The 56,555-nt window shown below is 71.2% G+C and carries 54 protein-coding genes and 1 riboswitch (1 of these 55 running past the window's edge); of the genes, 34 read left to right on the forward strand and 20 right to left on the reverse strand.

What is annotated here, in order from left to right; all coding sequences use genetic code 11:
• Positions 1-14: 14 nt before the first annotated feature.
• The 3 genes from M1E25_RS01640 to M1E25_RS01650 all read left to right on the forward strand — a co-directional run bounded on the left by M1E25_RS01640 (position 15) and on the right by M1E25_RS01650 (position 2,499).
• On the forward strand, positions 15-866 hold the full coding sequence (locus M1E25_RS01640) for a TetR/AcrR family transcriptional regulator (RefSeq protein WP_251408291.1): 852 nt from the start codon (positions 15-17) through the stop codon (positions 864-866).
• Between the two features lie 10 nt (positions 867-876).
• Positions 877-1,134: a DUF8847 domain-containing protein gene (locus tag M1E25_RS01645; RefSeq protein WP_251408294.1), complete on the forward strand. Its 258-nt coding sequence runs from the start codon at positions 877-879 to the stop codon at positions 1,132-1,134.
• 156 nt (positions 1,135-1,290) lie between these two features.
• Complete coding sequence (locus M1E25_RS01650) at positions 1,291-2,499, forward strand: C40 family peptidase (protein ID WP_251408296.1); 1,209 nt, start codon at positions 1,291-1,293, stop codon at positions 2,497-2,499.
• An 83-nt stretch (positions 2,500-2,582) separates the two neighbouring features.
• On the opposite strand, the gene M1E25_RS01655 is transcribed toward M1E25_RS01650, so the two are convergent.
• From M1E25_RS01655 to M1E25_RS01675, 5 genes are all read right to left on the reverse strand, one after another.
• Positions 2,583-3,851: a styrene monooxygenase/indole monooxygenase family protein gene (locus M1E25_RS01655; RefSeq protein WP_251408298.1), complete on the reverse strand. Its 1,269-nt coding sequence runs from the start codon at positions 3,849-3,851 to the stop codon at positions 2,583-2,585.
• Positions 3,852-3,916: 65 nt separating this feature from the next.
• Positions 3,917-4,576, reverse strand: a complete 660-nt coding sequence (locus M1E25_RS01660; RefSeq protein ID WP_372500496.1) for a GTP-binding protein — start codon at positions 4,574-4,576, stop codon at positions 3,917-3,919.
• Positions 4,557-4,958 carry a DUF742 domain-containing protein gene (locus tag M1E25_RS01665; protein ID WP_251408301.1) on the reverse strand — a complete coding sequence of 134 codons (402 nt, stop codon included), beginning with the start codon at positions 4,956-4,958 and terminating at the stop codon, positions 4,557-4,559. Before M1E25_RS01665 ends, M1E25_RS01660 begins: the two co-directional genes overlap by 20 nt.
• Entirely contained in the window at positions 4,955-5,461 is a 507-nt protein-coding gene (locus tag M1E25_RS01670) for a roadblock/LC7 domain-containing protein (RefSeq protein ID WP_251408304.1), read from the reverse strand. The genes M1E25_RS01665 and M1E25_RS01670 overlap by 4 nt, the downstream gene beginning before the upstream one ends.
• Entirely contained in the window at positions 5,458-8,262 is a 2,805-nt protein-coding gene (locus M1E25_RS01675) for a sensor histidine kinase (protein WP_251408307.1), read from the reverse strand. The genes M1E25_RS01670 and M1E25_RS01675 overlap by 4 nt, the downstream gene beginning before the upstream one ends.
• A gap of 488 nt (positions 8,263-8,750) precedes the next feature.
• On the opposite strand from M1E25_RS01675, the gene M1E25_RS01680 reads away from it, so the two are divergent.
• Positions 8,751-9,608, forward strand: coding sequence for a hypothetical protein (locus M1E25_RS01680; RefSeq protein WP_251408310.1), 858 nt, complete (start codon positions 8,751-8,753; stop codon positions 9,606-9,608).
• Positions 9,609-9,643: 35 nt separating this feature from the next.
• Here the strand turns inward: M1E25_RS01680 and M1E25_RS01685 are convergent, their stop codons facing one another.
• On the reverse strand, positions 9,644-10,132 hold the full coding sequence (locus tag M1E25_RS01685) for a MarR family winged helix-turn-helix transcriptional regulator (protein WP_251408313.1): 489 nt from the start codon (positions 10,130-10,132) through the stop codon (positions 9,644-9,646).
• Positions 10,133-10,364: 232 nt separating this feature from the next.
• Between M1E25_RS01685 and M1E25_RS01690 the strand changes: the two genes are divergently transcribed.
• On the forward strand, positions 10,365-11,219 hold the full coding sequence (locus M1E25_RS01690; RefSeq protein WP_251408316.1) for a lysozyme: 855 nt from the start codon (positions 10,365-10,367) through the stop codon (positions 11,217-11,219).
• 86 nt (positions 11,220-11,305) lie between these two features.
• On the opposite strand, the gene lon is transcribed toward M1E25_RS01690, so the two are convergent.
• Positions 11,306-13,750 carry an endopeptidase La gene (lon, locus tag M1E25_RS01695; RefSeq protein WP_251408319.1) on the reverse strand — a complete coding sequence of 815 codons (2,445 nt, stop codon included), beginning with the start codon at positions 13,748-13,750 and terminating at the stop codon, positions 11,306-11,308.
• A gap of 190 nt (positions 13,751-13,940) precedes the next feature.
• Between lon and M1E25_RS01700 the strand changes: the two genes are divergently transcribed.
• The 11 genes from M1E25_RS01700 to M1E25_RS01750 all read left to right on the forward strand — a co-directional run bounded on the left by M1E25_RS01700 (position 13,941) and on the right by M1E25_RS01750 (position 27,087).
• Positions 13,941-14,537 (forward strand): RNA polymerase sigma factor, encoded by a 597-nt coding sequence (locus M1E25_RS01700; protein ID WP_251408322.1) that lies wholly within the window; start codon positions 13,941-13,943, stop codon positions 14,535-14,537.
• Complete coding sequence (locus tag M1E25_RS01705) at positions 14,534-15,529, forward strand: cupin domain-containing protein (RefSeq protein ID WP_251408325.1); 996 nt, start codon at positions 14,534-14,536, stop codon at positions 15,527-15,529. The genes M1E25_RS01700 and M1E25_RS01705 overlap by 4 nt, the downstream gene beginning before the upstream one ends.
• Positions 15,526-16,329 (forward strand): ABC transporter ATP-binding protein, encoded by an 804-nt coding sequence (locus tag M1E25_RS01710; RefSeq protein WP_251408328.1) that lies wholly within the window; start codon positions 15,526-15,528, stop codon positions 16,327-16,329. The genes M1E25_RS01705 and M1E25_RS01710 overlap by 4 nt, the downstream gene beginning before the upstream one ends.
• Positions 16,326-17,687: a hypothetical protein gene (locus M1E25_RS01715; protein ID WP_251408331.1), complete on the forward strand. Its 1,362-nt coding sequence runs from the start codon at positions 16,326-16,328 to the stop codon at positions 17,685-17,687. The genes M1E25_RS01710 and M1E25_RS01715 overlap by 4 nt, the downstream gene beginning before the upstream one ends.
• 249 nt (positions 17,688-17,936) lie before the next feature.
• Positions 17,937-18,644 carry a spermidine synthase family protein gene (locus tag M1E25_RS01720; RefSeq protein ID WP_251408334.1) on the forward strand — a complete coding sequence of 236 codons (708 nt, stop codon included), beginning with the start codon at positions 17,937-17,939 and terminating at the stop codon, positions 18,642-18,644.
• Positions 18,645-18,757: 113 nt separating this feature from the next.
• A complete protein-coding gene (locus M1E25_RS01725; RefSeq protein WP_251408337.1) occupies positions 18,758-19,507 on the forward strand; it encodes a response regulator transcription factor in 750 nt (249 codons plus the stop codon).
• Positions 19,508-19,590: 83 nt separating this feature from the next.
• Positions 19,591-20,637: a HAMP domain-containing sensor histidine kinase gene (locus M1E25_RS01730; protein WP_251409021.1), complete on the forward strand. Its 1,047-nt coding sequence runs from the start codon at positions 19,591-19,593 to the stop codon at positions 20,635-20,637.
• A gap of 300 nt (positions 20,638-20,937) precedes the next feature.
• Positions 20,938-24,714: a multifunctional oxoglutarate decarboxylase/oxoglutarate dehydrogenase thiamine pyrophosphate-binding subunit/dihydrolipoyllysine-residue succinyltransferase subunit gene (locus M1E25_RS01735; protein WP_251408340.1), complete on the forward strand. Its 3,777-nt coding sequence runs from the start codon at positions 20,938-20,940 to the stop codon at positions 24,712-24,714.
• A 188-nt stretch (positions 24,715-24,902) separates the two neighbouring features.
• Complete coding sequence (locus M1E25_RS01740) at positions 24,903-25,082, forward strand: DUF6104 family protein (protein ID WP_251409023.1); 180 nt, start codon at positions 24,903-24,905, stop codon at positions 25,080-25,082.
• A gap of 123 nt (positions 25,083-25,205) precedes the next feature.
• Entirely contained in the window at positions 25,206-26,072 is an 867-nt protein-coding gene (locus M1E25_RS01745; RefSeq protein ID WP_251408343.1) for a DUF4097 family beta strand repeat-containing protein, read from the forward strand.
• Between the two features lies 1 nt (position 26,073).
• Positions 26,074-27,087 (forward strand): PadR family transcriptional regulator, encoded by a 1,014-nt coding sequence (locus tag M1E25_RS01750; RefSeq protein ID WP_251408346.1) that lies wholly within the window; start codon positions 26,074-26,076, stop codon positions 27,085-27,087.
• Positions 27,088-27,151: 64 nt separating this feature from the next.
• Here M1E25_RS01750 and M1E25_RS01755 read toward each other — a convergent pair whose 3' ends face one another.
• Together M1E25_RS01755 and M1E25_RS01760 are read right to left on the reverse strand one after the other, a co-directional pair.
• A complete protein-coding gene (locus tag M1E25_RS01755) occupies positions 27,152-28,114 on the reverse strand; it encodes a zinc-binding dehydrogenase (RefSeq protein ID WP_251408349.1) in 963 nt (320 codons plus the stop codon).
• Positions 28,115-28,306: 192 nt separating this feature from the next.
• Entirely contained in the window at positions 28,307-29,497 is a 1,191-nt protein-coding gene (locus M1E25_RS01760) for an NAD(P)-dependent malic enzyme (protein WP_251408351.1), read from the reverse strand.
• A gap of 512 nt (positions 29,498-30,009) precedes the next feature.
• Here M1E25_RS01760 and M1E25_RS01765 point away from each other — a divergent pair.
• The 3 genes from M1E25_RS01765 to M1E25_RS01775 are packed head-to-tail and all read left to right on the forward strand — an operon-like array spanning position 30,010 to position 32,712.
• Positions 30,010-30,963, forward strand: a complete 954-nt coding sequence (locus tag M1E25_RS01765; RefSeq protein ID WP_251408354.1) for an ABC transporter substrate-binding protein — start codon at positions 30,010-30,012, stop codon at positions 30,961-30,963.
• Between the two features lie 49 nt (positions 30,964-31,012).
• Positions 31,013-31,954 (forward strand): amino acid ABC transporter permease, encoded by a 942-nt coding sequence (locus M1E25_RS01770; RefSeq protein ID WP_251408357.1) that lies wholly within the window; start codon positions 31,013-31,015, stop codon positions 31,952-31,954.
• Positions 31,951-32,712 carry an amino acid ABC transporter ATP-binding protein gene (locus M1E25_RS01775; protein WP_285830239.1) on the forward strand — a complete coding sequence of 254 codons (762 nt, stop codon included), beginning with the start codon at positions 31,951-31,953 and terminating at the stop codon, positions 32,710-32,712. The genes M1E25_RS01770 and M1E25_RS01775 overlap by 4 nt, the downstream gene beginning before the upstream one ends.
• A 107-nt stretch (positions 32,713-32,819) precedes the next feature.
• Here the strand turns inward: M1E25_RS01775 and M1E25_RS01780 are convergent, their stop codons facing one another.
• On the reverse strand, positions 32,820-33,581 hold the full coding sequence (locus tag M1E25_RS01780; RefSeq protein ID WP_251408360.1) for a class I SAM-dependent methyltransferase: 762 nt from the start codon (positions 33,579-33,581) through the stop codon (positions 32,820-32,822).
• Positions 33,582-33,659: 78 nt separating this feature from the next.
• On the opposite strand from M1E25_RS01780, the gene M1E25_RS01785 reads away from it, so the two are divergent.
• Positions 33,660-34,307 carry a CGNR zinc finger domain-containing protein gene (locus M1E25_RS01785; RefSeq protein ID WP_251408363.1) on the forward strand — a complete coding sequence of 216 codons (648 nt, stop codon included), beginning with the start codon at positions 33,660-33,662 and terminating at the stop codon, positions 34,305-34,307.
• Here the strand turns inward: M1E25_RS01785 and sodX are convergent.
• Positions 34,193-34,678, reverse strand: a complete 486-nt coding sequence (gene sodX, locus M1E25_RS01790; protein WP_251408366.1) for a nickel-type superoxide dismutase maturation protease — start codon at positions 34,676-34,678, stop codon at positions 34,193-34,195. The two genes, M1E25_RS01785 and sodX, sit on opposite strands and share 115 nt — an antisense overlap.
• Positions 34,679-34,822: 144 nt before the next feature.
• Here sodX and sodN point away from each other — a divergent pair, with 144 nt between their 5' ends.
• Positions 34,823-35,218 carry a superoxide dismutase, Ni gene (gene sodN, locus M1E25_RS01795; RefSeq protein WP_251408369.1) on the forward strand — a complete coding sequence of 132 codons (396 nt, stop codon included), beginning with the start codon at positions 34,823-34,825 and terminating at the stop codon, positions 35,216-35,218.
• A 134-nt stretch (positions 35,219-35,352) separates the two neighbouring features.
• Here the strand turns inward: sodN and M1E25_RS01800 are convergent, their stop codons facing one another.
• The 4 genes from M1E25_RS01800 to M1E25_RS01815 form a co-directional block, all read right to left on the reverse strand.
• Positions 35,353-35,568, reverse strand: a complete 216-nt coding sequence (locus M1E25_RS01800; RefSeq protein WP_308290375.1) for a hypothetical protein — start codon at positions 35,566-35,568, stop codon at positions 35,353-35,355.
• A 235-nt stretch (positions 35,569-35,803) separates the two neighbouring features.
• Complete coding sequence (locus tag M1E25_RS01805; RefSeq protein ID WP_251408372.1) at positions 35,804-37,045, reverse strand: RNA polymerase sigma factor; 1,242 nt, start codon at positions 37,043-37,045, stop codon at positions 35,804-35,806.
• 8 nt (positions 37,046-37,053) lie between these two features.
• Positions 37,054-37,476, reverse strand: a complete 423-nt coding sequence (locus tag M1E25_RS01810; RefSeq protein ID WP_251408375.1) for a YciI family protein — start codon at positions 37,474-37,476, stop codon at positions 37,054-37,056.
• A gap of 206 nt (positions 37,477-37,682) precedes the next feature.
• The gene (locus M1E25_RS01815) at positions 37,683-37,889 is read right to left on the reverse strand and encodes a hypothetical protein (RefSeq protein ID WP_251408378.1); all 207 of its coding nucleotides are present in this window, start codon (positions 37,887-37,889) and stop codon (positions 37,683-37,685) included.
• Between the two features lie 290 nt (positions 37,890-38,179).
• On the opposite strand from M1E25_RS01815, the gene M1E25_RS01820 reads away from it, so the two are divergent.
• Positions 38,180-38,575, forward strand: a complete 396-nt coding sequence (locus M1E25_RS01820) for a VOC family protein (protein ID WP_251408381.1) — start codon at positions 38,180-38,182, stop codon at positions 38,573-38,575.
• Positions 38,576-38,605: 30 nt separating this feature from the next.
• Here M1E25_RS01820 and M1E25_RS01825 read toward each other — a convergent pair whose 3' ends face one another.
• A complete protein-coding gene (locus M1E25_RS01825; RefSeq protein ID WP_251408384.1) occupies positions 38,606-39,316 on the reverse strand; it encodes a helix-turn-helix domain-containing protein in 711 nt (236 codons plus the stop codon).
• A gap of 186 nt (positions 39,317-39,502) precedes the next feature.
• Between M1E25_RS01825 and M1E25_RS01830 the strand changes: the two genes are divergently transcribed.
• The 4 genes from M1E25_RS01830 to M1E25_RS01845 all read left to right on the forward strand — a co-directional run bounded on the left by M1E25_RS01830 (position 39,503) and on the right by M1E25_RS01845 (position 42,415).
• Positions 39,503-39,748 carry a hypothetical protein gene (locus M1E25_RS01830; protein WP_251408387.1) on the forward strand — a complete coding sequence of 82 codons (246 nt, stop codon included), beginning with the start codon at positions 39,503-39,505 and terminating at the stop codon, positions 39,746-39,748.
• Between the two features lie 42 nt (positions 39,749-39,790).
• A complete protein-coding gene (locus tag M1E25_RS01835; RefSeq protein ID WP_251408390.1) occupies positions 39,791-40,726 on the forward strand; it encodes a 1-aminocyclopropane-1-carboxylate deaminase/D-cysteine desulfhydrase in 936 nt (311 codons plus the stop codon).
• 349 nt (positions 40,727-41,075) lie between these two features.
• Positions 41,076-41,489 (forward strand): ATP-binding protein, encoded by a 414-nt coding sequence (locus M1E25_RS01840; RefSeq protein WP_251408393.1) that lies wholly within the window; start codon positions 41,076-41,078, stop codon positions 41,487-41,489.
• A 47-nt stretch (positions 41,490-41,536) separates the two neighbouring features.
• On the forward strand, positions 41,537-42,415 hold the full coding sequence (locus tag M1E25_RS01845) for an RNA polymerase sigma factor SigF (RefSeq protein WP_372500507.1): 879 nt from the start codon (positions 41,537-41,539) through the stop codon (positions 42,413-42,415).
• A gap of 10 nt (positions 42,416-42,425) precedes the next feature.
• Here M1E25_RS01845 and M1E25_RS01850 read toward each other — a convergent pair whose 3' ends face one another.
• A complete protein-coding gene (locus M1E25_RS01850; protein ID WP_251408399.1) occupies positions 42,426-42,863 on the reverse strand; it encodes a hypothetical protein in 438 nt (145 codons plus the stop codon).
• A 114-nt stretch (positions 42,864-42,977) separates the two neighbouring features.
• Here M1E25_RS01850 and M1E25_RS01855 point away from each other — a divergent pair, with 114 nt between their 5' ends.
• Together M1E25_RS01855 and M1E25_RS01860 are read left to right on the forward strand one after the other, a co-directional pair.
• Positions 42,978-43,946, forward strand: coding sequence for a diacylglycerol/lipid kinase family protein (locus tag M1E25_RS01855; protein ID WP_251408402.1), 969 nt, complete (start codon positions 42,978-42,980; stop codon positions 43,944-43,946).
• 317 nt (positions 43,947-44,263) lie between these two features.
• The gene (locus M1E25_RS01860) at positions 44,264-44,521 is read left to right on the forward strand and encodes a WhiB family transcriptional regulator (protein WP_003983230.1); all 258 of its coding nucleotides are present in this window, start codon (positions 44,264-44,266) and stop codon (positions 44,519-44,521) included.
• A gap of 154 nt (positions 44,522-44,675) precedes the next feature.
• Here M1E25_RS01860 and M1E25_RS01865 read toward each other — a convergent pair whose 3' ends face one another.
• From M1E25_RS01865 to M1E25_RS01875, 3 genes are all read right to left on the reverse strand, one after another.
• Positions 44,676-46,145: a sensor histidine kinase gene (locus tag M1E25_RS01865; protein ID WP_251409029.1), complete on the reverse strand. Its 1,470-nt coding sequence runs from the start codon at positions 46,143-46,145 to the stop codon at positions 44,676-44,678.
• Positions 46,146-46,434: 289 nt separating this feature from the next.
• Complete coding sequence (locus M1E25_RS01870; protein ID WP_251408405.1) at positions 46,435-47,508, reverse strand: SIS domain-containing protein; 1,074 nt, start codon at positions 47,506-47,508, stop codon at positions 46,435-46,437.
• A gap of 54 nt (positions 47,509-47,562) precedes the next feature.
• A complete protein-coding gene (locus M1E25_RS01875; RefSeq protein ID WP_251408408.1) occupies positions 47,563-49,104 on the reverse strand; it encodes a glycoside hydrolase family 3 protein in 1,542 nt (513 codons plus the stop codon).
• A 294-nt stretch (positions 49,105-49,398) separates the two neighbouring features.
• Here M1E25_RS01875 and M1E25_RS01880 point away from each other — a divergent pair, with 294 nt between their 5' ends.
• The 6 genes from M1E25_RS01880 to M1E25_RS01905 all read left to right on the forward strand — a co-directional run.
• Positions 49,399-50,172: a GntR family transcriptional regulator gene (locus M1E25_RS01880; protein WP_251409032.1), complete on the forward strand. Its 774-nt coding sequence runs from the start codon at positions 49,399-49,401 to the stop codon at positions 50,170-50,172.
• Between the two features lie 205 nt (positions 50,173-50,377).
• Entirely contained in the window at positions 50,378-50,635 is a 258-nt protein-coding gene (locus M1E25_RS01885) for a DUF3311 domain-containing protein (protein ID WP_251408411.1), read from the forward strand.
• Entirely contained in the window at positions 50,635-52,257 is a 1,623-nt protein-coding gene (gene mctP, locus M1E25_RS01890; protein ID WP_251408414.1) for a monocarboxylate uptake permease MctP, read from the forward strand. The genes M1E25_RS01885 and mctP overlap by 1 nt, the downstream gene beginning before the upstream one ends.
• A gap of 182 nt (positions 52,258-52,439) precedes the next feature.
• Complete coding sequence (locus M1E25_RS01895; RefSeq protein WP_372500497.1) at positions 52,440-53,237, forward strand: hypothetical protein; 798 nt, start codon at positions 52,440-52,442, stop codon at positions 53,235-53,237.
• A gap of 189 nt (positions 53,238-53,426) precedes the next feature.
• Positions 53,427-53,551, forward strand: a riboswitch (cobalamin riboswitch).
• Positions 53,552-53,701: 150 nt separating this feature from the next.
• Positions 53,702-56,110 carry a ribonucleoside-diphosphate reductase subunit alpha gene (locus tag M1E25_RS01900; RefSeq protein ID WP_372500508.1) on the forward strand — a complete coding sequence of 803 codons (2,409 nt, stop codon included), beginning with the start codon at positions 53,702-53,704 and terminating at the stop codon, positions 56,108-56,110.
• A protein-coding gene (locus tag M1E25_RS01905) for a ribonucleotide-diphosphate reductase subunit beta (protein WP_251408417.1) crosses the window boundary here: on the forward strand, positions 56,110-56,555 show its 5' end (the start). It continues 622 nt past the right edge of the window; only the first 446 of its 1,068 coding nucleotides appear in the window; the start codon lies at positions 56,110-56,112; its stop codon lies beyond the right edge, outside the window. The genes M1E25_RS01900 and M1E25_RS01905 overlap by 1 nt, the downstream gene beginning before the upstream one ends.

The raw sequence follows: 56,555 nt of genomic DNA on the forward strand, positions 1-56,555 counted from the left end.
GCAAGGAGTGTGGGATGAACGGCCGCGCAACCGCATCGTCAGTGCGGCCCGGATGCAGTGCACCGCCCCCGGCAACGGCCGGCCCGGTGGGCCCCGCTGCCGCCGGGGTCGCCTACCGCAGGCTGCCCGTCGAGCAGCGGCGGGCGCAGCTGCTGGCGGCCGCGCTGGGCCTGTTCGCGCACCGCGCCCCCGAGGACGTGTCGCCGGACGACGTGGCGCAGGAGGCGGGGGTGTCACGGCCCCTGGTGTACCGCTACTTCCCGGGCGGCAAGCAGCAGCTGTACGAGGCGGCTCTGCGCACTGCCGCCGACCAGCTCGAACTCTGCTTCACCGAGGAGCAGTCGGGACCGCTGAGCCGGCGCCTGTCCCGGGCACTCGACCGCTACCTGGCGTTCGTGGACCAGCACGACACCGGATTCTCCGCGCTGCTCCGGGGCGGGAGCGTCGTGGAGACCTCCCGCACCAGCGCCATGGTGGACGAGGTCCGCCGCACCGCCGCCGAACAGGTGCTGCTGCATCTGGCGGCGCCGGAGCCGGGGAGGCGGTTGCGGATGATGGTCCGCACCTGGATCGCCGCCGTGGAGGCCGCGTCGCTGATCTGGCTGGACGAGGCCGCTTCGGGCGAGGAGCGGTCGCGCTCCCGCGGGGAGCGGTCGCGCTCCCGCGGGGAGCTGCGGGACTGGCTGGTCGACCACTTCGTCGCCCTTCTGCTGGCTTCGGCGGCGAGCGACCCGGAGTGCGCCGAAGTGGCGGGGCGGGCACTGGCGTCGGAGACACCGGACGGGCCGGTGTCCAGACTCCTGCAGGGCATGGCGCCGGCCGGCTCTGCACCGGCCGTTCCGCCCCCGGCCGCCCCGCGCGGGTGAGAATGGCCCGGTGAGAAGCGAGAACACGCCCTTCGTCGGCGGCCCCCTGGACGGTCGGGTCCTGCCGGTACTGCTCGGGCCGACCGGACGTCCGCCGAAGCACTACGAGGTGCCCGTCCCGGATCCGGACGGCGGGGAGCCGACGGTCCACGTCTACGTGCGGGCGCCGGGTCATCTGCGGCGGTTCGGGCTGTCGCACGGCTGGCAGTACGAGTACGAGCCCGGAGGGCGGCCTCCCCGGCGCCTCCGCCGGCCCTGGCAGCGCTGACGGGAGGTCCCGGCGGCACCGAGGGCTGGCCCGTACCGGTCACCCGCCGGGGTGGCCGCCTTGGCCCGTTCCGCCCACCCCGTGCAAATAAAATATGACTGCCTGACATATATGTGCCCGGAGGCCGGATCGGCCGGCCGCTCGGGAGGTGAATCCGTGTCAGGACGGTTCGTACGTTCGGTCTGTACGGTCGTGCTCGTCGCCGGCGCAGCACTGACCCCGCCCGCCGCACCGGCCGCTGCCGACCCCTCGGACCTGCGGACCGGCGAACTGCTGGACGAGCTCCGGACGCTCTACCACCGAGCCGAGACCGCCACCGACGCCTACAACGCCACGCACGAGGCACTCGCGCGCGAGAAGGACCGGGTGGACACCCTCGGCCGCGAACTCGCGGCCACCCGCAGCGAACTCGCCCAGGACCGGCTCGACGGCGGACGCATCGCCCGCGCCCAGTACCGCAGCGGTACCGGGTTGTCCCCCTCCCTGCAGGTACTGCTGAGCCCCGACCCCGCACGGGCCCTCGACGACAGCCACGAGCTGCGGCGCGCGGCCGAGGCCCGGGCCGCCACCATCCGCAGGCTGTCGAGCGGGGAACAACGGCTGAAGAGGCTCGAGACGCAGGCGCGCAAGGCACTGGACCGCCGCGAGACCCTCGCCGACCGGCAGCGGAGACTGCGGGACGCCATCCGCGACCGGCTCGCCCAGGTGGAACGCCTCCTCGTCTCCATGACGCAGGAGCAGCTGGAGGCCGTGCGCTCGCTCGAGAGCCGGGAGGCCGAGAACGCCGAGCGCGGGTTCCCCGGGGCGCAGGCGTCGGGGGACGACGCACGGCAGCCGTCCGCGGCGGGACGTGAAGCCGTCGCCTACGCCAAGGCTCAGATCGGCAAGCCGTACCGCTGGGGCGCCCAGGGCCCGAACGCCTTCGACTGCTCCGGGCTGACCTCTCAGGCCTGGGCCCGGGCGGGCCGTCCCATCCCCCGCACCAGCCAGGCCCAGTGGCGGCAGCTGCCCCGGATCCCGCTGCAGGAGCTGCGCCCGGGGGACCTGGTCGTCTACCACCGGAACGCCAGTCATGTCGCCCTCTATCTGGGCGACGGCAAGGTGGTGCATGCACCACGGCCCGGCAGCAGAGTGCAGATCGCCCCGGTCACCGTCAATCCGGTGCTCGGCGCGGTGCGCCCCGACGGCGACAGGCGCGTGCCTGCGAAGGAGGAACCCGCTCCGGAGAAGCCCCCGGCCGATCAGGGGAAACCAGGCGTGAACGAGCCGGCCGAGGGGCAACAGACCCCGGCACAGGAGGGGACCCCCGCCTCACCGGCCGGGGCCCCGGATGCCAACGGCCCGCAGCCGACCGAGGCCGTCTGACCGGGACGCAGTTCCGCCCCGGCCCGTTGTCGTGCGCGGGCCGGGGCGGGGCGGGACGGGGCGGGACGGGGCGGCCGACTGTGTCAGGCTCCGGCCTTGGCGGCGGCCTCGCCGATCCACGCCTCGGTCTTGGCCGGGTCGTAGAGGTAGTTCTCGAAGTCGGACGGGTCGTCGAAGCCGTTGACGAACCGCTCGGCGACCGGCGGGATCTGGCCGGCGGCGCCGATCAGGTTGAGGATGTGCTCCGGCGGCGGGGTCAGCAGGGCGTTCGTCCACTTGGTGACGTGCTGCGCGGTGTCCCAGTAACGGTCGAAAGTGGCCTGCATCCAGTCGGCGTCGAACAGCTTGTCACCGTGCTCGACGATGCTCGCCAGGTACGCGGCGGCGCACTTCGAGGCCGAGTTGGAGCCCTGGCCGGTGATCGGGTCGTTGGCGACCACGACATCGGCGACACCCAGCACCAGGCCGCCGGAGGGCAGAGTTCCGATCGGCTTGCGGACCGTCGGGGGGTAACGACCGGAGAGCGTCGCCCGGGCGTCCGTCAGTTCGACCTTCGTGGCGCGGGCGTACTCCCACGGCGTGTACCGCTCCATGAGCTCCAGCGTCTTGGCCAGGTGCTCGTTGGGGTCCTTGATCCCCTCGAAGACGTCGAGCGGCCCGCCGGGAATGCCCTCCCAGAAGAGGATGTCGCACGGTCCGGTCAGGGTGTACCCGGGGATCATGAACAGTTCACCCGCACCGGGGACGATGTTGAACCGCACGGCGTCGAAGTCCGGGTGCTCGGGACGACGCTCGAGCCCGTGCACGTAGCTGACGGCGAGCGACCGCATCGGGGTGTCGAACGGGGAGCGGGAGGCGTCCCGTTCGAACATGGAGACCAGCTCGCCCTTGCCCGCGGAGACGAGGACCAGGTCGTACTTCCTCGCGAAGAAGTCCAGGTCGGACACGGCCGCGCCGTGGATGACGAGCTGGCCGCCGCGCTGCGCGAAGGTCTCCATCCAGCCGGCCATCTTCACCCGCTGGTCCACGGACTGGGCATAGTTGTCGAGCTTGCCCACCCAGTCGATGACGCGTCCCCGGACCTCGGGGGAGTCGGGCGCGAGGCTGGGGTCGGCGACGGACACCCCGAGCCCCTCGACGCGCGGAGTCTGGCTCTCCCAGAAGTTGATCTGCAGGTCCCGCTCGTACTGCAGCGCCGTGTGGAACATGCACTGGGTGGACATCACGCGGCCGTTGCGTATCTCGTCGGCCGTGCGGTTCGACATGAGGGTGACCTCATAGCCCTGGGACTGCAGGCCGAGGGCCAGTTGGAGACCGGCCTGGCCGGCTCCGACGACGAGTATCTTCCGCATGGCTTGCTCTCTCTCAGAAAATCTGTGGGAACGATCGGTTCCGGCCGGCGTGCGAGGTTACGGTGTCACTCGGGTGCCGCGTCAAGGGCGTGGCCCACCACGGCGAGGAGCGACTCGACCACCGTGACGCGGTTGCGCGCGTCCATGATCAGTACGGGCACACGGGCCGGGACCGACAATGCCTCACGGACGTCGTCCGCTTCGTACGAGGGCGTTCCCTCGAAGTGGTTGACCGCCACGATGTACGGGAGTCCGCAGCTCTCGAAGTAGTCGAGCGCGGGGAACGAGTCCTCCAGCCGCCGGGTGTCGGCCATCACCACCGCGCCGATGGCTCCGCGTATCAGGTCGTCCCACATGAACCAGAAACGCTTCTGACCGGGGGTCCCGAACAGGTACAGCACCAGGTCGGAGTCGAGGGTGATCCGGCCGAAGTCCATGGCAACGGTGGTCGTGCCCTTGTCCGGCGTCGCGGTCAGGTCGTCGACGTCCTCACTGGCCTGAGTCATCATCGCCTCGGTGGTGAGAGGCGTGATCTCCGAGACCGAGCCGACGAAGGTCGTCTTGCCGACGCCGAACCCGCCCGCCACCACGATCTTCGTCGCGATGGGTGCTCTGCTGCGGTCGGTCTGCCAGCTCTGGATGCCCTCCGAGGCCTCGGCCGGTATCTCGGGCGAGGTGGCCGCCTGCGCGGTCATGGTGTTGGCGTCAGAGCCTGCGAAGTCCACTCAGCACCCTTTCGAGCAGCGCGCGGTTGGGCTGACCGGTGTCGTGCCCGGTGCCGTAGACGCGAATCTTTCCTTGATCGGCCAAATCGCTGAGCAGGACCCGGACCACGCCCAGCGGCATCTTGAGGAGCGCGGAGATCTCGGCGACCGAGCGCATGCGCCGGCACAGCTCGACGATGGCCCGCATCTCGGGCATCACCCGCTCCCCCCAGTTGCCGGAGGTCAGCTCGCGGCGTTCCTCGGGGGCCTCGATCGCGGCGACGAACGTTTCGACGAGCAGCACATGGCCGAAACGCGTCCGGCCTCCGGTGAGGGAATACGGGCGTACGCGAGCGGGTTTGCGGTCCGGCTGGCGGACCGGCAACTGAGGCGAGGAGGTCACTGGTCCCTCTCCATCGACTGGCGCAGTTCACTGCGGAGTTCTGGGGTCAGCACGTGTCCGGCGCGGCCGACGAACAGTGCCATGTGGTAGGCCACGACGCTCATGTCGCAGTCCGGTGCGGCGTGGACGCCGAGAACCGATCCGTCACTGATGGACATGACGAACAGGCTCCCCTCGTCCATGGCGATCATCGTCTGCTTGACCCCGCCGCCGTCCATCAGTTTGGCCGCGCCGCTGGTCAGTGCGCCGAGGCCGGAGACGATCGTGGCCAGATCGGCGCTCGAGCCCTTCGGGCCGTCGTGGTCGTCGTCGTCCTGAACGCTGTCGGCGGAACTCGGGTCGGACGACAGCAGCAACAGCCCGTCCGAGGAGACCACGGCGACCGATCGGACGCCGGGTACCTCGTCGACCAGGTTGCTCAGCAGCCAGTGCAGATCACGGGCCGCCTTGCTCAGCCCGAACGTGCTGTCCGGGCCGGAGCTGGGCTTGGTATACGCGTTCAACCGCGTGCCTCCTCGACTGTGCCACCCTCGTCCAGCGGTCCCGTCCGGGTCTCGCGGGTCCGGTCGGCGTCTTCGGCTTCGACTTCCCTGCGACCCTTCAGCGAACCCTGCTGGAAACCGCCGAGCCGACGGCGCAGTGCCTCCGCGTCGACTCCGCCGGAGCGGCGGGTGGGTGCTTCCTTGGGGGCGACCACCTTCGGGGTGCGCTTCGGCAGGCCCTTGTCGGTGATCCGCTCCCTCTGCGGGGCCGGTTCCTGCGGGCGTTCGCCCGCACCGGCGGTGGGCTGTGCAACCGGGTCGGCGGACACGGTGTCCGTGCGCGCCTCTCCCTGTGTCTGGTGCGGCAAGTGGATCTCCGCGGCGCCGTCGGGCCGCCGGTCGGTTCCGGCTGCGGGTGCGTCGTCCGAGGTACGGGCGTGGCTCTCGGATCCGCCCGCGGAACCGGCAACGGGCCCCAGGGACGTGGGGGGTGGCGTGTCGTCCGCTTCCACGACGGCGCGTTCGGCCGCGGCGACCAGCGGATCGTCCTCGGCGGTGCGGGCGAGGTCGGGTTCGGCCGGGAGGTTCCCGGCGGACACCGCCTCGGCCGGCTCCGTCGCGGCGTCGGCCGACGGCACCGAGGACTCCCCGGAATCCGCAGCATCCGCGGAAACCGCGCGCTCGGCAGGGGCGGCGGGGCCGGTGGGCTCCGGGTCGGTGGAATCCGTGGTTCCGGCGGCCGGGGTGACGGGCGGCGGTTCGGAGTTGAGCTGCTTCGGCATCCGGCGCGGCAGGGCGTTGGAGTTGGCCTCCGCGACGGTTCCGGGGAGGTTCACCGCCGGAGCGGCCCCCGCGGTGGAGGTGCGGACCGAGGGGGAGACCCCGGAGACCGCCGACGGGACCGGTCGGGTCGGCAGGATCGACTTCGGCAGCACGATGACGGCCGCGATCCCGCCCTGCTTCTGCTCGCGCAGGTTGACGCGTACGCCGTGCCGCGCCGCCAGCCGGGCCACCACGTAGAGGCCGAGGCCGAGCGCATCGTCGGAGCCGATCTCGTCCTCGTGCGACACCGGGTCGGCGAGCCTGCCGTTGAGTTCCTTCAGCCGCTCCTCGGTCATGCCGATGCCCTGGTCCTGGACCGAGAGCATCACCTCGCCGCTCTCCAGCAGCCAGCCGGAGAGCTCGACGTCGGCGTCCGGCGGCGAGAACGCCGTTGCGTTCTCCAGCAGTTCGGCCACCAGGTGGCTGACCGCGTCGGCCGCGAATCCGGCGACCTGGGCGTGCGGCGGCAGTGACTGGATCTGCACCCGCTCGTAGCGCTCGATCTCACTGATACCGGCGCGGAGCACGTCCAGCAGGGGGACGGGGTTGGTGTGCCCGCCGTGGTGCTCGGAGCCGGCCAGGACCAGCAGGTTCTCGCCGTGCCGGCGCATCCGGGTGGCGAGGTGGTCGAGTTTGAAGAGGGTTTCCAGGCGCTCCGGGTCGTGCTCCTGCTCCTCCAGCCCCTCGATGACCGACAGTTGACGCTCGACCAGGCCGAGGGTGCGCAGGGAGAGGTTGACGAAGCTGCCGTGCACCCGGTCCTGGAGGCTCCCGAGGCGCTCGGTGAGGTCGTCGCGCTGCTGTAGCAGGTCCTCTCGCTCGCCGGCCAGGCGGCGGCGTTCGGCGATCAGGCGGGTGCGGTCGTCGCCGAGCTGTTCGGTACGGGCGTGCAGGCGCAGCGCCGTCTCGCGCAGCTCGTTGACGTGGCCGACGACCTCCGCGAACTCGTCGTTGCGGCCGGTGAAGCGGACGGGTTCCTCCGCCACGGGGTCGCCGGCGACCCGGCGGGAGCCCAGTCGCAGTACCGCCAGTGGCCGGGTCATGGAGCGGCCGGCGGAGATGCAGATGCCGGCGGCCAGCAGGAGGCAGAAGCCGACGAGCGCGATCTGCACTTCCAGCGCGGTGACGTCGTCATCGCGCAGCTGGGCGAGCCGGGCGGACTCGTCCGCAGTCAGCGAGGAGTTGACGGCCCGCATGCGTTCGACGCGGGCGGACAGGGCCTCCTCGAGCTTGCCCAGGTCGTAGGTCAGTTCCTGCGGTGACAGCCGGGGCTGGTCGGTGAGGCGGGCCAGGTAGCGCTCGGCGGTGGCGATCTCGGTCCCGTTGACGGTGCGCCGGTAACTGTCCTTCACCGCACCCGGGGCCGTCTGTTCGAAGTCGGCGAGGGCGGCCTGTTCCTGGACGTGGTGACGCTGCGCGGCAGCGCTGAGCTCCGGCTCACGGCCCTGGGAGGCATAGGTGCTGAGCAGCAGTCCGCGGGTGGCGGACGCCCGTTCGACGGCGCGGCCGAGCTGCGGCAGGGCGTGTCCGGGGCCGCCGGAGGCCCGCGGGGGGAGCTGCCGGGAGAGCTTGTCGGCGACGGCGTACAGGGCCTGGACGGTCTCGCTGTACGCCTCGAAGGTCTGGAAGGCCGACCCCGGTCCCGCAAGGGCCTGCTGGCGGAGTTCCGGCAGGGCGTCGAACTTGCGGCGCAGGGACGCGGGGGCGTCGGGACGGATCTCGGCGATCTGGCGGTCGACGCGGGCCCGACGGCTCTCGGTGATGCCGGCGGCACCGCCGGTGGTCCTGCGGCCGGCCGCGACGTACTGGGTCATGCCGTCGCGCTCGTCGGCCAGGGAGTCGGCCAGGGAGACGGCCTGGTCGTTGAGTTCGGAGAGGGCCACGAGGCGCTGCGACTCGGTCAGGTCACCGGACGAGGTGGTGATGGCGGGGGCTCCGGCCCCGAGAACTGCGACCGCCACCACCGCGACCGCGACGACCAGGCGGGAACGGACTCTCACCGTACGGGGCGGCGGACCGTCTGCCGCCGCTCCGGCCGCTGCCGACTCGCGCCCTTTGCTCCGAGGCCGATTTTTCTGCACCGGTGCTCGCAATCTTCTCTACGTCTTGCTCATGGCCGAGTGGCGAACGGGCCGGCCATCACTCTGCCATCTGCGTGCTGAGCACCGACGAGCGTCCACCCCACCCCTGGGTACGGCAATCGACCCTTCCAGTACCGGATTCTGAGGGTCGCCCGTCGTCGGCCTGGCCACCTGAACGAGTGAACATCACTCCCGAGTTGGCAAACAACTCCCCGCACGAAAACAGTGCGGGCACGGCCGTGAGCCGGGTGGAAAACCCCGGGAGGTCCTGGCAGGATGCGCGCCCGCAGCTTTCCGGAGCTGGCCATTCCGGTCAATTTCCGGCACTCGGGACACCGGTGGCGGGATTCGTTGCAGGTCACAGCTGTTCCGGTGATCCTGACGGACATTCGGGCAGACTGAGCGCCATGCGCGTAGACATCGCCACCGAACCGGGAGACAGTCAACGCCCCAATGAGGACTGGGCATCGGTAGCACTACCAGCGACAGGACACGGAGGCGCACTGGTCCTGCTCGACGGAGTCACGCCTCCCGCGGACGGCGACGGCTGTGTGCACGGCGTCGCCTGGTTCACCGCACGACTGGGTTCCGCCCTGCTGGAACTGTCCGTTTCACGGCGGGATATGGCTCTCGCGCAGTGCCTTGCAGAGGCCATTCGCCGTACCGCGCAGGCGCACGTTTCAACCTGTGACCTTTCTCACGTCAGAACTCCGCAGGCAACGGTGGTCGTCGTCCGCTGGAACCGGGATGACGTGGAACATCTCGTGCTGTCCGATTCCGTGTTGCTGCTCGAAGGCGCGGACGGGAAGGCGACGGCCGTGGCGGACGACCGGCTCGACCGGCTGCCGGACGAGGTGCAGGCGAAGCGCGCCGCTGTCCGGTCCCTGCCGCGCGGCACGCCCGAACGCGCCGCCGCGGCAGCCGAGTACGCCCTCGCCGTCGAGGCGTTGCGCAACGCCGAGGGAGGGTTCTTCACGGCTGCTGCGGATCCCGGGGTGGCGGGCCGCGCCGTGACCGGCCGCAGCGGACGCGCGCAGGTGCGCACCGTGGCGGCGCTGACCGACGGTGCGGCACGCTGGAGCGAGGTGTTCCGGCTGGGCGGCTGGGACGACTGCGTCGGACTGCTGCACACGGAGGGGGCGCAGCGGCTGATCGGACGGGTGCGCGCGGCGGAGGCGGCCGACCCGGCGTGCACGGCCTTCCCGCGGGGCAAGGTGCGGGACGACGCCGCGGTGATCTTCGCGGATCTCACGGAATCCGGCTGAGGCCCGCGCCGACCGCGGCGCGCACCGGAACCCGCTCAGTCGTTCGAGCTGCCGATGTCGTTCAACCGGTGCAGAAGTCGGGCCAGTTCGGCGACCTCGGTGCGGTCCCAGCCCGAGAGCTTGCGGGCATAACGCGCCCGGCGCGCCCCGCGCACCGCGCGGAACCGGTCGCGCCCCTCCTCGGTCAGTTCGACGAGCGAGGCCCGGCCGTCGGCGGGATCGGGCCGCCGGGTCAGCAGCCCGAGGCCCTCCAGGGCGCTGAGCTGACGGCTCATCGTCCCCTTCCCGACACCGAAGTACGCGGCCAGGTCAGTGGCCCGCTGCCCTCCGGCGTCGTCGAGCCGCACCAGCAGCCCGTACGCGGCGGGTTCGAGTTCGGGGTGCACCTCCCGGGCGAGTTCGCCGGACGAGGCACGGGCCCGGCGCAGGAAGACGGCGAGTTCCCGCTCGAGGGACAGGTAGGCCTCGTCGACACCGCTCGTCGCGTCGGCCCGTGCTGCCGCGTCGTCCCCGGTCTCGTGCACGTCCGTCCTCCCGGCTGTTGTCCGGTGCTCGAAGTTTCCGGCGCTGAAAGTTCCGGCGCTGCGGCCCCGGTCGTCGCAGCTCAGTCAGTATTTCGCAGGAGTGGACCACCGGCAGCGACCGGGCCCTCTTCCCTCTCCCGGATCGACGCGCGTAGCTTCATTGATGGCATGTGCACACCAAAGGCGGCGGCCGTCGCCCTGTTTCCCCCCACCGCATCCATCGGAGGCACGTATGTCCGCTCGGGACGACTCGATCGTGCACAGACCCGGTCCGGTACGCCGCTCCCTCGCTTCCCTCGCCGGGATCCTCGTCACCCTGCTCGCCCTCGTGGCCGCCCTGCCCGGCACCGCGAACGCCTCGGACCGCAACTACCCGCACCCCGAACGCAACTGGATGGGCTCGACCGTCCTCGAACACGAGGGAGGCGACCCGCACGCCGAGCCGGCGCCCGGCATCCTCGCCACCGTCGAGGGCGTCGACGTCAGCAGTCACCAGGGCAACGTCGACTGGGCCGCGCTGTGGAACAGCGGAGTCCGATGGGCCTACGCCAAGGCCACCGAGGGCACCTACTACACCAACGACTATTTCGCCCAGCAGTACAACGGCTCGTACAACACCGGGATGATCCGCGGCGCCTACCATTTCGCGAATCCCGACGACTCCTCCGGAGCCGCCCAGGCGAACTACTTCGTGGACCACGGCGGCGGCTGGTCCGCCGACGGCATGACCCTCCCCGGCGTGCTCGACATCGAGTACAACCCGTACGGCGCGACCTGCTACGGGCTGAGCCAGGCGGCGATGGTGAACTGGATCCGCGACTTCACCGACACCTACCGGGCCCGGACCGGCCGGGACGCGGTGATCTACTCGACCACCGACTGGTGGACCCAGTGCACCGGCAACAACGGCGGTTTCGGCGCGACCGATCCGCTGTGGATCGCCCGGTACGCGTCGACGCCCGGTACGCTCCCGGCCGGCTGGACCTACCACACCTTCTGGCAGTACACCTCCACCGGACCGATCGTCGGCGACCACAACCAGTTCAACGGGGCCTACGACCGCCTCCAGGCCCTGGCCTACGGCTGACGCCCCGGCGCCGTCACCACGGCGTGCCCGGTCCCGGCTGTCCGGCCGGGACCGGGCACGCTGCCGCATCGTGATGCAGAGCCCGGTCAGGCCGCCATCGGCGCCTCGGGCCGGCACCGCACCGGCTCGAGGGCCACCTCCAGAACCTTCCGCACGTCGCTCATCAGACGCACGTCCAGCTTCCGCAGCACCTCGGCCGGCACATCGTCCAGATCCGGCTCGTTCCGCTTCGGCACCACCACGGTGGCGATGCCCGCGCGGTGCGCCGCCAGCAGTTTCTGCTTGATGCCGCCGACCGGCAGCACCCGGCCCGTCAGCGACACCTCGCCGGTCATCGCCACGTCGTCGCGCACCCGCCGCCCGGACAGCAGCGAGGCGAGGGCCGTGGTCATCGTCACGCCCGCGCTGGGGCCGTCCTTGGGGACGGCTCCCGCCGGAACGTGCAGGTGGACGCCACGTTCCTTGAGGTCGCCGACCGGCAGCTCCAGCTCCGCGCCGTGCGAGCGCAGGAAGGACAGGGCGATCTGCGCCGACTCCTTCATCACGTCGCCGAGCTGGCCGGTGAGGGCGAGTCCGCTGCCACCCGTCTCGGGATCGGCCAGGGACGCCTCGACGAAGAGCACGTCGCCGCCGGCGCCCGTGACCGCCAGGCCGGTGGCCACCCCGGGAACGGCGGTGCGCCGCTCGCCGGGGTCCTGTGCGGACTCGGGTACGTGGCGCGGACGGCCGATCAGCGCGCGCAGACCGTCCGGGCCGACGGCCAACGGCAGTCCCTGCTCGCCGAGTTCGCTCCGTGCCGCGACCTTCCGCAGCAGCCGGGCGACGGACCGCTCCAGGTCCCGCACCCCCGCCTCCCGGGTGTACTCCGCGGCGATCCGGCGCAGCGCCTCGTCCTCCAACACGACCTCGCCGGGCCGCAACCCCGCACGCTCCAGCTGCCGGGGCACCAGGTGGTCACGGGCGATGACGACCTTCTCGTCGTCGGTGTAGCCGTCGAGACGGACCAGCTCCATCCGGTCCAGCAGGGCGTCCGGGATCGCCTCCAGCACATTGGCGGTGGCCAGGAAGACGACGTCGGACAGGTCGAGTTCCACCTCCAGGTAGTGGTCGCGGAACGTGTGGTTCTGCGCCGGGTCGAGCACCTCGAGCAGCGCAGCCGCCGGGTCACCGCGGAAGTCGGAGCCCACCTTGTCGACCTCGTCGAGCAGGACGACCGGGTTCATCGAGCCGGCCTCCTTGACCGCCCGGACGATCCGGCCGGGCAGCGCACCGACGTACGTGCGCCGGTGGCCGCGGATCTCGGCCTCGTCGCGGACGCCGCCCAGCGCCACTCGTACGAACTTCCGCCCCATGGCCCGGGCGACGCTCTCGCCGAGCGACGTCTTCCCGACGCCGGGCGGGCCGACGAGTGCCAGTACGGCGCCACCGCGACGGCCGCCCACCACGCCGAGGCCGCGGTCGGCGCGCCGCTTGCGGACGGCCAGGTACTCGGTGATGCGCTCCTTGACGTCGTCCAGGCCTGCGTGGTCCGCGTCCAGCACGGCGCGGGCACCGGGGATGTCGTACGCGTCCTCGGTGCGCTCGTTCCACGGCAGTTCGAGGACGGTGTCGAGCCAGGTCCGGATCCAGCTGCCCTCGGGACTCTGGTCGGAGGAGCGTTCCAGCTTGCCGACCTCCTTGAGCGCCGCCTCGCGGACGTGCTCCGGCAGATCGGCGGCCTCGACCCGGGCCCGGTAGTCGTCGGACTCGTCGCCCTGTCCCGGGGGGTTCCCGTCGAGTTCGGCCAGCTCCTTGCGCACGGCCTCCAGCTGACGCCTGAGCAGGAACTCGCGCTGCTGCTTGTCGACGCCCTCCTGCACGTCCTTGGCGATGGACTCGGCGACGTCCTGCTCGGCCAGGTGCTCGCTCAGCATGCGCACGGCGAGCCGCAGCCGCTCCACCGGGTCGGTGGCCTCCAGCAGCTCGACCCGCTGGCGGAGGGTGAGGAAGGGCGAGTAGCCCGAGTTGTCCGCGAGCTGTGACACGTCGTCCAGCTGCTCGACCCGGTCGACGACCTGCCAGGCACCCCGCTTGCGCAGCCAGCTGGTCGCCAGTGCCTTGTACTCCTTGACCAGTTCGGCGACGGCACCGGGCAGGGGGTCCGGCGTGCGTTCCTCGATCCGCTCGCCCTCCACCCAGAGCGCGGCGCCCGGGCCGGTGGTCCCGGCCCCGATCCGGACCCGGCTCAGGCCCCGGATCAGCGCCCCCGGGTCACCGCCGGAGAGCCGGCCGACCTGCTCGACGGCGCCCAGCGTGCCGACCGCCGGATAGGCGCCGTCGACCCGCGGCACCAGCAGGACCTGCGGTTTGGCCGCTCCGCGCCGGTCCTCGCCCCCTGCGGGGCCACCCGTCGAGGCGGCCGACTGTGCGGCTTCCACCGCAGCCCGGACCTCCGGGTCCGACAGTTCCAGAGGCACCACCATGCCGGGCAGGACGACCTCGTCGTCGAGCGGCAGCACGGGCAACGTGAGCGGTGTTGACGTTGAAGCCATGATCTTCCCCTCGGCAGGCAAGTTGAGTTCACTGGACTCAATGCGCAGAGGATGCTCAGTGTTCCCGGTGCCGGTTCGCTGTCAGCGATCACCGCCCGCCCGCCGGACAGCTGTCTGCGGCACGGCCCGAAGCGACGTGAACCGCTGACCGTCCCCCGAGCGATAAGGGGGTGTGAAACGGTTCCGGCCCATGGGGGCAGAGGCAGAGCGGGGGGACGCCGCCCTCCTGCGTGCGACCGCCGCGGGGGACGCACAGGCGCTGGCCACGCTGTACGACCGGCACGCCGGATGGTTGCACGCACGTCTGAGCAGGCGGTGCGCCGATCCCGAGACCGTGCACGAGGTCCTCCAGGACACCTTCGTCACGGCTTGGCGCTCGGCGGGCTCGCACCGCGGCGGCGAGGCCGGCGGCTGGCTGTGGGTGATCGCCTCCCGCCGGCTCGTCGACGCGCGGCGCAGCCAGATCCGCACGTCCGAGGCCCAGGCCGCCCACGCGATGCGGGACACGGACGTGCGCCGTGCGGAGGCGCCGTCCGCCGAGGAGCGCGTCCTGGCAGCCCTCGAGTACGGCGACCTGGGCACGGCGCTCGACCGTCTCTCCCCCGAACTCCGCGCGGTCCTGCGCGCGACCGTCGTCGACGGTCTGACCACCCGGGAGGCCGCGCAGCTGCTCGGCATACCCGAAGGAACCGTCAAGACCCGCGCGATGCGCGCCCGCAAGGAACTGCGCAAGGCCCTCGCCGCCTTCGGCACCCCCGCACCACGCACCCTGGGAGGCACCGCATGAACCACCGCGGACCCACCACCGAATGGCACCTGCCGGACGCCGACGTGCAGGCGTACGCGGCAGGCGGACTGCCGGAGCCCGGCTGCTGGTCGCTGGAGAAGCACGTCGAGGCCTGCGCGAGATGCGCGCAGCGGGTCTCGGACGCCGTCCGGACGCACTCCCCGGTGGTGGCGCGCTCACTGGACGCCACCCGCTCGGCGCTACTGGCGCGCATCGGCGCCGAGGATCGGGCCGGGTCCCCCGCACGGGCAGGGGGCACCGGGGGGCGGCTCCGTCCCGTCGGATCCCCTCGGATCCCGGCTGCGGACACCCCTCGCAGCGCGCACGGCCGGACAGGCGGCCGACAGCACCCCGTGCGGGCCTGGGGGGCACGGCTGACCTGGGCGGCAGGTCCCGCACTGGGACGGTCCTGGCTGTTCTCCCTGACGCTCGTGACGGTCGCCGCGGTCGTTCTCGCCCGGCTGGCGGACGCGGCCGAGCTCCGCCCCCTGCTGCTGGTGGCGGCTCCCCTGCTCCCGGTCGCCGGGGTAGCGGTGTCGTACGGACGCCATGCCGACCCCCTGTACGAGACGGTCGCCGCCACTCCGTCCGCCGGGCTACGGCTGCTGCTCGTCCGGACGGCCATGGTGCTGGCCGTGTGCGTGCCACTGCTCACGGCCGCCGGACTGCTCATGCCCGCGCAAGGCGGCAGTCCCGGGGCCGCAGCCTGGCTGTTGCCGGGCCTGGCACTGACGCTGCTCACCCTGGTCACCGGCTCCTACCTCGGCTGCCTGCGGGCTTCCGCCGTCACCGGCACCACATGGCCACTGCTGCTCCTCACCGCCGGCACCACGGCGGACCCCGGCCCGGCCGACCTGATCGGGCGGGTGAACCACGCCTTCGCCAACGTCGCGAGCGGCCCCGCGCAGGGCTTCTGGGCCAGTGCCGCCCTTCTGTGCGGCGGGCTGCTCGTCCTGCGCCGCACCTCATTCGACCAACTGGAGCGACTGTGAGACAGATACCCGTCCCGAGGACATCACCCGGGCTGTCCGTCCGTGGCCTGACCGTCCGTTTCCGGGGCACTACAGCCCTCAACGACGTGGACCTGTCGCTCGGCCGAGGCGTTCACGGGCTGCTCGGCCCCAACGGTGCCGGGAAGACCTCGCTGCTGCGCGTACTGGCCACCGTGGCCCGACCGACCGAAGGGGACGTACGGATCCTCGGTCTGGATCCGCAGGAGCTCGGTGAACGCACGGAGATCCGCCGTCGTCTCGGCTACCTGCCGCAGGAGTTCGGCTACTACCCCACGTACACCGTGCGGGAGATGGTCACGTACCTCGCCTGGCTGAAGGACGTCCCCGGTGCCCAGGCTCCCGCCGCGGTCGAACGGGCCGCTGAGCGGGTGGGTCTGGGACCGGCTCTCGACAAGAAGCTGCGCACGCTCTCGGGCGGTGAGATCCGGCGGGTCGGCATCGCCCAGGCCGTGGTCAACGAACCGGATCTGCTGTTGCTCGACGAGCCGACGGCCGGACTGGATCCCGAGCGGCGGCTGGAGTTCCGGGGACTGCTGCGGGAGTTGGGTGAAACGGCGACGGTCCTGGTGTCCACGCATCTCGTCGAGGACGTCGCGGCAGCGTGCGCGGAGGTGACACTGCTCGAGGCGGGCCGTCCGGCGTTCCGCGGGACGCCGGACGACCTGATCGCCTCCGCCGGGACGGATGCCGAAGCCCCGGGCGACAGCCCGTTGGAGCGCGGCTACACCAGTGCGCTGCGGCGCCATCGCAGCGAGCGCGCCCAGGAGGTGACGGCATGAACACGGCAGCCTCCGAGAGCCCGGTGGGAAGCCGGGAGCCCGCGGGTCCGGGACATCCGGGTGACGCGGGAAGGAAGATCTCCCTGACCGGCACGGTCCTGAGGACGGAGATCCGGAGAGGCGTAGCGCCCTGGACCTTCGCCGTCTGCCTGACGGCCCTGCTGATCGCCGTGTTCGGCGGCAGGTACAGCCTGATGGACTGGCCCGGTACGGCCCAGGCGTCGCGCGGGCTCCTGGTCGTCCTCGGCCCCCTGCTCGCCGGAGCCGCGTGCTGGCAGGCCGGACGGGAGCGCCGTCGACGCACACGCGAACTGGTGGACTCCGCACCACGGTCGGCCCTGCGGCGGGTGGTCTGCGCGCTGCTGCCGGTCTGGCTGGCGGCCGTCGCCGCCCACCTCGTGACCTGGGTCGTGCTGGTCGCCCTCACATGGCCGAGCGCATCCGCCTACGGGCACCCACTGGTCGCCCCCATGGCGGCGGACCTGACCGCTGCCGCGGCCTTCGCCGCGGGCGGCCATCTCCTCGGCTGGTACCTCCCGTCGTCGTGGGCGTTGACTCCGGGCACTGCGGTGGGTGCCTACGGCGTGCTGTGGCTGGGAGAGGCCCGGGGACGCAGTGCGCTCGGCCAGTTGTCACCGGCATCGTTCGAACTCCACAACGGCCAGCTGCTGGTGTGGTGGGCGAGCGTCGCCCACATGGCCTGGTTCGGCGGCCTCGCAGCGGCGATGCTGCTGATCGTCACCGCGCGGCGCACGTGGCTGGTGGCCCTCCCCCTCGCGGTGGCGGTCGCCGGCGCGGTGCCGCTGCTCGCATGGCCGGAGAAGATGTGGCTGCCCGACCGGAGTGCATCGGCTCTGGTCTGCGAGGGCGAGCGTCCCGTGATCTGTCTCCGCCAGGCGCACGCGAGCCGCCGGGACACCGTGGAGGGCCCGATCCGCTGGGCGTACGGGTTGTTCGAGGGGGCGCCGACGGCGCCCGTGCGCTTCGAGGAAGGCCGGCTTGCCGCCGGTCGGACCTGGGGCGCGGACCTCGAACCCGGCAGCGATCCGGCAATCTCGCACTTCACGCTGGTCAACCCCGGTGACCTCGGTTCGGACAAGCGACTCGGCTACTTCCAGCGGGACGCGGTGCTCCAGGACCTGATCACGTGGGAGTGCGAACGGAACGTGCCTTCCTGGGCTCACGAAGTCCTGTTCTGGGCCCACGGGCAATGGCCCGGCGACATGGAGGAACAGTGGCGGGACGGCCCTGTGGTGAAGGCTCTCGAGGCGATGACCGCCAAGGAGCGCAGGGCCTGGTTCACGGACTACTTCGCCGCCGCCCGGACGTGTGACCGCGAGCGGGTCGACCGGCCGTAGCGGAAGGAATCTGCGGTGTGCCGTCCGCCGAGTCGGGGCGGCGTACCGCTGACGGGGCGGTCAGGCCCGGCCGGAGGGGGGCCGGGCCTGACCGCTGCCCTCGCCGGGCCGGTGCCGTCGCACGGCGGCACCGGCCCGATCGGCCTGCGCCGTCCACGAGGGAGGTCCTAATCTGGGCGGCGCACGACCGCACGCCCGGTACGAGCAGCACCCCCGCCCGTACCCGCAGCCAACGGAGGAAGCCGCACCATGCCTCTGCCCGCCGAGCCCCAGGCACCGGTCACCGTCGACCGCAGGGACGGCCCCTACGGCGAGGTGGCACTGCGCCGGCGCGGTGAGCACTTCGAGATCATCGCCAACGGCTGCTTCCTGATGGACACCTGCGACGGCCGCTCCGAGCGGCTGCTGGTCGACGCAGCCCTGGACGCCCTGCCCGACGGCCGCCCGGAGCCCGCCGTCCTGATCGGCGGCCTCGGTGTGGGGTTCTCGCTCGTCCGCGCCGCCGGTGAACCCCGCTGGGGCCGGATCACCGTGGTGGAGCGGGAGCCGGCGGTCATCGACTGGCACCGGAACGGGCCGCTCTCGGCGATGTCCGCGGCTGCACTCGCCGATCCGCGCTGCGAAATCGTGGAGGCCGACCTCGTCACCCATATCGGGTCGGCCGACCGCCGTTACGACGCCCTGTGCCTCGACATCGACAACGGGCCCGAGTGGACGGTCACCGAGGGCAACGACAACCTGTACCGCCCGGCCGGCCTGGCGGCCTGCCGCGCCCGGCTCACCCCCGGCGGCGTGCTCGCGGTGTGGTCGGCGCAGCCCTCGGCCGCGTTCGGGACCGCGCTGCTCGAGACGGGCTTCACCGACGTCCGCACCCGCGAAGTACCGGTGGAGCGAGGGGTCCCGGATGTCGTGCACCTCGCCATACGTCCCGTGGAACCGCCCGGGCGGCAAGCGTAAGAGCCGCTTCCGGCGTCACTCGCACCACTCCCTGCGTAGCCGACACACGGACCGTGCCCGTACTCTCTAGCCTGCAAGCTCGACAGGCATGGGGAAAGCACAGGGGCGGGTCGATGGAGCAGACACACAACGGCGTGGCCGGCACGACCACCGCCACGCCGGGCGCTCAACGCCGGGTTCTCGTCGTCGAGGACGACGCCACGATCGTCGACGCCATCGCGGTCCGGCTGAGAGCGGAGGGCTTCCAGGTGCAGACCGCCTGCGACGGCCCCGCCGCCGTGGACACCGCGCAGGCCTGGCAACCGGACCTGCTCGTCCTCGACATCATGCTGCCGGGCTTCGACGGCCTGGAGGTGTGCCGCCGGGTGCAGGCCCAACGGCCGGTGCCGGTCCTGATGCTGACGGCCCGCGACGACGAGACCGACATGCTGGTCGGCCTCGGAGTCGGCGCCGACGACTACATGACCAAGCCGTTCTCGATGCGGGAACTGGCGGCGCGGGTGCATGTCCTGCTGCGCCGGGTGGAGCGGGCCACGCAGGCCGCGCACACCCCCCGCACCGGCATCCTGCGCCTGGGCGAGCTGGAGATCGACCATGCTCAGCGGCGGGTCCGGGTGCGCGGTGAGGACGTCCATCTGACGCCGACGGAGTTCGACCTGCTGGTCTGCCTGGCGAACACGCCGCGGGCCGTGCTGTCCCGCGAGCAGCTGCTGGCGGAGGTGTGGGACTGGGCGGACGCCTCCGGTACCCGGACCGTCGACAGCCACATCAAGGCGTTGCGCCGCAAGATCGGGGCCGAGCGGATCCGTACCGTGCACGGCGTGGGCTATGCCCTGGAGACTCCGGCGACCCCGGCCCAGTGAACGCCCCCCAGGTGAGACGCGGCCGCTCGGGACGCGGGCGGCTCGCTCGGCCCGTCGTCCTGTGGCGCCGGCTCTGGGAGGCCATGCGGCCGCTCGATCCGTTCCGCTCGGTGAAGGCGGCCCTCGGGGCGCTGGTGATCGTGTCGGTGGCGATCACCACACTGCTCGTCTTCATGGCGATCCGGACGGCCACCGAGCTGCGGGTCGTCACGATCTTCTCGATCATCGCCGCAATGCTGATCACCCAGTTCGTGGCGCACGGGCTGACCTCGCCGCTCGACGAGATGCAGAACGTCGCGCGGGCGATGGCGCACGGTGACTACACCCGGCGGGTGCGCGAGGGCCGGCGGGACGAACTGGGCGATCTGGCGGCCACGTTCAACCACATGGCGTCCGATCTGGAGGCCGTCGACCGGCACCGCAAGGAGCTGGTGGCGAACGTCTCGCACGAGCTGCGGACCCCGATCGCCGGGCTGCGGGCAGTCCTGGAGAACGTCGTCGACGGGTTCTCGGAGGCCGATCCGGAGACGATGCGGACCGCCCTGCGGCAGACGGAGCGTCTGGGCCGGCTGGTCGAGACGCTGCTGGACCTGTCCCGGATCGACAACGGTGTGGTGCCGCTGAAGGTACGGCGGTTCGAGGTCTGGCCGTATCTGTCGGGCGTGCTCAAGGAAACCAACATGGCGGCGGCTGCCCGCTCCCATCTGACGGGGCGGACCGGTCACACCCGTACCGACGTGCATCTGCACCTCGACGTCTCGCCGCCGGAGCTCACGGCCCGCGCGGACGTGGAGCGGCTGCACCAGGTGGTGGCCAACCTCGTGGACAACGCGGTCAAGCACAGCCCGCCGCACGGCCGCGTCACGCTCCGGGCCCGCAGCGGCGAGGTGCCGGGCAGCCTGCAGCTCGAGGTGCTGGACGAGGGGCCGGGCATCCCGGAGTCGGAGCGCCAGCACATCTTCGAGCGGTTCAACCGGGGCAGCGAGTCCACGCCGCACGGCCCGGGCAGCGACGGCGGCACCGGGCTGGGGCTCGCCATCGCCCGGTGGGCGGTGGATCTGCACGGCGGCAGCATCGGGGTGGCCGAATCCGATCGCGGCTGCCGGATCCGTGTCACCCTTCCGGGGTAATACCAGGGCGTCTGGTTGACCTAGGGTCGCGCATACGGCTGCGCCGGACGGGTAGGCGCAGCCCGGAAACGCATGGAGAGAAGCGTCACGGTTGCGGCCACTGGGCCGCAAGCGCGGATCGATGCTGCCTTTCTCGGCCCGAACAGGTCGTGTTTCCCGCCAATTCTTGGGCCGAAACCCGCCCGCAGATGTGATGTGCGTGACGACTGGGCCGCCCGGCCTGCATCGACCCTCCTGATGGGCGTAGCCTTTATTTCCGCTGTCCACCACCTAAGGAAGCGGAAGAGGGCGGTTGCCGCCGTGTCGCCACAGTCCCCCAAGACCTCGAGCATCACGACCGACCAGGACGGGCAGGGCAAGAGCCCTGCCGCGGCCTTCGGTCCCAATGAGTGGCTCGTCGACGAGATCTACCAGCAGTACCTCCAGGACCCGAACTCGGTCGACCGAGCCTGGTGGGACTTCTTCGCCGACTACAAGCCGGGCTCGGACGCCGGGTCCGCAGCCGCTCCCTCGGCCGAGGCCCCCGCCGAGCAGCCGAAGCAGGCGGCCCCCGCCGCTCCGGCCCCGGCTCCGGCGCCCGAGCAGCCGGCGAAGTCGCAGGCCGCACCCGCCAGGACGGTGCCGGCCCCGGCCGCGAAGCCGAAGGCCGAGCCGGCTCCGAAGCCGGCCGCCAAGGCTGCGAAGGCCGCCGCGCCCGCCGAGGCCGCGGGCGGTCCCGAGATGGTGACGCTGCGCGGCCCGTCGGCCGCCGTCGCCAAGAACATGAACGCCTCGCTGGAGCTGCCGACGGCCACGTCCGTCCGCGCGGTGCCGGTGAAGCTGCTGTTCGACAACCGCATCGTCATCAACAACCACCTCAAGCGCGCTCGCGGTGGCAAGGTCTCCTTCACGCACCTCATCGGCTACGCGATGGTGCAGGCGCTGAAGGCGATGCCGTCGATGAACCACTCCTTCCAGGAGAGGGACGGCAAGCCGACCCTGGTGAAGCCGGAGCACGTCAACCTCGGTCTCGCGATCGACCTGGTGAAGCCGAACGGTGACCGCCAGCTCGTCGTCGCGGCGATCAAGAAGGCCGAGACGCTGAACTTCTTCGAGTTCTGGCAGGCCTACGAGGACATCGTCCGCCGCGCCCGCGCGAACAAGCTGACGATGGAGGACTTCACCGGCGTCACCGCCTCGCTCACCAACCCGGGCGGCATCGGCACCGTGCACTCCGTGCCGCGCCTGATGCCCGGCCAGGGCCTGATCGTCGGTGTCGGCGCGATGGACTACCCGGCGGAGTTCCAGGGCACCTCCCAGGACACCCTGAACCGGCTGGGCGTGTCCAAGGTCATGACGCTGACCAGCACGTACGACCACCGCGTGATCCAGGGCGCCGCCTCCGGCGAGTTCCTGCGGATCATGAACCAGCTGCTGCTGGGCGAGAACGAGTTCTACGACGACGTCTTCAAGTCGCTCCGGATCCCGTACGAGCCGGTCCGCTGGTTCCGCGACATCGACGCCGGTCACGACGACGACGTCAACAAGGCCGCCCGCGTCTTCGAGCTGATCCACTCCTACCGGGTCCGCGGCCACGTCATGGCCGACACCGACCCGCTGGAGTACAAGCAGCGCAAGCACCCCGACCTCGACATCACCGAGCACGGGCTCACCCTGTGGGACCTGGAGCGCGAGTTCGCGGTCGGCGGCTTCTCCGGCAAGTCCATGATGAAGCTGCGCGACATCCTCGGCGTGCTGCGCGACTCGTACTGCCGCACCACCGGCATCGAGTTCATGCACATCCAGGACCCGAAGCAGCGCAAGTGGATCCAGGACCGCGTCGAGCGCTCGCACTCCAAGCCGGAGCGCGAGGAGCAGCTGAGGATCCTGCGCCGTCTCAACGCCGCCGAGGCGTTCGAGACGTTCCTGCAGACGAAGTACGTCGGCCAGAAGCGGTTCTCCCTGGAGGGCGGCGAGTCCGTCATCCCGCTGCTCGACGCGGTGCTCGACTCGGCCGCCGAGTCGCGCCTGGACGAGGTGGTCATCGGCATGGCCCACCGGGGCCGGCTGAACGTGCTCGCCAACATCGTCGGGAAGTCCTACGCCCAGATCTTCCGCGAGTTCGAGGGCAACCTCGACCCGAAGTCGATGCACGGCTCCGGCGACGTGAAGTACCACCTGGGCGCCGAGGGCACCTTCACCGGCCTGGACGGCGAGGAGATCAAGGTCTCGCTGGCCGCGAACCCCTCGCACCTGGAAGCCGTCGACCCGATCGTCGAGGGCATCGCCCGGGCCAAGCAGGACATCATCGGCAAGGCCGGCACGGACTTCACCGTCCTCCCGGTCCAGCTGCACGGCGACGCGGCCTTCGCGGGCCAGGGCGTCGTCGCGGAGACGCTGAACATGTCGCAGCTGCGCGGCTACCGCACCGGCGGCACCGTGCACATCGTGATCAACAACCAGGTCGGCTTCACCGCCGCCCCGGAGTCGGCACGCTCCTCGATGTACGCCACCGACGTGGCGCGCATGATCGAGGCGCCGATCTTCCACGTGAACGGCGACGACCCCGAGGCCGTCGTCCGGGTCGCACGGCTGGCCTTCGAGTTCCGTCAGGCGTTCAACAAGGACGTCGTGATCGACCTCATCTGCTACCGCCGCCGCGGCCACAACGAGAGCGACAACCCGGGCTTCACCCAGCCCCTGATGTACGACCTGATCGACAAGAAGCGCTCGGTGCGCAAGCTCTACACCGAGTCGCTCATCGGTCGCGGCGACATCACCCTGGAAGAGGCCGAGCAGGCGCTTCAGGACTACCAGGGCCAGCTGGAGAAGGTGTTCACCGCCGTGCGCGAGGCCACCTCGCACCCGGCGCCGGCCGAGGTCCCGGAGCCCAAGCAGGAGTTCCCGGTCGCCCTGGAGACGCAGATCAGCCAGGAGGTCGTCAAGCGGATCGCAGAGTCGCAGGTCAACGTCCCCGACCGGGTCACCGTCCACCCGCGTCTGCTGCCGCAGCTGCAGCGCCGCGCGGCGATGGTCGAGGACGGCACGATCGACTGGGGCATGGGCGAGACCCTCGCCATCGGTTCGCTGCTGATGGAGGGCACGCCGGTCCGCCTGTCCGGCCAGGACTCGCGGCGCGGCACGTTCGGCCAGCGGCACGCGGTGCTCGTCGACCGGGAGACCGGCGACGACTACACCCCGCTGCTGTACCTGTCCGACGAGCAGGCCCGCTACAACGTCTACGACTCGCTGCTCAGCGAGTACGCGGCGATGGGCTTCGAGTACGGCTACTCGCTGGCGCGTCCGAACGCGCTGGTGATGTGGGAGGCCCAGTTCGGTGACTTCGTCAACGGCGCCCAGACCGTCGTCGACGAGTTCATCTCCTCCGCCGAGCAGAAGTGGGGCCAGACGTCCGGTGTCACCCTGCTGCTGCCGCACGGCTACGAGGGTCAGGGCCCGGACCACTCGTCGGCCCGTATCGAGCGCTTCCTCCAGGTGTGCGCGCAGAACAACATGACGGTCGCCATGCCGACGCTGCCGTCGAACTACTTCCACCTGCTGCGCTGGCAGGTCCACAACCCGCACCACAAGCCGCTGGTCGTCTTCACCCCGAAGTCGATGCTCCGGCTCAAGGCCGCGGCGTCGAAGGCGGAGGAGTTCACCACCGGCGGTTTCCGCCCGGTGATCGGCGACGACACCGTGCGGCCCGAGGACGTCCGCAAGGTCGTCTTCTGCTCGGGCAAGGTCTACTACGACCTCGCCGCCGAGCGGGAGAAGCGCGGAGCGACGGACACGGCTCTCATCCGCATCGAGCGGCTGTACCCGCTGCCGGGTGCGGAGATCCAGGCGGAGCTGGCCAAGTTCACCAAGGCCCAGAAGTACGTGTGGGCGCAGGAGGAGCCGGCGAACCAGGGTGCCTGGCCGTTCATCGCGCTCAACCTGATCGACCACCTCGACCTGGTCCTGGGTGCGGCGCCGGACAACGCGGACCGGCTGCGCCGGGTCTCGCGTCCGTCGTCCTCGTCGCCGGCGGTCGGTTCGGCCAAGCGTCACCAGGTGGAGCAGCAGACGCTGGTCGCCGAGGTCTTCGACCTCTGACCGCGACTGTGTGACGCATGCCCCCGAGGGCCCGGTTCCGCTTCGCGCGGGGCCGGGCCCTCGGGCGTCCGGCCTGCGGCCCGCGGGCCCCTGAAGGGCTCCTATCCTTGCCGGACGAGGAGCCCTGCCGGTCCTTCGCGCCGGCCTCCGCTGTTGATGTCCCTTTGATTTCCCTCATGGAGCACGTCGTGTACTTCACCGACCGCGGTATCGAAGAACTGGAGAACAGGCGCGGCGAGGAGGACGTCTCCCTCGGCTGGGTCGCCGAGCGCCTGCGGGAGTTCGTCGACCTCAACCCCGATTTCGAGGTTCCGGTGGAGCGGCTGGCCACCTGGCTGGCGCGGCTCGACGACGAGGACGACGAGTAGGAGCCCCCGGAGCGCCGGCAGGCGCGGGCCCGGCCGCCCTCTTGACTTCCCCCATCCGCGATATATCGTGTCTAGGAGAGACGCGATATGTTGCGTCATCGGGCTACCCAGGGGAGGCCGGGAATGTCGGTCGGGAACACGTGGTCGATCACCGATTCGGCCAAGCTGGTGCTGGACGAACCCGTCACGTCGCTGAGCGTTCGCATCTTCGGCGGCGCCGTGAACGTCGTGGGAACCGCGCCCGGGGTGCCGGCCCGGCTCGAGGTGTCGGCGGTGCACGGCCCGCCCGTCGAGGTCGACCTCCGAGACGGCACGCTGACCGTCGCGTACGAGGACCTGCCCTGGAAGGGCGTCCTCGACTGGCTCGGCGGACGGAGCCGGAACCGCAGCGCCGCCGTGACCGTCGCCGTACCGGCCTCGACCCGGGTACAGGTGGGCGTGGTCGGGGCGAGCGCGGTGGTCTCCGGTATCTCGGGCGGCACCACCCTGCGCGGGGTTTCCGGCGAGAGCACCCTGGTGGGCCTGTCCGGGGAGGTGCGCGCCGACACGGTGTCCGGTGCGGTGGAAGCCCAGGCGGTCACCGGCGACCTGCATTTCCACTCGGTCTCCGGGGACCTGACGGTCGTCGAAGGCTCCGGCCGGTCCGTGAACGCGGACTCGGTGAGCGGCACCATGGTGCTCGACCTCGCGCCGTTCGACGGCGGGGCGTCCGACATCCGGCTGTCCACGGTCTCCGGTGAGGTCGCCATCCGGCTGCCGCACCCCGCGGACACACGGGTGGAGGCGAACACGACCAGCGGCGTCCTCTCCAACGCCTTCGACGAGCTGCGGGTCAGCAGCACCTGGGGAGCCAAGCGGATCACGGGCCGGCTCGGTGACGGCCGCGGCACGGTGAAGGTCACCAGTGTCTCCGGCCCCATCGCCGTACTGCGCCGACCGCCCGCGAACGGCGAGACGTCCGACGCCGGCCACGACAAGAAAGTGCTCTGACATGCCCCCCGTCTTCGCCCACGGCCGGCTGCGCCTCTACCTCCTCAAACTGCTCGACGAAGCGCCGCGCCACGGCTACGAGGTGATCCGCCTGCTGGAGGAGCGCTTCCAGGGGCTGTACGCGCCCTCGGCCGGCACCGTCTACCCGCGCCTGGCGAAGCTGGAGGCGGAGGGCCTGGTCACGCACACCACGGAGGGCGGCCGCAAGGTCTACTCCCCGACCGACGCGGGGCGGGCGGAACTGGCCGAGCGTCAGGGCGAACTGGCCGATCTGGAACTCGAGATCCGCGAGTCCGTCTCCGAGCTCGCGGCCGAGATCCGCGAGGACGTCCGGGGCTCGGCGGGCGACCTGCGGCGGGAGATGCGCGCGGCGGCCCGGAACGCGCGCACCTCCGACCGGCCGCCCGGTTCCTGGGACGACGGGGAGAGCCGGCAGCGGGCCAAGGAGGACATGCAGCGGCTCAAGGAGGAGTGGAAGGAGCAGGCCCGGCGGGCGAAGGAGGAGAGCCGGCGGGCCCGGCAGGACGCGCAGGAGGCGCGCAGACAGGCCCGGGAGGCCCAGCAGTTCGCGCACGAGGAGGTGGAACGGATCGCCCGGCGCGTACAGGAGCGCACTCAGGAACACGTCCGCGCGGGTGACTGGCAGCAGGCGATGCGCGAGGGGTTCGCCGAGATCTCCCGCGAGATGAACCGCTTCTCGCGGCAGGGGCCGGACACCGCCGGTCCGCACTGCGGAACGTCCGGCACGCGGCCTGCGGGCCCGGACCTCCGCAAGGACACCGGGGCCTCTCACAGTGCCGGACCACCCGCGCCGGCCTGGGCCGACGAGCCCCTGCCGCCGGACGCCGATCCGGCGCGTGAACTCGAGCGGCTGCTCGATCGGTTCCGCGACGACGTCCGGGACGCCGCCCGGGACCACGGGGTGACGCCGGACCAGCTCGCGCAGGCGCGGAGCCGGCTGGCGGCTGCCGCGACGCAGATCGGGCGGGCACTGCGCGGCTTGCCGGAGCGCTGACCGTCCTACGGGCCGGCGGCCCCGCGCTTCCGGGCACGGGGCGGCCGGCCGGTGCGGGACGCCCTCAGACGGTGAGTACGACCTTGCCGAAAAGTTCGCCGCCGGCCATCTTCTCGAAGCCCTCACGGGCCCGGTCGAGCGGCAGGACCGAGTCGATGACGGGCCGTACACCGGTGGTGGCGCAGAAGCTCAGCAGGTCCTCCAGCTCGCCCTTGTCGCCCATCGTCGATCCGACGACCTTCAGCTCCAGGAAGAAGATCCGGTTGAGTTCGGCGCTCTTCGGGTTCGGACCGCTGGTGGCACCCGAGATGACGAGCGTGCCGCCCGGCTTGAGGGACTTGACCGAGTGCGACCAGGTGGCGGCGCCCACCGTCTCGATGACGGCGTCGACGCGCCGCGGCAGCCGGGCGCCCGGCTCGAGGGCCTCCAGCGCGCCCAGTTCGACGGCCCGCTTCCGCTTCGCCTCGTCCCGGCTGGTGGCGTACACGCGGAGCCCGGCGGCCCGCCCGAGGACGATCGCGGCCGTGGCCACCCCGCCGCCCGCACCCTGGACGAGCACGCTGTCGCCCGGGCGAACCCCGGCGTTGGTGAACAGCATCCGGTACGCGGTCAGCCACGCGGTCGGCAGGCAGGCGGCCTCCTCGAACGTCAGCTCCTTCGGCTTGGGCAGCACGTTCCACGACGGGACGGTCACCTGCTCGGCGAAGGTGCCCTGGTAACGCTCGGTCAGGATGGAACGCGGCTCGTCCGGCCCGACCCCGTGACCGCTCTGGCCGATGACGGAGTGCAGGACGACCTCGTTGCCGTCCTGGTCGATCCCGGCGGCGTCGCATCCGAGGATCATCGGCAGGGACTTCTCGCCGAGGCCGACGCCGCGCAGCGACCAGAGGTCGTGGTGGTTGAGGGAGGCCGCCTTGACGTCGACGGTCGTCCAACCGGGGCGTGCTTCGGGGGCGGGGCGGTCGCCCAACTCGAGCCCTTCGAGAGGCCGGTCGGGGTCGATGCGAGCGGCGTAGGCGGCGAACATACAGCTCCAATCTCCGTTGCACCGACCCTAGAACGCGAGCGGGCCGCACGTAACCGCACACCGGTGTGAGCCGTGCCGCGTCGTGGACGCTCCCCCGTACGGGTCCGTCCCGCGAAGGCACTGGGAGAACGACGACGGGCCGCGTACCACCGGTGGGTGGTACGCGGCCCGGATCGTCCGATCCACGTCCGCTCAGCGGCGGGCGACGCCCTCGGCCCGCGCCGCGGCGGCGACGGCCGCGGTGACGGCGGGGGCGACCCGCTCGTCGAACGGCGACGGGATCACACAGTCGGCGCCGAGCTCGTCGGCCACGACCGCGGCGAGTGCCTCGGCGGCTGCCAGCTTCATGCCCTCGGTGATCCGGGAGGCGCGCACCTGGAGGGCACCCGCGAAGATGCCCGGGAACGCGAGCACGTTGTTGATCTGGTTCGGGTAGTCGCTGCGGCCGGTGGCGACCACGGCCGCGTACTTGTGCGCGACCTCGGGGACGATCTCCGGGTCGGGGTTGGCCATGGCGAAGATCAGCGCGTCCTCGGCCATGGTGGCGACCGCGGACTCCGGGACGGTGCCGCCGGACACGCCGATGAAGACGTCGGCCCCCTCGATCGCGGTCTCCAGCGAGCCGGTCAGGCCGGCCTTGTTGGTGAATCCCGCGAGGTTGCGCTTGACGTCGGTCAGGTCCTCGCGCTCCGCCGAGACGATGCCCTTGCGGTCGCAGACGGCGACGTCGCCGATGCCCGCCTCGACGAGGATCTTGGCGATGGCCACCCCGGCCGCGCCGGCCCCGGAGATCACGGCCCGCAGCTGGCCCAGGGTGCGGCCGGTGAGCTGGGAGGCGTTCCGCAGCGCCGCGAGCGTGACGACGGCTGTGCCGTGCTGGTCGTCGTGGAAGACGGGGATGTCGAGCCGCTCCTGGAGCCGGCTCTCGATCTCGAAGCAGCGCGGCGCGGAGATGTCCTCGAGGTTGACGCCGCCGAAGGACGGCGCCATGCGGGCCACGGTCTCGACGATCTCGTCGACGTCCCGGCAGTCGAGGGCGATCGGCACCGCGTCGACGCCGCCGAACTGCTTGAAGAGGATGGCCTTGCCCTCCATCACCGGGAGGGAGGCCTCCGGGCCGATGTCGCCGAGACCGAGCACCGCGCTGCCGTCCGTGACCACGGCCACGACCTGGGACTTCCAGGTGTAGTCGTGGACGAGTTCCGGCTGGTCGGCGATGGCGCTGCAGACCTTGGCGACACCCGGTGTGTAGGCGAGGGACAGGTCGTCCCTGTCGTTGACGGGCACGGTGGCCCGCACGGCCATCTTGCCGCCCCGGTGGAGTGCGAACGCCGGATCGAAGATCTCCTCGTCCGCGCTGCTGTTGACCGTCTCCGCTGCCACTGTGTGACCCCTTAAGTCTTCATCAATTGAGGGTGTCCACTCCTGGATGAGGGGTGGGCGGGCACCGCGCCCGCGGGCCCGGACGACGAATGGCCGACGCACGGGCGGGAACAGCGGACGCCGGGCGCGCCGCACGCGCGCCCTGAGCCCCGGATGAGGGGTGTATGGATCCGTTCTACCGGAAGAAGGCTTCGGCGGACGAGTGAGATCCGTTGCTCCAGCGCCACATCATCGCGGCGCAATGTCGCATTCATCACAAACGCCACTGGAAGTTTCGGGAGGAAACATCGATCGGGTGATGATGGTCTCGCCGCAGGCCCTCACGCCGCGGTCCGGTCGTGAGGCGTACCGGCCCGGCGCTGCACGGGGATCGCCCGTTATCCGATTTTGACATGCCCGGCTCCTGACGTCTGCCGTCCGGATGGCAGGATGCCCCTCATCACACAATGTTTCTGCACTCGAATACGTGTCGAAAACCGGCATACTGCCTGATCCGCAGGAGGAACCCCGCCATGACCGCAACTCCCACCCGTCGCTCGGCCGCTGTCCGGCCCCGCTTGGCAGCCGTCGGCGCGATCGCGGTCGCGAGTGCCCTGGTCCTGACCGGCTGCGGTGACCAGACCGCGGGCGCGAAGCAGGAGGGCGGGAAGGACAAGGGGTCCTCCGCCCCGCTGTTCGACAAGCTGCCCAAGGAGATCCAGGACAAGGGCACGATCCAGGTGGGCTCGGACATCGCCTACGCCCCGGTCGAGTTCAAGAAGGACGGCAGGACCGTCGGCATCGACCCCGACCTGGCCGATGCCCTGGGCAAGCAACTGGGCGTCAAGTTCAAGTTCAACAACGGCACGTTCGACACCCTCCTGACCGGTCTGCGCTCGAAGCGGTACGACCTGGCGATGTCGGCGATGACCGACAACAAGGAGCGCCAGGAGGGCGTCGACCCCGAGACCGGCAAGAAGGTCGGCGAGGGCGTCGACTTCGTGGACTACTTCACCGCCGGTGTCTCCCTCTACGCCAAGAAGGGCAACCCCGAAGGAATCAAGTCCTGGGACGACCTCTGCGGCAAGAAGATGGTCGTCCAGCGCGGCACCGTCTCGCACGACCTGGCCAAGGACCAGGCCAAGAAGTGCGGCAAGAAGAAGCTGGACATCGAGGCCTTCGACAACGACGCCGAGGCCCAGACCCGCCTGCGCGCGGGCGGCGCCGTGGCGGGCTCCAGCGACTTCCCGGTCGCGGCCCACGCGGTGAAGACCGCGGGCGGCGGCAAGGCCTTCGAGATCGTGGGCGACCAGGTCGAGGCGGCCCCGTACGGGATCGCGGTCCCCAAGGGCAACCCCGAGCTGCGGGACGCCGTCAAGGCCGCCCTCGACGCGATCATCAAGAACGGCGAGTACGACAAGATCATGTCGAAGTGGGGCGTCAAGGACGGCGCCGTCACCGAGGCTAAGATCAACGGCGGTTCCTGACCGTACGGCAGCACGGACCGTCCGCAAGGAACGCTGAAAGGCTTTACCCGTGAGTGTGAACACCGACAAGGCGGGGCGCACCGACGCCCCGCCCCCGGGGACTGCCCCGGAGACCATCAAGGCCGTCCCGGTCCGTCACTACGGGCGCTGGATATCCGCGGTGGTCGTGCTCGGACTGCTGGGCCTGATCGGAAAGGCGTTCTCGGAAGCCGACATCCGGTACGAGGCCGTGCCGGACTTCCTGACCGACAGCAGCGTGATCGACGGACTGTTCATGACCGTCTGGATCTCGGTGCTGGCGATGGCCGTGGGCCTGGTCCTCGGCATCGTGCTGGCCGTGATGCGGCTGTCGAAGAATCCCGTCACCTCCTCGGTGGCCTGGGGGTACATCTGGTTCTTCCGCGGCACGCCGGTGTACGTCCAGCTGCTGCTCTGGTTCAACCTGGCGCTGGTCTTCCCGATCATCAATCTCGGCTTCTACAAGGACGAGATGAGCGACTTCATGACCCCGTTCATGGCCGCTCTCCTCGGCCTGGGGCTCAACGAGGCCGCGTACATGTCGGAGATCGTCCGGGCGGGCATCCAGTCGGTCGACGAGGGGCAGACGGAGGCGTCGCACGCGCTCGGCATGAGCCACGGCAAGACGCTGCGCCGGGTCGTGCTGCCGCAGGCGATGCGGGTGATCGTGCCGCCGACGGGCAACGAGTTCCTCAACATGCTCAAGACCTCGTCGCTGGCCGCTGGAGCCTGTCAGTACACCGAGCTGCTGCGCTCGACCTCCAACATCGGCAACACGACCGGCGCGGTCGTCGAGATGCTGGCTCTGGCCGTGGTCTGGTACCTGGTCCTGACCAGCATCTTCAGCGTCGGCCAGTACTACCTGGAGCGGCACTACGCCAAGGGCTCGCAGCGCAGCCTGCCGCAGACCCCGCTCCAGCGCATCACCGTCAACCTCAAGTCCCTCGGCCGGCCCTCGGGAGGTGCCGCATGACCGCCATGGTGAAGGCCGAGGGCGTGCACAAGTCCTTCGGCGCCGCGCACGTCCTCAAGGGCATCGACCTCGAGGTGGCCCCGCGTGAGGTGTTCTGCCTCGTCGGCCCGTCCGGCTCCGGCAAGTCGACGTTCCTGCGGTGCATCAACCACCTGGAGCAGATCAACGCCGGCCGGCTCTATGTCGACGGCAATCTGGTCGGATACCGACAGAAGGGCGACAAGCTCTTCGAGCTCAAGGACCGCGAGGTCGCCGCGCAGCGCCGTGACATCGGCATGGTGTTCCAGCGCTTCAACCTGTTCCCGCACATGACGGCGATCGAGAACGTCATGGAGGCGCCGGTCCAGGTCAAGGGCGAGACGAAGGCGGTGGCCCGCGAGCGGGCGCAGCGGCTGCTGGACCGGGTCGGCCTGGCCGACAAGGCGGGCAACTACCCCTCCCAGCTGTCCGGCGGTCAGCAGCAACGGGTGGCCATCGCCCGGGCGCTGGCCATGGAGCCCAAGCTGATGCTGTTCGACGAGCCGACGTCGGCGCTCGACCCGGAGCTGGTCGGTGACGTCCTCGACGTCATGCGCGGCCTCGCCGAGGACGGCATGACGATGATCGTCGTCACCCACGAGATGGGCTTCGCCCGTGAGGTCGGTGACTCCCTGGTCTTCATGGACGACGGTGTCGTGGTCGAGTCCGGCCACCCGCGGGACGTGCTGACCAACCCGCAGCAGGACCGGACGAAGGCGTTCCTGTCCAAGGTGCTGTAGGCGCATGCCGTGAGCGCTGGGCGTTCATGCCGAGGCGGTACACCGGAGTCGTCCGGTGCACCGCCTCGGTGCTTCCCGGTGGCCGGGGCGGAGGGCGCCCGCCGCGTCTACCGCAGCGCGAGGACCATGGCGTCGGGAACGGACCGCCACACCGCGCGCGCCTCGGCGAACCCCGCCGCCCGCAGCGCGTCGGCGTGCCACTCGGCGGAGTGGAGTTCCCCGTCGGCGTGGTCGCCGTGGATCGCGAAGCGTTCGGCCGTCGGCGCGGCCAACACCGGATCCGCCCCGGCAGCCTTCCACCAGGAAGCCCAGTCCTGGACGCCCTCCGCCCGCTCGCGTTCGTGCCGGGCCTCTCTGTGGGCACGTTCGGCCGCGTTGATGCGGGGCGTGGACGGGTCCGGCATCACGTCCGCGTTGATGAAGATCCCTCCGTCGCGGACGACCCCGGCGATCCGCCCGTACAGCTCGCGCAGCGGGTCGGTCCGCAGCCAGTGCAGGGCGGTCGCGGTGAGCACGGCGTCGTAGCGGCGGTGCGGCAGGGCGGCCGTCCAGTCCGGATCGCGCAGGTCGGCGGTGACGAATTCGGCCCGGGGCTCGTGCGCGAAGGTACCGCGGGCGATGGTGAGCAGCGCGGGATCGAGGTCGACGCCGGTGCTCACCGCTGCCGGGAAGCGGCGGAGCAACCGATGGGTGATGCTGCCGGTCCCACAGGCAAGGTCGAGCACCGTCGGCTCGGGTCCGGCGAACGCCTCGACCAGGTCGAGCATGACCCGGAACCGCTCCTCGCGGTCCGGGAGGTAGAGCTCCTGCTGACGGTCCCAGCTCGTCTGCCAGTCGGTCCAGTCGGTCCGTGCCACGGTCTCCGTCATGCGGTCCCCCACTCGCGTAATACCCTCGAAGGCAGATCGGTTATTACCGACACTAGAACGCTTCCGTAAGGATCACAAGTGGAATTGGCCTATTACTCGGACTATGCGGTGCGGCTCGTCAACAGCGAGCGACCCGGACAGGGCATCGACGAGCTGACCTCGGTGGCGGCCGTACGCGCCCTGTTCGGCGCGGCCTCCCAGGCCGCCCGGCGGGCCACCGAGGCGGACGTGACCCGGCTGCGCGCCGTCCGGGCCCGGCTGCGCGCGGTCTTCGAGGCCGCGGACGAGGGGGACGAGACCCGGGCGGTGGACCTGCTGAACGCGCTGATGATGGAGTTCCCGGTCAGCCCGCAGATCTCCGGACACGAAACCCGGGACGCCGACGGCCGTCCGGACTGGCACATGCACATCGCCGAACACCCGGCCAACGCCACGGCCGGTTACGCGGCGACGGCATCCATGGGGCTGGCCTTCCACCTGACCACGACGGGCGCCAACCGTCTCGGCATCTGCCAGGCAGCGCCCTGCCGCAACGCCTACCTGGACACCTCGACGAACCGGTCCCGGCGCTACTGCTCGGACCGCTGCGCGACCCGGGCGAACGTCGCCGCCTACCGGGCCCGCCGGCGCCGCAGCAGCGAACGCGGGGAGAACGAGGGCACCGGCCGGACCGCGGAGAGCGCCCAGGTCAGCAACGCGGCCGGGCGCCGGTCACCCGGTGCCTGAGGCGGACGCAGCCGCAGCCACGCCCGGGCCAGCACGAACCCGTCCGGGACGACACCGAACTCCCGGCTGTCGTTCTCGACGAACCGGTTGTCGCCGAGCACCCACCAGCCGCCCTCGCGACGCTCCACCGCCCGCTTGACGATCAGCAGATCCTGCTGCATCGGATGCCGCAGCACCACCACGTCACCGGGGCGCGGCGAAGTCCCGTACTGGACGACGAGCCGGTCCCCGGGCAGGAGCGCCGGCGCCATGGACGGGCCCACCACCTCGGCGATACCGAACGGCAGGGCGGACCGGCCCGGCTCCGCGCCGTGCTCCGTCACCCGCTGTGCGTCGGTCTCGTCCTGCTGCCACCGGCCACCCTCCGGCATCCGGCACCTCCCGCTCCTTGGTCCCGGCGCCGACGAACGACGGCACCGGACTTTTGTCCTGGTCCCCCTGGGGCACGTGAGAAAAGACGGCACCCAGGGAGTAATCTCCCACCTGAAAAGACGATCACGAGGAAGGACGGCTCTATGCTCTCCCGCCTGTTCGCCCCGACGGTGAAGGTCAGCGCCCACTGCGACCTGCCGTGCGGCGTGTACGACCCTGCCCAGGCCCGCATCGAGGCGGAGTCCGTCAAGGCAGTACAAGAGAAGTACCAGGCCAACGAGGACCCGCACTTCCGGACCCGCGCCACCGTCATCAAGGAGGAGCGCGCGGAGCTGGCCAAGCACCACATCTCGGTGCTGTGGAGCGACTACTTCAAGCCGCCGCACTTCGAGAAGTACCCGCAGCTGCACCAGCTGGTCAACGATGCCCTGAAGGCCGCCAGCGCCGCCAAGGGCTCGACCGACCCGGCCACGGGCCAGAAGCTGCTGGACCTCATCGCCGAGATCGACAAGATCTTCTGGGAGACCAAGAAGGCCTGATCCTCGGTCATGCCTCCCGGTCTGCGATCTGCTTGACCGTTCGGCCTTCCCGAGCACAACCGGTCCGCAGGGCGCCGAGCACGGCGTCCCTGCGGACCGGGTGCGGCCTTCCTCGCCCGGCAAACAAATGTGCGTCAAGCGGCGTGCGGGGTGAAAGTGACGTGCGAGTCACCCTCGTCGACGGCGACGTTCAGCGAGCCGAGGTGACGCGAGTACGGCTCACCGAGCGTCGTCAGCTCGTCCAGCAGACCGTCCGCCTTGTCCTCCACCCGCCGGTACAACCGGAACGGCAGCAGCTCCAGCCAGTCCCGCACCTCGGGTTCGAGTTCGATCTCCCACTGCTCCGCCATGCGATCAACGGCATATGCCTTCACTTACATGAGGCAAACCTGCCTTCCGCGGATCGCCATGACCTGCTCTCTCCGCTCGCACCGACAGACCAAGAAGCCTGGCCCCCTCCCGGTTCCCCGACCCAAGTTCATGCACCGTGGGTCCGGCCGCACCCGGCCGTCGTACCGCTCCGCCCCGTCGGGCAACGGCGGCGGCCCGGGCGCGACCCTTCTGCATGCCGTGACGGCGCAGTGATCAGGGCAGCCGGGCGGCGCGGCCCAGCAGGTAGCGGCGCTCCGGGATGCTCATCGTCCGCCCGGCGGCCCGGCGGTAGGCGTCACGCGCCCCCTCGCGGTCGCCCGCCAGGTCGAGCAGGTGCCCCCGCACGGCGTCCAGCCGGTGGCTGCGCGCCAGCCGCTCGTCCGCCCCCAGACCGTCGAGCAACTCCAGTCCCGCGCGCGGCCCGTGGACCATGGCCACCGCCACCGCCCGGTTCAGGGTGACGACCGGGCTCGGCGCGATCCGTTCGAGCACCCCGTACAGCGCGAGGATCTGCGGCCAGTCGGTCGCCGCCGCGTCCGACGCCTCGTCGTGGAGCGCGGCAATGGCTGCCTGCACCTGGTACGGGCCGAGGGGGCCACGGGCCAGCGCGCCGGTCACCAGCGCGACCCCCTCCGCCACGGCATCGCCGTCCCACCGGCTCCGGTCCTGCTCGGTGAGCGGGACGAGCGCTCCGCCGGGTCCGCTGCGCGCCGCGCGCCGCGCGTCGGTGAGCAGCATCAGTGCCAGCAACCCCGTCACTTCGCCCTCGTCGGGCATCAGCCGGTGAGCCTCACGGGTGAGCCGAATCGCTTCGGCTGCCAGGTCGCGGCGCTGGAGTTCACCACCGGACGACGCGGTGTAGCCCTCGTTGAAGATCAGGTACAGCACCCGCAGCACCGTGGAGAGGCGTTCCGCGCGCTCGGCTGCGCCGGGCGGCGCGAACCGGGCGCCCGCCGCCTTGATCCGCTGCTTCGCCCGGCTGATGCGCTGGGCCGTCGTCGCCTCGGGCACCAGATGGGCCCGGGCGATCTCCGCCGTGGTCAGACCGCCCACGGCGCGCAGGGTGAGCGCGGTCTGAGCGGACGGGGTGAGCGCCGGATGGCAGCAGAGGAACAGCAGGGTGAGGGTGTCGTCCGCGGAGGGCGCACGACTCTGGCCGGGTGCGGGAGCGGTGAATTCGCCGGGCGGGGTCAGCGCCGCCGACCTCTCCTCCCGGCGCCGCCGCGCCTCCTCGCTGCGCAGCAGGTCGGTCAGCCGGCGGGAGGCGACCCTGATCAGCCAGCCGCGGGGGTTGTCCGGCAGCCCTTCCTCGGGCCACTGGGCAGCCGCGGCCATCAGCGCCTCCTGAGTGGCGTCCTCCGCGGTGTCGAAGTGTCCGTAGCGGCGGACGAGCGCGCCGAGGACCTGCGGCGCCAGCCGGCGCAACAGGTCCCCGATGTCGGCTGCCGGGGTCACACGCCCGGTCAGACCGGCTCGTCGCAGGGCGCCGAGGCCGGGACGGGGCGCACCACGACCGGGTAGGCGGGCGCGCCCTCGGGCCCGGGGCAGGCGAGGACGCGGCCCGCGATCTCGGTCACCCGCTCGATGCTCTCGCAGTCGAGCAGCCAGTAGCCGGCCAGAACTTCCTTGGTCTCGCCGTAGGGCCCGTCGGTCACCACCGGGGCCCCGTCGGGGCCGGTGGTGATCAGCCGGGCCTGCGCGGGTTCGGACAGCCCCTGCCCGTCGACCCACTCGCCGCTCTCGGCGAGATCGTTGTTGAGCGACTCCATGTGGGCGAACATCGCCTTGACGTCCGCCTCGCTCCAGGCGGGCCGGCCGTCGGTCGGCGTGCCGCTCATGGCGTCGTAGTCGGCCTGCTTCGCGTAGATCATCATCATGTACTTCACGTCGGACTCCCTCGGGTTCCGGCGCCCTCGTCGGCGCCTTTCGCAGGGGACGTCGGAGCCGCAGGCAGGCTCTCGACATGTCCTCCGGAAGTTCGCCGAATCCTTTCCTCGCCTCGCCGCCGGACTCCTCGGGAAGAGGTACCCGGCCCGGGGCTCCCCCACCCACCGGTCCCGCCGGTCACCTCCCGGCGGGAGGCTCCCGGGGATCAGCGCAGGTGGACACGGTCGGGGTCGACGCCCTCGCGCAGCAGCCGCAGCTCGATGCCCGCCGGCGGTGCCACCGTCGCGAGCTCGTCGCGATCCGAACCGTCCCCGGCCGCCGGCCGACCGGAAGGCCGGAACGGCCGGCCACCGCGTCCCGTCACACCCGGCGTGCCCGTCCCGACCGCACCGCACCGCACCGCACCGGGCATGTCACCCTTGCCGTACCGGCCGGGCTCGCTTCTCCCGGCCGGGCAGGGCGTGTTGGAGGCACGAGGGGCTCCGGCTGGGCACGGAGAGACCCGCGGACCATGCCACTGCCGTACGCCTGCACATCGCTGTCGACCGGGCGGCCCGGCACGAGCGCATGACCTTCCTCGCCGAAGTCCACTGCATGCCGGATCTCAGCCGCCCCACCGGCCCGGCACTGCCGCCGTACGGCGCACGCCGGGTGTCCGATTCGTTCAAGACCGGCCGCCCGGCACGGACCTAGCCTGCGGGCATGACTCCTCGATTCGACCTCATCGGCCTCGTCGTCTCGGACATGGCCGCATCGCTGTCCTTCTACCGCAAGCTCGGGCTCGACATCCCCGCCGCCGCCGACACCGAGCCGCACGTCGAGGCGACGCTGCCCGGCGATCTCCGGCTGGCCTGGGACACCGTCGACACCATCCGCTCGTTCGACCCCGAGTGGACCCCTCCCCGGGGCGGCTCCCGGGTGGGGCTGGCGTTCGTCTGCGACGGTCCGGCCGACGTGGACGAGCTCTACGCCGAGCTGGTGGCGGCCGGCCACCCCGGCCACAAGGCACCGTGGGACGCCTTCTGGGGCCAGCGGTACGCCGTCGTGCTCGACCCGGACGGCAACGGCGTGGACCTCTTCGCGCCGCTGCCCGGCTGACCCCCGCGGCGTCCGGGCGCCGCGTCCGGCTCACCGCGGCTCGACGGTCCGCGTGCCCCGGCCTGCCACGAGTTGCCCCAGCGGCAGGCCCGCGAGCGCCCGTACCTCGCGGGAGAGATGGGCCTGGTCGGCGTAGCCGGCGAGCAGCGCCACCTCCGCGTAGGGGACCCCGCGCCGGGCCAGCCGCAGGGCACCGTCGAACCGGAGCACCCGGGCCAGGGTCTTGGGCCCGTACCCGAACGCAGCCAGGCACCGGCGGTGCAGCTGCCGCTCCCCGATGCCGGCCGCCGCGGCGGCGGCCGACACCGACTGCCCCCGGCCCAGGTAGTGGACGACGGCCTCGCACAGCGGGTCGGACGGCGGCCGCTCCGGGCACAACCGCCGCGCCGCTTCCTCCAGCGCAAGGCCCCGGTCGGCGGCGCCGTCGATCCGTTCGGTGAACCGCCGCACCTGCGCGCCGCTGCGGACGGCCGCCAACGGGACGCGCCGGTCGCGCAGCTCGTGCGCCGGGACTCCGAGCAGTCCCGGCCCGCTGCCGGGTGCGAAGCGCAGCCCGACGTACTCCGCGCCCGGCCGGCCGGGCCCGAGATGGGCGTGCGTATCGGGCCCGGCGACGATCAACTCGCCGTCGCACCAGATGAGATCGATGCAGCCGTCGGGGAGGACGCGCGCCGGTCCGCGTCTGCCCGTCGCCCGCCACAGCACCGCGGAGGCCAGCCGCGATTCGCGTTCCTCGTACACACCCCCAGGGTGACACCGGCCCCGGCGTGCGGGGTTTCCACACCGAAAGGCAGGCCGCCTCCCGGAGAACTAAGCTGCACAGAGAGGGCAAACAGCACATACCGACTTCGGGAGCGTGCGCTCTCCCCGCCCCGGAGTTCCGCGGGCGGCATGCGTGACCGCCCGCCACCGCCGAAGGAGGCAGCCATGGCCAAGCTCCTGGACCGCGCCAAGGAAGGAACGCAGCGGGGGCTGACTCGGAGCAAGCAGAAACTGGACGACGTACAGGCGCAGCGCGCCGGACAGGAGCTGCTCAGGAAACTGGGCACGGCATACTACAAGGAGCAGCGCGGCGGCGGATCGTCCCAGGACACCCAGGACGCCCTGAATGCGGTGACGGCGCACATCACCGATCATGGGGACGCCTTCCTGGAGCACTCCCGCAACCACTGACGCGCCGGCTCCGCCGCACTCCGCGACGGGGACAATGCCCGGGTGCATCCCATCGAGTCAGAGCCCGGCCGCGCCCCCGGACCGGAGACCTTGCGGCCCCTGCTGCCGTCCCCGCTGCACGCCCTGACGGACGACCGTTTCGCCCGGCGGGGCGTGCGGCTGCTGCTGAAGCGGGACGACCTCGTCCACCCGGACCTGCCCGGGAACAAGTGGCGGAAGCTGGCCCCGAACGTCCGGGCGGCCGTCGACCGGGGCTGCACTACGCTCCTGACCTTCGGCGGCGCCTACTCCAACCATCTGCGGGCCACGGCGGCCGCGGGCCGGCTGCTCGGGCTGTCCACCATCGGCGTGGTCCGGGGCCACGAACTCGCGGACCGCCCGCTCAATCCGTCGTTGCGCCGGTGCACGGCCGACGGCATGCGCCTGGTGTTCACCGACCGGTCCTCCTACCGCCGCAAGGCGGAGCCCGAGGTGATCGAGGGGCTGCGCGAGCGTTTCGGTGACTTCTGCCTGGTGCCCGAGGGCGGCAGCAACGCACTCGCCGTCCGGGGCTGCGCCGATCTCGGCCGGGAACTGCGGGGCCGCGCGGACGTCGTCGCAGTGGCCTGCGGTACGGGAGGCACGCTCGCGGGCCTGGCCGCAGGGCTGGGACCGGAGGCGCAGGCCGTCGGCTTCCCCGTCCTGAAGGGCGGGTTCCTCGGCAGGGAGACCGAACGGCTCCAGACCGAGGCGTTCGGCCGGCGCACCGGGAACTGGCGGCTGGAGGACCGTTTCCACTGCGGCGGATACGCGCGCACGTCCCCGGAACTCGAAGCCTTCGCCGGGGACTTCACCGAGCGGCACGGGCTCGCGGTGGACCTGGTCTACGTCGCGAAGATGCTCCACGGTCTGACAACCCTCGTGACGGAGGGTGCGTTCACCCCGGGGACGACCGTCGCGGCGGTGGTGACGGGCCCGGTGGCGGGGGCCGGCGGCTGACGGCCCCGGGCGGCGGCCGTGCACCCGGACACGTCGGACGCAGACCCCGGCTCCTGGGCGCGGCGCACCCGGGCTGCCGGAACGGCTTCCCTGCCCGGAGGAGGCCGGGACTTGACCCCGTTCCGGACACGTTGGGCATCCATGGATCTACAATGGGTGACACGACCGGTCCGTCCCGCCTCCCCGTCCCTGCGGGGGCGGTGCTCCGTCCGGGCGACACCGACCCGCAGATCGCGATAGCGTCGCAGCCGTACAGCGTCGCGCCGGCCCACCCCCCGCCCCGGTGGATGGAGCGGCCGGACCGTCGCCCGCACCAGCTCAACGAGCTTGCCCCACTCAGGAGGTGAGGGTGTCCCAGATCACCGGCGAGCCCGGGACGCAGGACTTCGTGGAGGTCCGGCTGCCCGCTGAAGGCGCCTATCTGTCGGTACTGCGCACGGCGACCGCCGGCCTCGCGGCACGGCTCGACTTCACCCTGGACGAGATCGAGGACCTGCGCATCGCCGTCGACGAGGCGTGCGCGATCCTGCTCCAGCAGGCCGTGCCGGGCAGCGTCCTCAGCTGCGTCTTCCGCCTGGTCGGGGACGCCCTGCGGGTGACGGTGTCGGCCCCGACGACCGACGGCCGCGCCCCCGAGCGGGACACCTTCGCCTGGACGGTGCTCTCGGCACTCGCCGGGGAGGTCGAATCGACGGTTTCCGAGGACCGGACGGTCAGCATCAGCCTGCACAAGAAGCGCGGAACAGGTCCCGGGCAGCCGTGACGGGCGGGACGGGCAGGCCGGTGCAGGACGAGACCGGGAGCGCGCAGGTGGTGCCCGGTACCGCCATTCCCGAGCAGCAGCAGGCAGAGCGGGCGGACCACATGGACCAGCAGCAGCACGAGCGCCAGGACGAGGCCCAGCACCAGGAGCAGGAACGGGGCCGCGGGCACGAGCACGAACGTGACAGCGCCCGCGGGCTCTTCATCGAGCTGCGCAGTCTCCCCGACGGCTCTCCGGAGCGCGCGGAGCTGCGCAATCGCCTGGTCCGGATGCACCTGCCGCTCGTCGAGCACCTGGCCCGGCGGTTCCGCAACCGCGGCGAGCCGCTGGACGACCTGACACAGGTCGCCACCATCGGGCTGATCAAGTCCGTCGACCGCTTCGACCCCGACCGCGGTGTCGAGTTCTCCACGTACGCCACCCCGACGGTCGTCGGTGAGATCAAACGGCACTTCCGCGACAAGGGCTGGGCGGTCCGGGTCCCGCGGCGCCTCCAGGAACTGCGGCTCGCGCTCACCACCGCGACTGCGGAGCTCTCCCAGCGCAACGGCCGGTCGCCGACCGTGCACGAACTGGCGGAGCAGCTGGGGATCTCCGAGGAGGAGGTCCTGGAGGGTCTGGAATCGGCCAACGCGTACAGCACGCTGTCACTGGACGTTCCGGACACGGACGACGAGTCGCCGGCCGTTGCCGACACCCTCGGCGCGGAGGACTACGCCCTGGAGGGCGTGGAGTACCGGGAGTCCCTGAAGCCGCTGCTCGAGGAACTGCCGCCGCGGGAGAAGAAGATCCTTCTGCTGCGCTTCTTCGGCAACATGACGCAGTCGCAGATCGCCCAGGAGGTGGGCATCTCGCAGATGCACGTCTCCCGGCTGCTGGCACGGACCCTCGCGCAGCTGCGCGACCGGTTGCTCGTGGAGGAGTGAGGTCGCCGGGCTACCGGTCCGCTTCGCGGCCGATGCCCAGGGCGACGGTCGCGGTCGGGTTGACGAGCAGTGCGATCACGAGCACGGCCGCCAGGCCGAGCACGATCCCGCCCGCGGTCACGGCCGCGCTGTTGCCGATGAGGGTCCAGGCGACCGGCAGCGCCATCAGCTGCGTGATCAGGGCGGGGCCGCGCGCCCACCGGCGGCGCGCCACCAGCCCGCGGGCCGCGAACAGCGGCAGTGCCGAGAGCGCCAGCATCGTGATGCCTCCCGTCTCGGCCATCTGCGGATCCTCAGGATGCCCGAGCATTCCCATGACGAGGAAGGATGCCCCGAGAACGGCGACGACCAGGCCCTCCGCCGCGGTCACCGCGGCGGCGGCTGTCAGCCGTGCCGGGCGCCGGCTCTCGGTGTCGGGTGCGACTGCGGTGGTCTGCTCGCGGTTCATCCCAGCAGAGTAGCCCGGCGCCCGGCGCGAGCGTAGGGGCGTGTGCCACCCGTCCTCCCGGCCGGTGATGTCCAGGACTGCGCCGCATTTCAGCAGGTGGGTAGTGTTGCGCGCATGCGCGCACTCCTCGTGGTCAATCCGGCGGCAACGGCCACCAGCGCCCGCACCCGTGAGGTACTCACCCATGCGCTCGCGAGCGATCTCGATCTGGAGGTCGCCACGACCGAGTACCGGGGGCACGCCCACGACCTGGCCCGGCGGGCCGCCCTGAGCGGAAGCACGGAGCTCGTGGTGGCACTGGGCGGCGACGGAACCGTCAACGAGGTCGTCAACGGGCTGCTGCACGAGGGCCCCGCGCCGGAGGAACTCCCCCGGCTGGCCGTCGTGCCGGGCGGCTCGACGAACGTCTTCGCCCGGGCCCTGGGGCTGCCGAACGACGCCGTCGAGGCGACCGGCGCCCTTCTCGACGCTCTGCGTGACCGCACCGAGCGCACGATCGGCCTGGGTCTGGCCACGGGCACGCCGGGCACCGAGGACGAGGCCGTGGAGTCCCGCTGGTTCACGTTCTGCGCGGGCTACGGCTTCGACGCCGGCGTCGTGGGACGTGTCGAACAGCAGCGCGACCTCGGACGGCGTTCGACCCACGCGCTGTACGTCCGCCAGGCGTTGCGCCAGTTCTTCGGGGAACCGCGCCGCACCCACGGCACGATCGCCCTGCGCCGGCCCGGTCACGAGCCGGTCGAGAACCTGGTGCTGTCCATAATCTGCAACACCGCACCCTGGACCTACCTGGGCGATCGCCCGGTCTACGCCGCACCCGCCGCGTCCTTCGACACGGCGCTTGACGTGTTCGGCCTGAGCAGCCTCTCCACCCCGGCGCTCGTCCGTTGTGCGGGCCAATTGCTCACTTCGTCCCCCGAGCGGGGACCACGGGGGAAGCATGTCGTCAGCCTGCACGACATCCCGGACTTCACCTTGCAATCGCAGGCTCCGATGCCGTTTCAGGTGGACGGTGACCACCTGGGACTGCGAAGGAGCGTGACGTTCACAGGTGTTCGCCGTGCACTGCGTGTGATTGTGTGAGTGGAAGCACTCAAAGTCCTTGCAGTCGAACGTTTAGGCTGGCTTCCACCCCATGGAAGTACGGCTGTGATCGACACGACACCAAGGAATCAAAAAAAACTTCCTTGAAGGGGTTGTATCCGCCGCCGAGGTTTGCGAGTCTCTTCATGGCGATCGGGACGGCCTCGCAAACCGGCCTCCCTGAAAGCCGAACCCCCTCCACTTCCTTCGGGACCGCACCAGTGAACTGGTCGTCGGCCCCGTGCCCTGCGGAGGGATTCGTGAAAGCGTTCACATTCACAAGCAATCAGTCTGTATTACAAGGAGATGGAGCAGCCATGGACTGGCGTCACCGCGCCGTTTGCCGCGAGGAAGACCCCGAGCTCTTCTTCCCCATCGGCAACACCGGTCCTGCGCTGCTGCAGATCGAGGAAGCCAAGGCCGTCTGCCGTCGCTGCCCCGTCATGGAGCAGTGCCTGCAGTGGGCACTGGAGTCCGGCCAGGACTCCGGTGTATGGGGTGGCCTCAGCGAGGACGAGCGCCGCGCGATGAAGCGCCGCGCCGCTCGCAACCGGGCGCGCAACGCCAGCGCCTGACACCCCCTGGGCTTCAGGGCGACGCGTACACCGACGTCTTCGCCCGCGAGCCGCAGCGCGCAGTACCCCCGATGCGCTCAGCAACGTGAGCAGTGAGCCCCGGCCAGGATCCACGGCCGGGGCTCACTGCTGTCCGCAGCCGGGTACGCCGGCGTTAGCGCTTGACCGTCCGCACCGGAATGTCGAGCACGACCCGGGTGCCGCGTTCGGGCGCCGGCACCATGTCGAACGTCCCGCCGAGCTCGCCCTCCACCAGGGTCCGCACGATCTGAAGTCCCAGGTTGCCCGCGCTCTGCGGGTCGAAGCCCGCAGGCAGACCGCTTCCGGTGTCCTCCACCACGACGAGCAGCCGGCCGTCGGCGGGCTTGCCGCTCCGGGTCGCCGAGACGTCGACCGATCCCCGCTCCCCCGGTCCGAAGCCGTGCTCCAGCGCGTTCTGCAGCACCTCGGTCAGGACCATGGACAGTGGAGTGGCGACCTCCGCGTCCAGGATTCCGAACCGGCCCGTCCGTCGGCCCGTCACCCGTCCCGGCGAGATCTCGGCCACCATGGCCAGCACCCGGTCCGCGATCGCGTCGAAGTCCACGCGCTCGTCGAGGTTCTGCGAGAGCGTCTCGTGCACGATCGCGATCGAGCCCACGCGGCGGACCGCCTCCTCGAGCGCCTCCCTCCCCCGGGCCGACTCGATCCGCCGGGCCTGGAGGCGCAACAGGGCGGCCACCGTCTGGAGATTGTTCTTCACCCGATGGTGGATCTCCCGGATGGTGGCGTCCTTGGTGATCAACTCCCGCTCGCGGCGGCGTAGTTCCGTGACATCCCGCAGCAGGATCAGCGCGCCGATCCGGGTGCCCTTCGGCTCCAGCGGAATGGCACGCAACTGGATCACGCACTCGTCGCCCTCGACCTCGGTCTCGCGTGGGGCCCAGCCGCTGGCGAGCTTCACCACCGCTTCGTCGACCGCGCCCCGGGACGGGGCGAGTTCGGCGGTGATGCGCCCCAGATGGAGGCCGACGAGATCCGCGGCAAGCCCCAGGCGATGGTAGGCAGACAGGGCGTTGGGGCTCGCGTACTGCACCATGCCGTCGGCGTCGAGACGGATCAGCCCGTCACCCACCCGCGGCGAGGCATCCATGTCGACCTGCTGCCCCGGGAACGGGAACGAGCCCGCCGCGATCATCTGGGCGAGGTCCGAGGCGCTCTGCAGGTACGTGAGTTCCAGACGGCTCGGGGTCCGCACCGTCAGCAGGTTCGTGTTGCGCGCGATGACGCCGAGGATCCGCGCCGCACGGCGCACCGGGATGGACTCGACCCGTACCGGGACCTCCTCACGCCACTCCGGATCACCCTCGCGGACGATGCGGCCCTCGTCCAGCGCCATGTCCAGCATCGGCCGGCGCCCCCGGGGGACGAGGTGCCCCACCATGTCGTCCTGGTACGAGGTGGGCCCGGTGTTGGGGCGCATCTGGGCCACGGAGACGTAGCGGGTGCCGTCCCGGGTGGGCACCCACAGCACGAGATCGGCGAAGGAGAGGTCGGAGAGCAGCTGCCACTCCGAGACCAGCATGTGCAGCCACTCGAGGTCGGCGTCGTCGAGGGCCGTGTGCTGGCGTACGAGGTCGTTCATGGAGGGCACAACCGGAGCCTACCGGCGGGTCGGAAATCCGCAGCACAGCCATGGACACCGCAGAGTGGTCTAGTCCACAATGGGACGACAGAACGTCCGCCTTCCACCGCACAGGAGGGCGGAGCGAGGCCGCGGCGCTCTCTGCCCTGACTGCTCCCGGTCTCCCGGTCGGCTCACCGGCCGCGGGGCTGCTCGCCCCGCGCCGCACGGGCCGGCGCAGACTCCGGGCTGCGGTGCCGGACGGGTCGAGGGTCCCGTCCCGGTGCCGCGGCCCGAAGTGTTTCCGGCTTCAGCGGGTCTCGGTGATCTTCGCCAGCGCCCGCGGCGCATCGGGGTCCTGGCCCCGCGCCACCGTGACCGCGTGCGCCAGCATCTGCAGCGGAAGGATCTCCAGCACCGGCTGCACCTCCTCGGCGACCCCCTCGGTCGGCAGCGCGAACCCGGCGGACGCCGCGGCGGCCTCGGCACGGCTGCCGACGACGACCAGGTCCGCGCCCCGTCCCCGCAGCCGCTCGAGCACCGGCTGCAGGGCCTGGCCCCCCTTGCCGTCGGGGACGATTGCGATGACCGGCGAGATGTTGTCGACCATGGCGAGCGGACCGTGCAGCAGATCGGCCCCCGAGTAGGAGAGCGCCGGGATGTAACTGGTCTCCATCAGCTTGAGCGCGGCCTCCTTCGCGGTCGGGTAGCCGAAGCCGCGGGAGGTGAGCACCATGCGTTCGGCGAAGCGGTAGCGGCCGGCCAGCACCGTGACCTCGTCCCGTCGGGCCAGGATGCCGTCGGCCAGATCGGGCAGCACCCGGGCCGCCGAGCCGTCGCCGCCCCGCATGCCCTCCACGAAGAGGTAGAGCGCCAGCAGTTCCGCCGTGTACGTCTTGGTGGCCGGGAGCGCCTTCTCCGGGCCCGCGAGCACGTCGATGTGGAACTCGCAGACCTGTGCGAGCGGTGAACCCGCGTTGTTGGTGACCGCGAGGGTCGTCGCCCCCGCCTCGGCTGCCGCCCGTGCGGAGGCGACCAGGTCCGGGGAGCCGCCGGACTGGCTGACGCTCACCACCAGGACGTCCCGGAGGTCCGGCTCGGCGCCGTAGGCCGTGGTCGTCGACATGGACGTCAGACCGCACGGTTTCCCGAGCCCGACCTCGATCAGGTACTTCGCGTACAGAGCCGCGTTGTCGGAGGTACCCCGGGCGGTGAGCAGGACGAAGCGCGGGGCGCGGGCCGCCACCTGCCGGGCGACCTCCCGGATCCGCGGAGCGCCCTCGTCCAGCAGGCGGCGCAGCACCGTCGGCTGCTCGGCGGTCTCCGCCGCCATGTACCGTCCCGGTTGCTGAGCGCTCGGCGGTTCGGAGCGTACGGATGACATGCGGCTCTGCCTCCAGATCTGGGTATCGGGCACTGCGCGGCGGGAATGCGGGGATCAGGAGCCGTCGCCGCGGCCGGTGATGACTTCGGCGGCCGCCAGGCCGCAGACCCGGGCGGCGCCATGGGTCGCGATGTGCAGGGCGCCCGCCGGTTCCGCCATCGGCACCCCGGTCTCCACGACGAGCGCGTCCGGCCTGGCGGCGAGCAGAGCGTGCAGCGCCTCTGCCATCCAGCTGTGCCGGTGAACGTCACGGACCACGACGACGAGCGTACGGTCCGCTGCGGCATCGAGTACGCCCGCGACGGTCGCGGGCAGGGCGCCGTCGGACACATCCTCACGGCGATACGTACGCGATCCGGTGCCGGGCAGCAGCCGGGCCAGCTCTGCGGCCACGCCCCACGCGGACTCGTCGCCCGCCGCCATGTTGGCCAGCGGCGTGAAGGCGGCCACGAACACGGGCCCGGTCAAAGGTTCGTACGGATACCGGCCCACGGTGACCCGCAGCGCGCGGCGGGCCGCTTCGAGCCCCACTCCGGGCGCCGGCTCCACCGGTTCGCCGCGACCGTCGGGACTCCCGGCCCATGCGGCGAGGGCGCGGACCCGGGACGCCGCTTCGGCGACCCGCTGCTCGGGGAGGACTCCGGTCCACACGGCGCGGACGATCGCGTCGCGCAACCGCAGGACCGTCCCCTCGTCCGCCACACCGCCGCCGACGCAGATGGCGTCGGCGCCCGCCGCGATCGCCAGCACGCTGCCGCGCTCGATGCCGTAGGCGGCGGAGACCGCTCGCATTTCCATCCCGTCGGTGACCAGGAGCCCCTCGAAGCCCAGCCCCCCTTCGGACTCGGGCGCGCGCAGCAGTCCGGTGAGGGCGGTCCGGCTCAGGGTCGCGGGCCGGTCCGGGTCCAGTGCGGGCACCAGGATGTGGGCGCTCATCACGGCCTTGGTCCCGGCCGCCACCGCGGCCCGGAACGGAACGAGCTCGCGGGTCTGCATGGTCTTGAGGTCGGCACGGATCCGCGGAAGGTCGAGGTGCGAGTCGACCCGGGTGTCCCCGTGCCCCGGGAAGTGCTTCGTGCAGGCCGCGACCCCGGTGGACTGCAGGCCCTCGACGTACGCGGCGGTGTGACGGGCGGCGAGTCCGGGGTCTTCACCGAAGGAACGCACGCCGATGACCGGGTTGTCCGGGTCCGAGTTGACGTCGGCGCACGGCGCCCAGTCGAGGTCGATACCGCACTCGGCAAGGCGCCGGCCGAGTTCCCGGGCCACGGACCGGGTCAGCGCGGGATCGTCCACCGTTCCCAGGGCGAGGTTGCCGGGGAAGGACGAACCCGTCCGCGTCTCCAGCCGGGTCACGTCGCCGCCCTCCTCGTCGACGGCGACGAGGACGTCCCCACGCTCGGCACGGAGACCGGACGTCAGAGCCCGTACCTGGTCCGGCGACTCGATGTTGCGGGCGAACAGGCCCACCGCACCCAGTCCTTCACCGACCAGCCGGAGCAGCCAGTCGGGCGGGGTCGTGCCGCCGAATCCGGGCTGGAGGAGGCAGAGGGCGTCCCGTCCGAGTTCGCCGGTTCCGCTGTAGCGGGTCGTCATGGGGGTGCGTCGTCCCTTCGCAGCGCCCATCGGTGGCCGTCGGCTCGCGATCCGAGGTCTTCTCCTCAACCGGCCGGATGTGGTCTTTAATGGTTTAGACCAGCCTCCCTGGCAGGGTCACCCGCGGCGGGGGGCGTGTCAAGGGGGCACAAGGAGGGCAGCCGCGATCCGTCACCGGGCGCACCGACGGCGGTTCCACGGGCCGGGGGCGGCACCCGGGCCGTCACGCGGCGGGAGCGGCTACGGACGGAGGAGCCGGTGACGACCGCAGGACCGGGGACGGAAGGGCTGATCATGCAGGGTCACGGGGCTGCCGGGAACGGCGGCCAGGGCGGGGTGGGGGCCCCGGCACGCACTCCGCGCGTCCCGAAGTACTACCGGCTGAAACGGCATCTGCTGGAGATGACCGAGACCCTGGCGCCCGGCACTCCGGTCCCCCCGGAACGCACGCTCGCCTCCGACTTCGACACCTCCCGGACCACCGTGCGGCAGGCGCTCCAGGAGCTGGTCGTCGAGGGCAGGCTGGAACGCATCCAGGGCAAGGGCACCTTCGTCGCCAAGCCCAAGGTCTCGCAGGCACTCCAACTGACCTCGTACACCGAGGACATGAGGGCTCAGGGACTCGAACCGGCGTCACAGCTCCTGGACATCGGCTACGTCACGGCCGACGACCGGCTGGCCGGGCTCCTCGACATCACCACCGGGGACCGCGTACTGCGCATCGAACGGCTCCGGCTGGCCAGCGGCGAGCCGATGGCGATCGAGACGACCCATCTGCCGGCCCGGCGGTTCCCGGCGCTGCGCCGCAGCCTCGTCAAGTACGCCTCGCTCTACACGGCGCTGGCCGAGGTGTACGACGTCCGCCTCGCAGAGGCGGAGGAGACCATCGAGACCGCGCTCGCCACGCCCCGGGAGGCGGGACTGCTCGGCACCGAGGTGGGGCTGCCGATGCTGATGCTGTCCCGGCACTCGCGCGACGCTGGCGGGGAGCCGGTGGAATGGGTGCGTTCCGTCTACCGCGGTGACCGCTACAAGTTCGTGGCCCGGCTGAAGCGTCCCGCGGACTGACGCCCCGTGGTGGACCGCGCGCACCGTCGCGGAGAGCGGCCGGCTGGGTCCGGCACCCCCTCGCCGCTCGCCTCAGGAGCCTCTGACCTGCGGTTGAGCGAAGCGTGTCCGTACCGATATGCGGACGGGGGATGACGCTGGGCGACGCCTCCCATAGATTTCCTGCCAGTTTCCAGGTGATCGCTCAAGGGACGGAGCTGCAACGATGCCACAACCAGCAAGGAGTCCGGACAGTCTGCCCGTTGTCACACCTGCTCGCGTGATCGCGGGCGTGTGCCTCATCCTGCCGTTCCTGGCGATGCTCTGGGTCGGCTCGTACAGCCGGATCGAGCCGACGCTGATCGGCATGCCGTTCTTCTACTGGTACCAGATGGTCTGGGTGCTCGTCTCGACCGGCCTGACCATGCTTGCGTACACCCTGATCCGGCGCGACCGGCGCGCCCGCCGGGGAGGTGAGCAGTGATGAACGAGGGCGTCAACATCGTCGCACTTGCGGTCTTCGTCTTCTTCTTCATCGCCGTCACGGTGATGGGCTTCCTCGCGGCGCGCTGGCGGCGCGCCGCCAACTCCGACAATCTGGATGAATGGGGCCTGGGTGGCCGTAGCTTCGGCACCTGGATCACGTGGTTCCTGCTCGGCGGCGACCTGTACACCGCCTACACGTTCGTGGCCGTCCCGGCCGCGATCTACGCGGCGGGCGCGGCCGGCTTCTTCGCCGTGCCGTACACGATCCTGGTCTACCCGCTGATCTTCACGTTCCTGCCGCGTCTGTGGTCCGTCTCGCACAAGCACGGGTACGTCACCACGTCGGACTTCGTGCGTGGCCGGTTCGGCTCGAAGGGCCTGTCGCTGGCCGTCGCACTCACCGGCATCCTCGCCACGATGCCGTACATCGCGCTCCAACTCGTCGGCATCCAGGCCGTTCTGGACGTGATGGGCGTCGGCGGCGGCGAGTCCACGCACTGGTTCGTCAAGGACCTCCCGCTGCTGATCGCGTTCGGCGTGCTCGCCGCGTACACCTACTCCTCGGGTCTGCGGGCTCCCGCGCTGATCGCGTTCGTCAAGGACACGCTGATCTACATCGTCATCGCGGTGGCGATCATCTACATCCCGATCAAGCTGGGCGGCTTCGAGGCGATATTCGCGAAGGCCGGGGACGCGTACAGCAAGACCAACCCGGCGACCGGCCTGCCGGCCGGAGCACTGGTTCCGGGCGACACGGCCCAGTGGGGCTACGCAACGCTGGCGCTCGGTTCGGCGCTGGCGCTGTTCATGTACCCGCACTCGATCACGGCGACGCTCTCCAGCCGCAGCCGTGAAGTGATCCGCCGCAACACCACGATTCTGCCGCTGTACTCGCTGATGCTCGGCCTGCTGGCCCTGCTCGGCTTCATGGCGATCGCCGCCGGGATCAAGGTGAAGAACGGACAGCTGGCCATTCCCCAGCTCTTCGAGACCATGTTCCCGGACTGGTTCGCAGGCGTGGCCTTCGCGGCCATCGGCATCGGCGCGCTGGTGCCGGCGGCCATCATGTCCATCGCCGCGGCGAACCTGTTCACGAGGAACATCTACAAGGACTTCCTGAAGCCGGATGCCACGCCGGCCCAGGAGACGAAGGTCTCGAAGATCGCTTCGCTGCTGGTGAAGGTCGGTGCGCTCGTCTTCGTCCTCACCATGGACAAGACGGTCGCGATCAACTTCCAGCTGCTGGGCGGAATCTGGATCCTGCAGACCTTCCCGGCACTGGTCGGCGGCCTGTTCACCCGCTGGTTCCACCGGTGGGCGCTGATTGCCGGCTGGGCCGTCGGCATGATCTACGGCACCGTGGCCGCCTACGGCGTGGCCAGCCCCACTCAGAAACACTTCGGTGGCAGCTCGGCCGTTATCCCGGGAATCGGGGAGATCGGCTACATCGGCCTGACGGCGTTCGTCCTGAACGTTCTGGTCGTCGTGGTTCTCACCTTCGCCTTCCGGCTCGCCAAGGCTCCCGACGGCCTCGACGAGACGTCCCCGGCGGACTACACGGCGGACGCGGGCGATCCGGGCGTCCAGCAGGAACTCCCCTCCCCGACGGGCGCTCACTGACGCCTCCGCCGGCGCACGCGTCACCTCGTCACCAGGCGTCGCCCCCCTTTCCTCTCCCGGGGAAGGGGGGCGACGCCGTTCGGACACTCCCCTCGGCGTACGGCGCTTGCCGCGCGGAGGACGACGCCCGGCCGGCGGATCCGCGTCACAGTGGCGGTCCGGACGACGGTGAAGGAGCCACGGTGACAACCACAGCAGACCCCGGTGCGGGCGCCGGCCCGCGCGCGAGGGCGGCATGGGCGGACATCCGCCCCGTCGAGCGCGCCTGTTACGCGACCGGACTGGCCCTGATGGTCTCCGGCATCTTCCATCTCGGGGTCTTCGCGGTCGACGGCGGCCCCTGGGACGGTCCCGTCTCCTGGCGCAAACCGACCACGTTCGGGGTGTCCTTCGGCCTGACGCTGATCACCGTCACCTGGGTGGCCTCGTACCTGGCGCTGCGGCCCCGGCTGCGCACGGTGCTGCTGACGGCGCTGGCCGTGGACAGCGTCCTCGAGGTGACAGGGGTGACCTTGCAGGCCTGGCGCGGCGTACCCTCGCACATCAACCGTGAGACGCCCTTCGACTCGACGGTCTCGACCCTGCTGGCGGCGGGCGGTGGCGTCCTCGTTCTCGTCCTGACCACCCTCGCCGTGCAGGCTTTCGGACGCGGCTCCGCGCAGCAGCGGCCGAGCATGCGGCTGGCACTGCGCGCCGGATTCGCCGCCATGCTCGTCGCCCTCGCCTCCGGCGCCGCAATGATCGCCCGCGGGGTGGCGACCGAGAAGGCCGGTGACCGGCAACTGGCCTACCACGTCGTCGGGTTCCTCAAACCGCTGCACGGCGTCTGCCTCCACGGCGTCCTCGTGCTGCCCGCCCTCGCCTGGCTGCTGTCCCGCACCGACTGGCCCGAATGTCGCCGCACCCGCGCGGTGACGGCGGGCATCTGCTGCTACGCCCTGGCGGTGCTCGGCGCGGGAGCGCTCTCCCTCGCGGGCTGAGCCGGCTTCCGCGGGCCGGGCCCCGGAGTTCCGCGGATGTTTGGGATCGGGAACGCCCCACGAATCCGAGACCTGCGATCCGGTGCCTGCACGGGTCGTTCGCCGGCCCTCGACTGTTCCCCCTGCAAAGGGCGATTCTGACGGCGAGACACAACATCTGGTGCTGCCCACGGAAGATGGCACAACATGTATGCTCATCGAGCTGTCGCCGCAGGGGAATCCGGTGCAAATCCGGAACTGTCCCGCAACGGTGCAGACGTGCCCTTTTCGCTGCACCGTCAAGTCCGGCCACCTGCCGACAGCCCGCCCGGATCGACCGAACCGGGCGTTGCATCGTCCGGGCCTCGTGGGGTGGGCCGACGGGCATCGAGGCGGCAGGTCCGGCCCTGACGGACGTGTGCCCGCATGCGCTCGTCGCTCCCCCCGCCAGGCCTGCGCAGAGAGGGAGAGCTCACGTGAGCATCGTGTCCGCATCACCTGCGGCGACGAGCCGGCGGTCAGCTGACGGCATCGAGAACGAGGGTGGCCCCGGAGCCGCCCTGCTGCGCACCCTGACCGACCTCGCCGCCGACCTCCCGTCGACCGACCCCGGACGGGTCGCGGCCTCCGCGCTGCGTGGCCGCCACGAGGGTTCGGACGAGGCCGAGTTGCGGGCGCTGGCCGCGGAGGCCGCGGCGGGGCTCATCTCCGAGGACCCCGAGTACTCCCGCCTCGCCGCCCGGCTGCTGACCCGGGCCGTGGCGGACGAAGCCGCGGGCCAGGGGGCGGTCTCCTTCTCCACCTCCGTCGCCGTCGGCCACCGCGCCGGACTGATCGCCGACGACACCGCGGAGTTCGTCCGGTCGCACGCCCGAGGCCTCGACGCCCTGGTCGAGACAGCCCTGGCCGAGGGCGCCGACGACCGCTTCGGCTACTTCGGCCTGCGCACCCTGCACAGCCGCTATCTGCTGCGCCACCCGACAACCCGTCAGGTGATCGAGACACCCCAGCACTTCATGCTGCGCGTCGCCTGCGGTCTCGCCGAGGGCGCGAGCGAACGAGCCGTGGACGACGTCGCCTCGCTGTACCGGCTGATGAGCCGCCTCGACTACCTCCCGAGCTCCCCCACCCTCTTCAACTCCGGCACCCGTCACCCGCAGATGTCCTCCTGCTACCTGCTGGACTCCCCGCTGGACGAACTCGACTCGATCTACGAGCGCTACCACCAGGTCGCCAGGCTGTCGAAGCACGCAGGCGGAATCGGCATCCCCTACAGCCGCGTGCGCTCGCGCGGCTCGCTGATCCGGGGCACCAACGGGCACTCCAACGGAATCGTGCCGTTCCTGCGCACCCTCGACGCCTCGGTGGCGGCGGTGAACCAGGGCGGCCGGCGCAAGGGAGCCGCCTGCGTCTACCTCGAGACCTGGCATGCCGACGTCGAGGAGTTCCTGGAGTTGCGGGACAACACCGGCGAGGAGGCCCGCCGGACGCACAACCTCAATCTCGCGCACTGGATCCCGGACGAGTTCATGCGACGGGTCGAGGCAGACGCGGACTGGTCGCTGTTCTCGCCCTCCGATGCGCCCGAACTGGTCGACCTGTGGGGGGAGGAGTTCGACACGGCCTACCGCCGGGCCGAGGCGGAAGGCCGCTTCACGAAGCAGGTGCCCGCCCGGCGGCTCTACGCGCGGATGATGCGGACGCTGGCCCAGACCGGGAACGGCTGGATGACGTTCAAGGACACGTCCAACCGCACCGCCAACCAGACCGCCGGGCTCGGGGCGGTCGTGCACTCGTCGAACCTCTGCACCGAGATCCTCGAGGTCACCGACAACGGCGAGACCGCCGTCTGCAACCTCGGATCCGTCAACCTCGGTGCGCACCTCGGGGACGACGGCGAGATGGACTGGGAGCGCCTGGACGCCACCGTGCGCACGGCGGTGACGTTTCTCGACCGGGTGGTCGACATCAACTTCTACCCGACCGAGCAGGCCGCGGCGTCCAACGGCCGCTGGCGCCCGGTGGGCCTGGGCGTGATGGGCCTCCAGGACGTCTTCTTCCGTCTGAAGCTGCCGTTCGACTCCGCGGAGGCCGTCGGCCTCTCCACGCGGATCGCCGAGCGCATCATGCTGGCGGCCTACGAGGCCTCCTGCGACCTGGCCGAGCGGCACGGCCCGCATCGCGCCTGGTCCTCGACCCGGGCATCCCGCGGAGTCCTGCACCCCGACCACTATCCGGACGCAACTGCGGACCCGGAGCTGACGGACCGCTGGGCCGCACTGCGCACCCGGATCGCCGCGACCGGCCTGCGCAACTCGCTGTTGCTGGCCATCGCGCCGACGGCCACCATCGCCTCGGTCGCCGGGGTGTACGAGTGCATCGAGCCGCAGGTGTCCAACCTGTTCAAGCGCGAGACCCTGTCCGGCGAGTTCCTCCAGGTCAACTCGTACCTGGTCGAGGAGCTGAAGCAGCTCGGAGTGTGGGACGCCCGGACGCGCGAGGCCCTGCGCGAGTCCAACGGCTCGGTGCAGGACTTCGCCTGGATCCCCGAGGACGTGCGCCGGCTCTACCGCACGGCGTGGGAACTGCCGCAGCGCGCCCTGATCGACATGGCCGCGGCCCGTACGCCCTACCTGGACCAGAGTCAGTCGCTGAACCTCTTCATGGCCTCGCCCACCATCGGCAAGCTCAGCTCGATGTACGCCTACGCCTGGAAGCAGGGCCTGAAGACCACCTACTACCTGCGGTCCCGGCCTGCCACCCGGATCGCGCGAGCCGCCGCCGGCACGTCGGCCGCGGCCCCCGCCGCGACCGTTCCCGCCCAGCAGGCGAGCCCGGACGAGGCGATCGCCTGCTCCCTGGAGAACCCCGAGTCCTGCGAGGCATGCCAGTAATGACCACCCCCGCCCCCACCCCCGCCACGGCCGCCCACACGGTGGACACCGCGACGTCCGGCCGGGAGAAGAACCTGCTGGACCCGGGGTTCGAGCTGACCCTGCGTCCGATGCGCTACCCGGACTTCTACGAGCGCTACCGCGATGCGATCAAGAACACCTGGACCGTGGAGGAGGTCGACCTCCACTCGGACGTGGCCGACCTCGGCAAGCTGTCCCCCGGGGAACAGCACATGATCAGCCGTCTCGTCGCGTTCTTCGCGACGGGTGACTCGATCGTCGCGAACAACCTGGTGCTCACCCTCTACAAGCACATCAACTCCCCCGAGGCGCGGCTGTACCTGTCCCGGCAGCTGTTCGAGGAGGCGGTGCACGTCCAGTTCTATCTGACTCTGCTGGACACGTACCTGCCCGATCCGGACGACCGGGGCGACGCGTTCGCCGC

It is taken from the genome of Streptomyces meridianus, from assembly GCF_023703325.1.
GTDB lineage: Bacteria > Actinomycetota > Actinomycetes > Streptomycetales > Streptomycetaceae > Streptomyces > Streptomyces meridianus.

Coding starts and splice junctions, on each gene's coding strand:
- M1E25_RS01640 (WP_251408291.1), top strand. CDS start 15: ATGAACGGCCGCGCAACCGCATCGTCAGTGCGGCCCGGATGCAGTGCA.
- M1E25_RS01655 (WP_251408298.1), bottom strand. CDS start 3,851: ATGCGGAAGATACTCGTCGTCGGAGCCGGCCAGGCCGGTCTCCAACTG.
- M1E25_RS01680 (WP_251408310.1), top strand. CDS start 8,751: ATGCGCGTAGACATCGCCACCGAACCGGGAGACAGTCAACGCCCCAAT.
- M1E25_RS01690 (WP_251408316.1), top strand. CDS start 10,365: ATGTCCGCTCGGGACGACTCGATCGTGCACAGACCCGGTCCGGTACGC.
- lon (WP_251408319.1), bottom strand. CDS start 13,750: ATGGCTTCAACGTCAACACCGCTCACGTTGCCCGTGCTGCCGCTCGAC.
- M1E25_RS01700 (WP_251408322.1), top strand. CDS start 13,941: ATGGGGGCAGAGGCAGAGCGGGGGGACGCCGCCCTCCTGCGTGCGACC.
- M1E25_RS01705 (WP_251408325.1), top strand. CDS start 14,534: ATGAACCACCGCGGACCCACCACCGAATGGCACCTGCCGGACGCCGAC.
- M1E25_RS01715 (WP_251408331.1), top strand. CDS start 16,326: ATGAACACGGCAGCCTCCGAGAGCCCGGTGGGAAGCCGGGAGCCCGCG.
- M1E25_RS01720 (WP_251408334.1), top strand. CDS start 17,937: ATGCCTCTGCCCGCCGAGCCCCAGGCACCGGTCACCGTCGACCGCAGG.
- M1E25_RS01725 (WP_251408337.1), top strand. CDS start 18,758: ATGGAGCAGACACACAACGGCGTGGCCGGCACGACCACCGCCACGCCG.
- M1E25_RS01730 (WP_251409021.1), top strand. CDS start 19,591: ATGCGGCCGCTCGATCCGTTCCGCTCGGTGAAGGCGGCCCTCGGGGCG.
- M1E25_RS01745 (WP_251408343.1), top strand. CDS start 25,206: ATGTCGGTCGGGAACACGTGGTCGATCACCGATTCGGCCAAGCTGGTG.
- M1E25_RS01750 (WP_251408346.1), top strand. CDS start 26,074: ATGCCCCCCGTCTTCGCCCACGGCCGGCTGCGCCTCTACCTCCTCAAA.
- M1E25_RS01755 (WP_251408349.1), bottom strand. CDS start 28,114: ATGTTCGCCGCCTACGCCGCTCGCATCGACCCCGACCGGCCTCTCGAA.
- M1E25_RS01765 (WP_251408354.1), top strand. CDS start 30,010: ATGACCGCAACTCCCACCCGTCGCTCGGCCGCTGTCCGGCCCCGCTTG.
- M1E25_RS01775 (WP_285830239.1), top strand. CDS start 31,951: ATGACCGCCATGGTGAAGGCCGAGGGCGTGCACAAGTCCTTCGGCGCC.
- M1E25_RS01780 (WP_251408360.1), bottom strand. CDS start 33,581: ATGACGGAGACCGTGGCACGGACCGACTGGACCGACTGGCAGACGAGC.
- sodX (WP_251408366.1), bottom strand. CDS start 34,678: ATGCCGGAGGGTGGCCGGTGGCAGCAGGACGAGACCGACGCACAGCGG.
- sodN (WP_251408369.1), top strand. CDS start 34,823: ATGCTCTCCCGCCTGTTCGCCCCGACGGTGAAGGTCAGCGCCCACTGC.
- M1E25_RS01800 (WP_308290375.1), bottom strand. CDS start 35,568: ATGGCGGAGCAGTGGGAGATCGAACTCGAACCCGAGGTGCGGGACTGG.
- M1E25_RS01815 (WP_251408378.1), bottom strand. CDS start 37,889: ATGCCCGGTGCGGTGCGGTGCGGTGCGGTCGGGACGGGCACGCCGGGT.
- M1E25_RS01820 (WP_251408381.1), top strand. CDS start 38,180: ATGACTCCTCGATTCGACCTCATCGGCCTCGTCGTCTCGGACATGGCC.
- M1E25_RS01830 (WP_251408387.1), top strand. CDS start 39,503: ATGGCCAAGCTCCTGGACCGCGCCAAGGAAGGAACGCAGCGGGGGCTG.
- M1E25_RS01850 (WP_251408399.1), bottom strand. CDS start 42,863: ATGAACCGCGAGCAGACCACCGCAGTCGCACCCGACACCGAGAGCCGG.
- M1E25_RS01855 (WP_251408402.1), top strand. CDS start 42,978: ATGCGCGCACTCCTCGTGGTCAATCCGGCGGCAACGGCCACCAGCGCC.
- M1E25_RS01860 (WP_003983230.1), top strand. CDS start 44,264: ATGGACTGGCGTCACCGCGCCGTTTGCCGCGAGGAAGACCCCGAGCTC.
- M1E25_RS01865 (WP_251409029.1), bottom strand. CDS start 46,145: ATGAACGACCTCGTACGCCAGCACACGGCCCTCGACGACGCCGACCTC.
- M1E25_RS01870 (WP_251408405.1), bottom strand. CDS start 47,508: ATGTCATCCGTACGCTCCGAACCGCCGAGCGCTCAGCAACCGGGACGG.
- M1E25_RS01875 (WP_251408408.1), bottom strand. CDS start 49,104: ATGACGACCCGCTACAGCGGAACCGGCGAACTCGGACGGGACGCCCTC.
- M1E25_RS01880 (WP_251409032.1), top strand. CDS start 49,399: ATGCAGGGTCACGGGGCTGCCGGGAACGGCGGCCAGGGCGGGGTGGGG.
- M1E25_RS01885 (WP_251408411.1), top strand. CDS start 50,378: ATGCCACAACCAGCAAGGAGTCCGGACAGTCTGCCCGTTGTCACACCT.
- mctP (WP_251408414.1), top strand. CDS start 50,635: ATGAACGAGGGCGTCAACATCGTCGCACTTGCGGTCTTCGTCTTCTTC.